Annotated in this window: 51 protein-coding genes and 1 tRNA gene (1 of these 52 running past the window's edge); 9 read left to right on the forward strand and 43 right to left on the reverse strand. The window is 69.2% G+C overall.

Annotated elements, in window-relative coordinates:
- Positions 1-427: 427 nt before the first annotated feature.
- The 3 genes from glgB to FQ377_RS10495 are packed head-to-tail and all read right to left on the reverse strand — an operon-like array spanning position 428 to position 8054.
- Entirely contained in the window at positions 428-4249 is a 3822-nt protein-coding gene (gene glgB, locus FQ377_RS10485; protein WP_187393329.1) for a 1,4-alpha-glucan branching protein GlgB, read from the reverse strand.
- Positions 4246-6015, reverse strand: a complete 1770-nt coding sequence (treS, locus tag FQ377_RS10490) for a maltose alpha-D-glucosyltransferase (RefSeq protein ID WP_148601228.1) — start codon at positions 6013-6015, stop codon at positions 4246-4248. Before treS ends, glgB begins: the two co-directional genes overlap by 4 nt.
- Positions 6015-8054 (reverse strand): alpha-1,4-glucan--maltose-1-phosphate maltosyltransferase, encoded by a 2040-nt coding sequence (locus FQ377_RS10495; RefSeq protein ID WP_148601229.1) that lies wholly within the window; start codon positions 8052-8054, stop codon positions 6015-6017. The genes treS and FQ377_RS10495 overlap by 1 nt, the downstream gene beginning before the upstream one ends.
- A 129-nt stretch (positions 8055-8183) precedes the next feature.
- Here FQ377_RS10495 and glgP point away from each other — a divergent pair, with 129 nt between their 5' ends.
- Positions 8184-10796 carry an alpha-glucan family phosphorylase gene (gene glgP, locus FQ377_RS10500; RefSeq protein WP_148601230.1) on the forward strand — a complete coding sequence of 871 codons (2613 nt, stop codon included), beginning with the start codon at positions 8184-8186 and terminating at the stop codon, positions 10794-10796.
- Positions 10797-10858: 62 nt separating this feature from the next.
- Here glgP and glgX read toward each other — a convergent pair whose 3' ends face one another.
- From glgX to FQ377_RS10525, 5 genes are all read right to left on the reverse strand, one after another.
- Positions 10859-12958, reverse strand: coding sequence for a glycogen debranching protein GlgX (gene glgX, locus FQ377_RS10505; protein WP_148601231.1), 2100 nt, complete (start codon positions 12956-12958; stop codon positions 10859-10861).
- A gap of 10 nt (positions 12959-12968) precedes the next feature.
- Positions 12969-13949: a 23S rRNA (guanosine(2251)-2'-O)-methyltransferase RlmB gene (gene rlmB, locus FQ377_RS10510; protein ID WP_148601232.1), complete on the reverse strand. Its 981-nt coding sequence runs from the start codon at positions 13947-13949 to the stop codon at positions 12969-12971.
- A 68-nt stretch (positions 13950-14017) separates the two neighbouring features.
- Positions 14018-15478 (reverse strand): cysteine--tRNA ligase, encoded by a 1461-nt coding sequence (gene cysS, locus FQ377_RS10515; RefSeq protein WP_148601233.1) that lies wholly within the window; start codon positions 15476-15478, stop codon positions 14018-14020.
- A 9-nt stretch (positions 15479-15487) separates the two neighbouring features.
- The gene (gene ispD / locus FQ377_RS10520) at positions 15488-16843 is read right to left on the reverse strand and encodes a 2-C-methyl-D-erythritol 4-phosphate cytidylyltransferase (protein WP_148601234.1); all 1356 of its coding nucleotides are present in this window, start codon (positions 16841-16843) and stop codon (positions 15488-15490) included.
- A gap of 79 nt (positions 16844-16922) precedes the next feature.
- Positions 16923-17405: a CarD family transcriptional regulator gene (locus FQ377_RS10525; protein WP_148601235.1), complete on the reverse strand. Its 483-nt coding sequence runs from the start codon at positions 17403-17405 to the stop codon at positions 16923-16925.
- 254 nt (positions 17406-17659) lie between these two features.
- Between FQ377_RS10525 and FQ377_RS10530 the strand changes: the two genes are divergently transcribed.
- Entirely contained in the window at positions 17660-18190 is a 531-nt protein-coding gene (locus FQ377_RS10530; RefSeq protein WP_148601236.1) for a hypothetical protein, read from the forward strand.
- An 8-nt stretch (positions 18191-18198) separates the two neighbouring features.
- Here the strand turns inward: FQ377_RS10530 and FQ377_RS10535 are convergent, their stop codons facing one another.
- Together FQ377_RS10535 and FQ377_RS10540 are read right to left on the reverse strand one after the other, a co-directional pair.
- Entirely contained in the window at positions 18199-18879 is a 681-nt protein-coding gene (locus tag FQ377_RS10535; protein WP_148601237.1) for a response regulator transcription factor, read from the reverse strand.
- Positions 18876-20060 carry a sensor histidine kinase gene (locus tag FQ377_RS10540; protein WP_148601238.1) on the reverse strand — a complete coding sequence of 395 codons (1185 nt, stop codon included), beginning with the start codon at positions 20058-20060 and terminating at the stop codon, positions 18876-18878. The genes FQ377_RS10535 and FQ377_RS10540 overlap by 4 nt, the downstream gene beginning before the upstream one ends.
- Positions 20061-20230: 170 nt before the next feature.
- On the opposite strand from FQ377_RS10540, the gene phoU reads away from it, so the two are divergent.
- On the forward strand, positions 20231-20890 hold the full coding sequence (phoU, locus tag FQ377_RS10545; protein WP_148601239.1) for a phosphate signaling complex protein PhoU: 660 nt from the start codon (positions 20231-20233) through the stop codon (positions 20888-20890).
- Between the two features lie 27 nt (positions 20891-20917).
- Here the strand turns inward: phoU and FQ377_RS10550 are convergent, their stop codons facing one another.
- Positions 20918-21664 (reverse strand): phosphoglyceromutase, encoded by a 747-nt coding sequence (locus tag FQ377_RS10550; RefSeq protein ID WP_148601240.1) that lies wholly within the window; start codon positions 21662-21664, stop codon positions 20918-20920.
- Between the two features lie 81 nt (positions 21665-21745).
- Here FQ377_RS10550 and FQ377_RS10555 point away from each other — a divergent pair, with 81 nt between their 5' ends.
- Positions 21746-22546: a class I SAM-dependent methyltransferase gene (locus FQ377_RS10555; RefSeq protein WP_148601241.1), complete on the forward strand. Its 801-nt coding sequence runs from the start codon at positions 21746-21748 to the stop codon at positions 22544-22546.
- Between the two features lie 6 nt (positions 22547-22552).
- On the opposite strand, the gene FQ377_RS10560 is transcribed toward FQ377_RS10555, so the two are convergent.
- Both FQ377_RS10560 and FQ377_RS10565 read right to left on the reverse strand, forming a co-directional pair.
- Positions 22553-22882 (reverse strand): DUF2516 family protein, encoded by a 330-nt coding sequence (locus FQ377_RS10560; RefSeq protein WP_148601242.1) that lies wholly within the window; start codon positions 22880-22882, stop codon positions 22553-22555.
- Positions 22883-22891: 9 nt separating this feature from the next.
- Positions 22892-24070, reverse strand: coding sequence for a trans-sulfuration enzyme family protein (locus tag FQ377_RS10565; protein WP_148601243.1), 1179 nt, complete (start codon positions 24068-24070; stop codon positions 22892-22894).
- Positions 24071-24837: 767 nt separating this feature from the next.
- Between FQ377_RS10565 and FQ377_RS10570 the strand changes: the two genes are divergently transcribed.
- Positions 24838-26190, forward strand: a complete 1353-nt coding sequence (locus tag FQ377_RS10570) for an integrase core domain-containing protein (RefSeq protein ID WP_187393330.1) — start codon at positions 24838-24840, stop codon at positions 26188-26190.
- A gap of 88 nt (positions 26191-26278) precedes the next feature.
- On the opposite strand, the gene FQ377_RS10575 is transcribed toward FQ377_RS10570, so the two are convergent.
- Both FQ377_RS10575 and FQ377_RS10580 read right to left on the reverse strand, forming a co-directional pair.
- Positions 26279-27526, reverse strand: a complete 1248-nt coding sequence (locus tag FQ377_RS10575) for an IS256 family transposase (protein ID WP_136455120.1) — start codon at positions 27524-27526, stop codon at positions 26279-26281.
- Between the two features lie 97 nt (positions 27527-27623).
- Complete coding sequence (locus FQ377_RS10580) at positions 27624-29153, reverse strand: HNH endonuclease (RefSeq protein WP_262364420.1); 1530 nt, start codon at positions 29151-29153, stop codon at positions 27624-27626.
- 614 nt (positions 29154-29767) lie between these two features.
- On the opposite strand from FQ377_RS10580, the gene tmk reads away from it, so the two are divergent.
- The 4 genes from tmk (at position 29768) to FQ377_RS10600 (ending at position 33420) form a co-directional block, all read left to right on the forward strand.
- Entirely contained in the window at positions 29768-30412 is a 645-nt protein-coding gene (gene tmk, locus FQ377_RS10585) for a dTMP kinase (RefSeq protein WP_148601245.1), read from the forward strand.
- Positions 30409-31602 carry a DNA polymerase III subunit delta' gene (locus FQ377_RS10590; protein WP_262364406.1) on the forward strand — a complete coding sequence of 398 codons (1194 nt, stop codon included), beginning with the start codon at positions 30409-30411 and terminating at the stop codon, positions 31600-31602. The genes tmk and FQ377_RS10590 overlap by 4 nt, the downstream gene beginning before the upstream one ends.
- A gap of 10 nt (positions 31603-31612) precedes the next feature.
- Complete coding sequence (locus FQ377_RS10595) at positions 31613-33214, forward strand: alpha/beta hydrolase (RefSeq protein WP_148601246.1); 1602 nt, start codon at positions 31613-31615, stop codon at positions 33212-33214.
- A 133-nt stretch (positions 33215-33347) separates the two neighbouring features.
- Positions 33348-33420, forward strand: a tRNA-Thr gene (locus tag FQ377_RS10600).
- 96 nt (positions 33421-33516) lie between these two features.
- Here the strand turns inward: FQ377_RS10600 and csrA are convergent.
- The 28 genes from csrA to fliD all read right to left on the reverse strand — a co-directional run.
- On the reverse strand, positions 33517-33795 hold the full coding sequence (gene csrA / locus FQ377_RS10605) for a carbon storage regulator CsrA (RefSeq protein ID WP_148601247.1): 279 nt from the start codon (positions 33793-33795) through the stop codon (positions 33517-33519).
- Positions 33796-33799: 4 nt separating this feature from the next.
- On the reverse strand, positions 33800-35374 hold the full coding sequence (locus tag FQ377_RS10610; protein WP_148601248.1) for a hypothetical protein: 1575 nt from the start codon (positions 35372-35374) through the stop codon (positions 33800-33802).
- Entirely contained in the window at positions 35349-37397 is a 2049-nt protein-coding gene (locus FQ377_RS10615; protein WP_148601249.1) for a flagellar biosynthesis protein FlhA, read from the reverse strand. Before FQ377_RS10615 ends, FQ377_RS10610 begins: the two co-directional genes overlap by 26 nt.
- A 3-nt stretch (positions 37398-37400) precedes the next feature.
- Positions 37401-38501, reverse strand: coding sequence for an EscU/YscU/HrcU family type III secretion system export apparatus switch protein (locus FQ377_RS10620; RefSeq protein WP_148601250.1), 1101 nt, complete (start codon positions 38499-38501; stop codon positions 37401-37403).
- A 1-nt stretch (position 38502) separates the two neighbouring features.
- Complete coding sequence (locus FQ377_RS10625; RefSeq protein WP_148601251.1) at positions 38503-39261, reverse strand: flagellar biosynthetic protein FliR; 759 nt, start codon at positions 39259-39261, stop codon at positions 38503-38505.
- Position 39262: 1 nt separating this feature from the next.
- Complete coding sequence (gene fliQ / locus FQ377_RS10630) at positions 39263-39538, reverse strand: flagellar biosynthesis protein FliQ (RefSeq protein WP_148601252.1); 276 nt, start codon at positions 39536-39538, stop codon at positions 39263-39265.
- Position 39539: 1 nt separating this feature from the next.
- On the reverse strand, positions 39540-40421 hold the full coding sequence (fliP, locus tag FQ377_RS10635; RefSeq protein WP_262364407.1) for a flagellar type III secretion system pore protein FliP: 882 nt from the start codon (positions 40419-40421) through the stop codon (positions 39540-39542).
- Positions 40418-40981: a FliO/MopB family protein gene (locus FQ377_RS10640; RefSeq protein WP_148601253.1), complete on the reverse strand. Its 564-nt coding sequence runs from the start codon at positions 40979-40981 to the stop codon at positions 40418-40420. Before FQ377_RS10640 ends, fliP begins: the two co-directional genes overlap by 4 nt.
- Positions 40981-41685, reverse strand: coding sequence for a flagellar motor switch protein FliN (gene fliN, locus FQ377_RS10645; protein WP_148601254.1), 705 nt, complete (start codon positions 41683-41685; stop codon positions 40981-40983). Before fliN ends, FQ377_RS10640 begins: the two co-directional genes overlap by 1 nt.
- The gene (locus FQ377_RS10650) at positions 41682-42593 is read right to left on the reverse strand and encodes a flagellar motor switch protein FliM (RefSeq protein ID WP_262364408.1); all 912 of its coding nucleotides are present in this window, start codon (positions 42591-42593) and stop codon (positions 41682-41684) included. The genes fliN and FQ377_RS10650 overlap by 4 nt, the downstream gene beginning before the upstream one ends.
- Before the next feature lie 40 nt (positions 42594-42633).
- Positions 42634-43557, reverse strand: coding sequence for an OmpA/MotB family protein (locus tag FQ377_RS10655; protein WP_148601255.1), 924 nt, complete (start codon positions 43555-43557; stop codon positions 42634-42636).
- The gene (locus FQ377_RS10660) at positions 43554-44393 is read right to left on the reverse strand and encodes a motility protein A (protein WP_148601256.1); all 840 of its coding nucleotides are present in this window, start codon (positions 44391-44393) and stop codon (positions 43554-43556) included. The genes FQ377_RS10655 and FQ377_RS10660 overlap by 4 nt, the downstream gene beginning before the upstream one ends.
- A complete protein-coding gene (locus FQ377_RS10665; protein ID WP_148601257.1) occupies positions 44393-44746 on the reverse strand; it encodes a flagellar FlbD family protein in 354 nt (117 codons plus the stop codon). The genes FQ377_RS10660 and FQ377_RS10665 overlap by 1 nt, the downstream gene beginning before the upstream one ends.
- 196 nt (positions 44747-44942) lie before the next feature.
- The gene (locus FQ377_RS10670; RefSeq protein ID WP_148601258.1) at positions 44943-46109 is read right to left on the reverse strand and encodes a flagellar hook protein FlgE; all 1167 of its coding nucleotides are present in this window, start codon (positions 46107-46109) and stop codon (positions 44943-44945) included.
- A gap of 72 nt (positions 46110-46181) precedes the next feature.
- Positions 46182-46640 (reverse strand): flagellar hook assembly protein FlgD, encoded by a 459-nt coding sequence (locus FQ377_RS10675; RefSeq protein WP_148601259.1) that lies wholly within the window; start codon positions 46638-46640, stop codon positions 46182-46184.
- A gap of 15 nt (positions 46641-46655) precedes the next feature.
- Positions 46656-48626 (reverse strand): flagellar hook-length control protein FliK, encoded by a 1971-nt coding sequence (locus FQ377_RS10680; protein WP_148601260.1) that lies wholly within the window; start codon positions 48624-48626, stop codon positions 46656-46658.
- Positions 48623-49435, reverse strand: coding sequence for a C40 family peptidase (locus tag FQ377_RS10685; RefSeq protein ID WP_148601261.1), 813 nt, complete (start codon positions 49433-49435; stop codon positions 48623-48625). The genes FQ377_RS10680 and FQ377_RS10685 overlap by 4 nt, the downstream gene beginning before the upstream one ends.
- Positions 49432-49866, reverse strand: coding sequence for a flagellar export protein FliJ (locus FQ377_RS10690; protein ID WP_148601262.1), 435 nt, complete (start codon positions 49864-49866; stop codon positions 49432-49434). The genes FQ377_RS10685 and FQ377_RS10690 overlap by 4 nt, the downstream gene beginning before the upstream one ends.
- Positions 49866-51194 carry a FliI/YscN family ATPase gene (locus FQ377_RS10695; protein ID WP_148601263.1) on the reverse strand — a complete coding sequence of 443 codons (1329 nt, stop codon included), beginning with the start codon at positions 51192-51194 and terminating at the stop codon, positions 49866-49868. The genes FQ377_RS10690 and FQ377_RS10695 overlap by 1 nt, the downstream gene beginning before the upstream one ends.
- Positions 51191-51796, reverse strand: coding sequence for a FliH/SctL family protein (locus FQ377_RS10700; RefSeq protein ID WP_148601264.1), 606 nt, complete (start codon positions 51794-51796; stop codon positions 51191-51193). The genes FQ377_RS10695 and FQ377_RS10700 overlap by 4 nt, the downstream gene beginning before the upstream one ends.
- A complete protein-coding gene (gene fliG / locus FQ377_RS10705; protein WP_187393331.1) occupies positions 51786-52808 on the reverse strand; it encodes a flagellar motor switch protein FliG in 1023 nt (340 codons plus the stop codon). Before fliG ends, FQ377_RS10700 begins: the two co-directional genes overlap by 11 nt.
- On the reverse strand, positions 52805-54445 hold the full coding sequence (gene fliF / locus FQ377_RS10710) for a flagellar basal-body MS-ring/collar protein FliF (RefSeq protein WP_148601265.1): 1641 nt from the start codon (positions 54443-54445) through the stop codon (positions 52805-52807). Before fliF ends, fliG begins: the two co-directional genes overlap by 4 nt.
- Complete coding sequence (gene fliE, locus FQ377_RS10715) at positions 54445-54747, reverse strand: flagellar hook-basal body complex protein FliE (RefSeq protein WP_148601266.1); 303 nt, start codon at positions 54745-54747, stop codon at positions 54445-54447. The genes fliF and fliE overlap by 1 nt, the downstream gene beginning before the upstream one ends.
- The gene (locus FQ377_RS10720) at positions 54747-55139 is read right to left on the reverse strand and encodes a flagellar basal body rod protein FlgC (protein WP_148601267.1); all 393 of its coding nucleotides are present in this window, start codon (positions 55137-55139) and stop codon (positions 54747-54749) included. The genes fliE and FQ377_RS10720 overlap by 1 nt, the downstream gene beginning before the upstream one ends.
- Complete coding sequence (locus FQ377_RS10725) at positions 55139-55480, reverse strand: flagellar basal body rod protein FlgB (protein ID WP_148601268.1); 342 nt, start codon at positions 55478-55480, stop codon at positions 55139-55141. Before FQ377_RS10725 ends, FQ377_RS10720 begins: the two co-directional genes overlap by 1 nt.
- Positions 55481-55605: 125 nt before the next feature.
- Positions 55606-55938 carry a hypothetical protein gene (locus FQ377_RS10730; RefSeq protein WP_148601269.1) on the reverse strand — a complete coding sequence of 111 codons (333 nt, stop codon included), beginning with the start codon at positions 55936-55938 and terminating at the stop codon, positions 55606-55608.
- Positions 55928-56371 carry a flagellar export chaperone FliS gene (gene fliS / locus FQ377_RS10735; protein WP_148601270.1) on the reverse strand — a complete coding sequence of 148 codons (444 nt, stop codon included), beginning with the start codon at positions 56369-56371 and terminating at the stop codon, positions 55928-55930. The genes FQ377_RS10730 and fliS overlap by 11 nt, the downstream gene beginning before the upstream one ends.
- Positions 56371-57671: the 3' portion of a flagellar filament capping protein FliD gene (gene fliD, locus FQ377_RS10740; RefSeq protein WP_148601271.1), read on the reverse strand. Its footprint extends 55 nt past the window's final position; 1301 of the gene's 1356 nt are visible here — the last part of the coding sequence; the start codon falls outside the window, past its right edge; the stop codon is at positions 56371-56373. Before fliD ends, fliS begins: the two co-directional genes overlap by 1 nt.

Below are 57671 nucleotides of genomic sequence, written 5' to 3' on the forward strand. Positions count from 1 at the left end.
TTCGAAACCAGCCAAAAAAACCAGCCACCACCACAACGACGGCGACCAGCAAATTCAACCAATCAACAAACAATCGGTATCAAAAAACTTGGCACACTATTGAGTTCTCAAACAACAGGAGCAAACGGCACCAAACACGATCAAACAACCATGTCATCGCTCCGAAGCAACTTCCTAAACCTACCCCCACCAACCCCACCAAGCAAATCCACCAAACCCTGCCCGATCATTTCCCATCCCGAGGGAGGGGAAACTGTTCGGTTCTGCGGAGTTCGGCCGGGTGCACTGGGGCGTCGGCGCGGATCTAAACGATAGCACCGCTCGTGGTGCGATGCAAAGCGGATTGCGATGCAAAGCGGATACAGCACAGCGGTGGCACTCCCCGTGGGAGCGCCACCGCTGCGCACTGCGGAGCATCGTCCGTCGGTCAGGAAACGTTCGGCTTGAAGTAGAGCGCCCCGAGCGGCGGCACGCGGATATCGCCGTAGGCCGGCTGTCCGTTGTGCGCACCCTCCACAGCGGTGATCCGCCCGTCATTGCCGACTCCCGATCCCCCGAACTCCTCGGAGTCGGTGTTGAGAACTTCCGTCCACTCACCCGCCCACGGCAGACCGACCCGGAATCCCTCGTGCGGTCCGCCGGCGAAGTTCGCTACGCAGACGAGAGGGTTCCCCTGATGGTCCCAGCGGATGAACGAGAGCGTATTGTGCTCGCCGTCGTTCTCGTCGATCCATTGGAACCCGGCCGGCTCGTTGTCCCGCGCATACATCGCGGGGGTTTGCCGGTACACGTCGTTGAGAGACCGGACCAGCTCCTGGACACCCTTGTGCGAGGGAGTCTCGGTGAGCCACCAGTCGAGGCTGCGCTGCTCCGCCCACTCGGCCTCCTGGGCGAACTCGGTGCCCATGAAGATCAGCTGCTTGCCGGGATGGGCCCACTGGAACGCGAGATAGGCACGGACATTGGCCAGTTGCTGCCAGCGGTCACCGGGCATCTTCCGGAGCAGGGAGCCCTTGCCGTGGACAACCTCGTCGTGGCTGATGGGGAGCAGGAAGTTCTCGGTGTACGCGTACACCAGAGAGAACGTCGCCTTGCCGTGGTGGTGCTTCCGGTTGATCGGATCCTCGGCGACGTACTCCAGGGTGTCGTGCATCCAGCCCATGTTCCACTTGATGCCGAAGCCCAGGCCCCCGCTGCTCGTCGGCCTGGTCACGCCGTCGAAGGCCGTCGACTCCTCGGCGATCATGACGATCCCCGGAGCCCGCCGATAAGCGGTCGCGTTGACCTCCTGCAGGAAGGAGATGGCCTCGAGGTTCTCGCGGCCGCCGAACCTGTTCGGCCTCCACTGGCCTTCCTCGCGTGAGTAGTCCAGGTACAGCATCGAGGCGACGGCGTCGACACGGAGACCGTCGATGTGGAACTCCTCGAGCCAGTAGAGCGCGTTGGCCACGAGGAAGTTGCGTACCTCGCGCCGCCCGAAGTCGAAGATCAGCGTGCCCCAGTCCTGGTGCTCGCCGAGGAACGGGTCGCCGTGCTCGTAGAGCGTCCCGCCGTCGAACTTGGCCAGCGCCCATTCGTCCTTGGGGAAGTGGGCGGGGACCCAGTCCATGATGACCCCGATGCCGGCCTGGTGCAGCCGGTCGATCAGGTACTTGAAGTCGTCGGGGGACCCGAAGCGCGACGTCGGCGCGAAGTAGGAGGTGACCTGGTACCCCCAGGAGCCCCCGAACGGGTGCTCGGCGACAGGCATCAGCTCCACGTGGGTGAAGCCCTGCCACGTGACGTACTCGACCAGCTGCTCCGCGAGTTCCCGGTAGTCGAGGCCCTGGCGCCAGGACGCGAGATGTATCTCGTAGACGCTCATGGGCCCATTGTGGGGATCCGTCTCGGCCCGCGCCTGCATCCAGGCGTCGTCGTCGAAGACGTGCGTCGACTCGACGACCCGCGACCCCGTGAGCGGAGGGATCTCGGTGCCCCGGGCCATGGGGTCCGCCTTCTCCCGCCACTGGCCGTCCCCGCCCTGGATCTCGAACTTGTAGCGGGTCCCTGCTCCAGCGCCGGGGATGAAGATCTCCCAGACTCCCGTGGAACCGAGCACGCGCATCGCGTTGACGCTTCCGTCCCACCCGTTGAAGTCACCCATGACCCGGACGGCGCGCGCGTTCGGTGCCCACACCGCGAAGGACACACCCTCGATGTCGCCGAGCACCGAGGAATAGTGGCGGACGTGGGCGCCGAGGGCGGTCCACAGCGTCTCGTGGCGCCCCTCGCCGATCAGGTGCAGGTCTATCTCCCCGAGCGTCGGCAGGAACCGGTAGGGATCATCGACGACCGCCGGGTCACCGTCGTAGGTCACCTCGAGGCGATAATCGGGGACGTGACCGGCGGTCTCTGCCCGGAGCGCCCCTACCCAGATGCCGTTGTGCTCGTGCCGCAGCTCCGTACGTCCCGAGCCGGTGACGACGACGACGGAGCGGGCCAGTCGCCGCAGTGTCCTGATCGTGACGACGTCGTCGTCCGCGAGATGTGCGCCCAGCACCGCATGCGGTTGGTTGTAGGCACCCTCGGACACCTGCTGCAGGAGGGACTGTTCCACCTCGACGGGGGTGAGCTCCGGCAGCGGGGAGGACACCGGGCTGCCGGTCGATTCCGCCACCGTCTCCTTCACGGTCCCGGCCACACTGTCGGTCACCGCCGACGCCGCTTTCTTGGCCTTGGCCGCGGCGGCCTTCGTCTTTCCGGCCACTGCCTTCGCGGTCTTCGCCGTCTTCTTCGCGACGCTCTCGTCGCCCGGGCCGTTGCCCGGTTCTGCGTTCCTGGAGGTCATGTCAGCTGCTTTCATAGCGTCCGCCCCGGGCTTGACCCCCAGGGCGCGTCGGACGTCCCGGACGGGCATTTCCACCCAGTCCGGTCTGTTGCGGATCTCGTAGACGACTTCGTACAGGGCCTTGTCGAGCCACAGAGCCCTGAAGAGCGGGCCGGTCGTGTCGATGGGGGCGGCGGCGTCCTGCGCGTAGCCCTCGAGGAAGGCTTCGCGCGCTGCCGTGGACCACTGCTCGGTAGCGGCGGCTTCGGGGGAGCCGACGGCGGACGCCCCGCGCGATGCTGCGGCGTACTCGAGCGAGCGGACCATACCGACGACGTCGCGCACGGGCACGTCGGGGACGCTGCGCTCCGCGGTGGGCCTGAGCGGCTCCCCCTCGAAGTCGATGACGAGCCAGTCGCCGTCGGGGGCCTGGAGGATCTGGCCCAGGTGCAGATCGGCGTGGATCCGCTGCAGGGGCGGAATGTCCTGCAGCTCCTCCACGTCCTGGATGATCCGGTCCACCTCGGCACCCAGGGGCCCGACGGCGTCGCCGGCCTCGTCCCACGCCCAGCGGATGCGCTGCGCGAGGGCTTCCCTGAAGTCCTTCTTCTCGGCGTCGGTTGCCTGCCTGCTGCCGAAGGCCCCCTCGAGCTGGCGGTGGATCCGCGCCACGGCCCCACCGAGTCCGCGCGCCTCGGCGGTGAAGTCGGTTGCCGTCGAGGCTGCCAACGATGCGGTGCGCCATGCGTCGGTGCTGCCCTCCACGAAATCGCGCAGCACGCTCACGTGCCCGGTGACGGGGTCACCGGTGCGGTCATGCGCCTCCTGCCACGATCCGGTGATCCAGCCGAACGTGTCGGGGGTGTCGGTGGAGCCTTCGGCGGTGAGTCCCGCGCTGATCTGCACGTCGGGGCTCTCCCCCGAGGCGAGGACGCGGAAAAACTTGACGATCATGGACCCGGCGCCGGCGCCGTAGACCACAGAGGTGTTCGACTGCTCGCCCTGCAGGATTTTCACGGGCTGCTCGACGCCGGGCTCCTGGTGTTCGGGCTCCTTGATGACGACGCCGGTCAGGCTCCCGTCCGCGGAGCGTGCACCGGTGAGGATGTACCTCACCCAGAGCCGCACGAAATCCGCGTCGTGCGTGGCGTCGTAGGCCCAGCGGGCCCCCAGGACAGGGTGCTCGACCTGCCCGATGAGCGCCGACTCGGCGCCCTGGATGGGCTCGGGCCGATAGCTGATGGGCACGCTGACGACGTCGGTACGGCGACCCGACTCGACGGCGAGGAAGTTGACCTCGAAGCCGGCGATACCCGCCGGGTCCTCGAGCACGGCGCCACCGGCGACGGTGAGTGCCACGGAGCGCCCCTTCGCGGGGAACCACCGCTGGGACGGCAGCCACTCGTTGAGGAGGTCGGGGACGAACGGGGTGTGGGTGGTCACTGGCTGATGGCCTCCGGGAGGGCGATGACCGGCATCGCCTGCGTGTGCGGGGATGACGTGTTGGAGTGCGCCGAGCGAACCCGGAGCCAGAAGAAGTCATGGCTGCCGAGCGTCAGGGTCACCTCACCGTCAGCGGCGAATGCTGGGAAGACCGCTCCCCCGAAGAGATCCCGCAACCCCCGTCCGGCGTACTCCGGCAGATGCATCCTCGCGGCAACGGGGTGCTGCGACAGATTGAAGATGCACAGCACCGACTCCGAGTACTCGTCCTCGGCATCGGTCTCGGGAATCTCGCGGATGAAGGCGAGCACGTTCTCCGAATCCACCGGCACATTCCGGTAAGCACCGAGTCCGAAGGCGGGATGCGCCTTGCGTACGGCGAGCATCTGCCGCAGCCAGTGCAGGAGCGAGCTCGACGTCGCCATCTGCGCCTCCACGTTCACGTGGTTGTAGTGGTACACGAGGGACTGGACCACCGGGAGGTACAGCTTGCCCGGATCCACCGGCGAGAAGCCCGCGTTCCGGTCCGGGTTCCACTGCATGGGGGTGCGCGAGGCGTCCCTGTCCTCGAGCCAGATGTTGTCTCCCATCCCGATCTCGTCCCCGTAGTACAGGAACGGGCTGCCCGGCAGCGAGAGCAGCAGCGCGTGGATGAGCTCCACCTCGGCCCGTGAGTTGTCGAGCAGGGGGGAGAGGCGACGGCGGATGCCGACGTTCGCCCGCATGCGCGGATCCGGTGCGTACCAGCCGAGCATCGCCTCGCGCTCCTCGTTGGTCACCATCTCCAGCGTGAGCTCGTCGTGGTTGCGGAGGAAGGTCCCCCACTGGGCGCCGGCAGGAATGTCCGGGGTGTCCCTCATCGTCTCGATGATGGGAGCCGCCTTCTGGTCACGCAGCGCGTAGAAGAGCCGCGGCATGATGGGGAAGTGGAAGGACATGTGGCACTCGGGGCCGTCCTCGTCACCGAAGTACTCCACCACCTCGTCCGGCATCTGGTTCGCCTCGGCGATGATCACCCGGCCCGGGTAGTTCTCGTCCACCATGGCACGCAGGCGCTTGAGGAACTCGTGGGTCTTGGGCAGGTTCTCGCAGTTGGTGCCCTCCTCCTCGAACAGGTAGGGAATGGCGTCCGCGCGGAAACCGTCGATCCCCTGGTCGAGCCAGAATCTGACCACGTCGAAGATGGCTTCCTGTACCGCGGGGTTCTCGAAGTTCAGATCCGGCTGGTGGCTGAAGAACCTGTGCCAGAAGAACTGCCGGCGCACCGGGTCGAAGGTCCAGTTGGACTCCTCGGTGTCCACGAAGATGATGCGGGCGTCCTCGTACTTCTCGTCCGTGTCGCTCCAGACGTAGAAGTCTCCGTAGGGACCCTCGGGATTGCTGCGGGACTCCTGGAACCACTGATGCTGGTCGGAGGTGTGATTGACCGGCAGGTCGATGATGACCCGGACGCCGCGCGCGTGCGCCTCGGCGACGAGGCGCTTGAAGTCGCTCATGGACCCGAACTCGTCGAGGACGTCGTAGTAGTCCGAGATGTCGTAGCCGCCGTCGCGCAGCGGGGATTCGAAGAACGGGGGAAGCCAGAGGCAGTCGATACCGAGCCACTGCAGGTAGTCGAGCTTCTCGATCAGTCCGGAGAGATCTCCCGAACCGTCACCGTTCGCGTCGGCGAACCCGCGCACCAGGACCTCGTAGAAGACCGCCTTGCGGTACCACTGGGGGTCGTGGGCCAGTCCGGGTGCGTTCAGCTGGAAGGGATTGACCACTAGCGCTGTCTCCTGATCGAAAGAATGTGGGCGGGTTCCACGTGGGGGTCGAGGCGTACGTAGTTGTGCTCGCCCCAGCTGAACGTCTGGCCGGTGATGAGATCGTCGACGAGGAACGTGCCGTTCTCGTCGAGGTCGGCCGCGTCGAGCGCGAAGCCGGCAAGATCGAGCGAGACGGTGCTCTCCCGCGTGCCGTGCGGGTCCACGTTCACGACGACGATGATGGTGTCCTTGCCCTCGTCGGTCTGCTTGTGCTTGGCGAAGACCAGGGTGGCCGGGTCGGTACTCGAGTGGATGCTCAGGTTCTCGAGGTCGCCCAGGGCCGGGTGCGCCCGGCGGATGGCGTTGAGCCTCGTGATGAAGGGGGCGAGGGATTTGCCCTCGGCCTCCGCTGCCGCGTAGTCCCGGGGCCGGTACTGGAACTTCTCGTTGTCCAGGTATTCCTCGGCGCCGGGGCGGGCCACGTGCTCGAAGAGTTCATAGCCCGAGTACACGCCCCAGAGCGGGCTGGCCATGGAGGCCAGGACGGCGCGGATGCGGAAGGCAGCGGGACCGCCGTACTGGAGGTACTCCGTGAGGATGTCCGGGGTGTTCACGAAGAAGTTCGGCCGGAAGTACGCCGGCGAGACCGTGCTGATCTCGGTGAAGTACTCCTCGAGCTCGGTCTTCGTGTTCCGCCAGGTGAAGTACGAGTAGGACTGCTGGAATCCTGCGCGGCCCAGGGCATGCATCATGGGTGGCCGGGTGAACGCCTCGGCCAGGAAGACGACCTCCGGGTGGTCGCTGTTGACCTTCGCGATCAGCCACTCCCAGAACTGCACCGGTTTGGTGTGCGGATTGTCCACGCGGAAGATCTTCACGCCGTGATCGATCCACATGAGGACGATCCGCAGGACCTCCTCGGAGATGCCCTGGGGGTCGTTGTCGAAGTTGATCGGGTAGATGTCCTGGTACTTCTTCGGGGGGTTCTCCGCGTAGGCGATGGAACCGTCCACGCGTGTGGTGAACCACTCGGGGTGGGTGGTGACCCAGGGGTGGTCGGGAGCTGCCTGCAGCGCCAGGTCGAGGGCCACCTCGAGATCCAGTTCACGGGCACGGGCCACGAAGGCGTCGAAGTCGTCGAAGGTCCCGAGATCGGGGTGGATGGCGTCGTGTCCACCCTCCTCGGAGCCGATGGCCCAGGGGGACCCGGGGTCGCCGGGGCCGGCGGTGAGGGTGTTGTTCGGTCCCTTGCGGTGCACCCGACCGATCGGGTGGATGGGCGGCAGGTAGACGACGTCGAAGTTCATGGCGGCGACGGCGTCGAGGCGCTTGGTGGCCTCGCGGAAGGTCCCGGAAGTCCATTCGGCGGTCTCGGGATCGTAGCGGGCACCCTCGGAGCGGGGGAAGAACTCGTACCAGGCGGCCCGCCCCGCCAGCTCGCGCTCCACGGTGATGGGGTAGGCGGAGGACTCCGTGACCATGGAGCGGATGGGTAGGCGCCCGATCGCCTCGTGGATCTCGGGCGACAGGCCTGCGGCCAGGCGGGCCTCGACACTCCGGTCGGTATCGGCCAGGATGCGGGCCGCCGCGCGGAAGAGCTTCGCATCGGCGGTGGAGCGCTCGTCCGCCGCGCGCTCGAAGAGGGCGGCCCCCTCGGCGAGCATCAGCTCGGTGTCGACGCCGGCGGCGATCTTGATCGTCGCGTCATGCTCCCAGGTCCCGAAGATGTCGGACCACCCCTCGATGCGGAAGGAGTGGAGTCCCTGCGCGCGTGGTGTGAGGGTCCCGGCCCAGCGGTCGAGACCGGAGCCCACGGGAGTCATGCGCACGCGCTGCACCTCGTCACCCCGGGGGTCGTAGAGGACCGCGGATACCCCGAGCTGGTCGTGGCCCTCCCTGAAGACGGTGGCTCCGACGGCGATGTCCGAGCCGGGGATCGCCTTCGCGGGGAAGCGGCCGTCCTCCACCACGGGACTCACAGCCGTGATGGGGATGCGGCCGAACCGCAGTCCCTCCGGATACCGGGCGTTCGGGTTCTCTTCGCTGGTGGTTCTCACCCACACGACGTTAGCGATTAAAGGCCTGAATTCCTAAGGGGGCTTGGAATGACTTTCGGGCGAAGGTCTTATAGCACCACCCCGCGTCGCAGCCGTTGTCCTGCGGGGTAAGTGCGCTAGCGTAAAAGGGTGAAGGCAATCCGTAGATTTACCGTCCGTACCGTCCTCCCCGAGAGCATCGCCCCGCTCGGCAAACTCGCAGGGAATCTGCGCTGGTCCTGGCACCTGCCGACCTCGCGCCTGTTCGAGGACATCGATCCCGCGGCCTGGGCGGACAGTGGGCACGACCCGGTGGCCTTCCTCGGATCGGTCACGCGCGAGAAGCTCCAGCAGCTCGCCGCGGACGAGGCGCTCGTGCAGCGCATCGGCGAACTCGACGCGGATCTCGACGAGTACCTGACGGGCCCACGCTGGTACCAGGGCCTCGGTGACGAGGCACCGCGCAGCATCGCCTACTTCTCGCCGGAGTACGGCATCAGCGCCGTCCTCCCCCAGTACTCCGGTGGCCTCGGCATCCTCGCCGGTGACCACCTCAAGTCCGCCTCCGATCTCGGTGTCCCCCTGATCGGCGTCGGCCTGCTGTACCAGGCCGGCTACTTCAAGCAGTCGCTCTCCCGTGATGCCTGGCAGCAGGAGACCTATCCCGTCCTCGACCCCGACAATCTCCCGCTGACGCTCCTGCGGGAGGCGGACGGCTCCGCCGCGAAGGTGGTTCTGCCGCTGCCCAACGGCCGCCAGCTCGCTGCGCACATCTGGCGTGCCGACGTCGGGCGCGTGCCCCTCCTGCTGCTGGACTCCAATGTCGCCGAGAACGACGAGGCCGCGCGCAACGTCACCGACCGTCTCTACGGTGGCGGCGGGGACCAGCGGCTCCAGCAGGAACTGCTGCTCGGCATGGGCGGCGTGAAGGCGCTGCGCATCTTCGAGCGCCTCACGGGGACTCCTGCGCCCGAGGTCTTCCACACCAACGAGGGTCACGCCGGCTTCCTCGGTATCGAGCGCATCCGCGAGCTCATGGATCCGGCCAACGAGTCCCCCATGAGCTGGGAGGAGGCACTGACCGCCGGCCGGGCCTCCACCGTCTTCACCACCCACACGCCCGTCCCTGCGGGGATCGACCGCTTCGAGCGGACACAGATCGAGCACTTCTTCCACGCGGGCCTGGCACCGTGCGTGCCCACGGACCGGGTGCTGGCCCTCGGCGCCGAGAACTACGCGGACGGCGATCCGACGAAGTTCAACATGGCCGTCATGGGCCTGCGCCTCGCCCAGCGCGCCAACGGGGTGGCCAAGCTGCACGGCGAAGTGTCACGCGGCATGTTCTCGGGTCTCTGGCCGGGCTTCGACACGCAGGAGGTGCCCATCACCTCGGTCACCAACGGCGTCCATGTGCCGAGCTGGGTCGATCCGCAGATCGCCGACTTCGCACGCTCGTCCTTCGGCGCGGAGTCCATCCTCGACCCGCAGTGGAGCAAGGTCTACGACGTCCCCGACACGGACATCTGGGCCCTGCGCCGCAGTATGCGCTCCAATCTGGTGGACGACGTCCGCGGCCGCCTGCGATCCTCCTGGAAGAAGCGGGGGGCCTCCGGGAAGGAACTGGCCTGGACGGACTCCGTCCTCGACCCGGACGTGCTCACCATCGGCTTCGCGCGCCGCGTCCCCACCTACAAGCGGCTCACCCTGATGCTGCGCGAACCGGCACGCCTGAAGGCCCTGCTCCTGCATCCGGAGCACCCCATCCAGCTCGTGATCGCAGGGAAGTCGCACCCGGCCGACGAGCAGGGCAAGCGCATGATCCAGGATCTGGTGCGTTTCACGGACGACCCCGAGGTCCGCCACCGGATCGTCTTCCTGCCGAACTACGACATCGCCATGGCACGCACCCTGTTCCCGGGCTGCGATGTCTGGCTGAACAACCCGCTCCGCCCGCTGGAGGCCTGCGGCACGTCGGGCATGAAGTCCGCCCTCAACGGCGGCCTGAATCTCTCCGTCCTGGACGGCTGGTGGGACGAGATGTACGACGGCGACAACGGCTGGGCCATCCCGACGGCGGACGACAGCGCCACCGCCGAGGAGCGCGACGACATCGAGGCGGCGGCGCTCTACGACCTCCTCGAGACCCAGGTGGGTCCGCGCTTCTACTCGAAGGTCCCTGCGCAGGGCGCCGGGGCCGCAGGCCCCTCGGAGCCCTCGCACGACGGCGTCCCGCACCAGTGGATCGCGATGATCAAGCACACCATGGCAACGCTCGGCCCTGCGGTCTCTGCGGAGCGCATGCTCCAGGACTACGTGGAGAAGCTGTATCGGCCGGCATGCCACGCGGGCCGTGAGATCACCGCGAACCAGTTCGCCCTCGCGAAGCGGACCGCGGCCTGGCGCTCCCGGGTCCACGGGAACTGGCCTGCCGTGCAGGTTGAGCACGTCGACTCCACGGGCGTCTCGGAGGACCCGCAGATCGGCGATGCACTCACCGTCAGCGCGTACGTGGCGCTCGGCGGACTCGACCCCGAGGACGTCACGGTCGAGGTGGCCTACGGCCGGGCACTCGACAATGACGAACTCAGTGGCGTGTCGGTGGACGAACTCCAGGTCACCGAGAACCTCGGGAGCGGACGCCACCATTTCACCGGGGTCATCACGATCGATCACACCGGATCCTTCGGGTACACGGTGCGGGTGCTGCCGCAGCACCACACGCTCGTCTCGAAGGCCGAGATGGGCCTGGTCGTGAACGCCTGACCTGAGTCCACTCCAGCTGACGACGGAGCCCGGGACCAATGGTCTCGGGCTCCGTCGTTCCCTCAGCAGCGGTAGATGCGCAGCGAATCCGGGGCCAGCACATCGACGTCGCCCGGGTGGAGCCGTGTGGCGGGCGGATCGTCCGGTGACCCAGCGGTGGCAGAGTCGAAGACGGCACCGAACCAGCCCGGTCGGTCGGCATCCCGGCCGAGCACGGAGGGCGCGGGCGGGAGCCGGATGTGCGCCGCGTGGGGTGAGCCGTTGACGACGACGAGGCCGGCAATGCTGCCGCCCGCGGAGCCGAGCAGGAACTGCACGGTCCGCGTCTGCGGGTCCTCCCACTCCCGCGCCGTCATGGGCACGCCCGCACTGCTGAACCAGAGCAGCGTCGACCGGTCCGCACGGGACGGGAAGCTCGCGGGCTGGCGGGACAGGAAGCCCCGCCGGAGTGCTAGCAGGGTCCTGGTGGCTGCCAGCATGCGCCGGGACGCGGCGTCGTCGGGCCACTGGACCCAGGCGAGCTCGTTGTCCTGGCAGTAGGCGTTGTTGTTGCCGCCCTGCGAGCGGCCGAACTCGTCCCCCGCGGTCAGCATCGGCACGCCGAGCGAGACGAGCAGTGAGGCCAGCAGATTCCGGGCGCTCCGCTCACGGGCGGCGAGGACGGCCTCGTCCTCCGTGGGGCCCTCGACCCCGTGGTTGTAGCTGTGGTTGTGGCTGTGCCCGTCGCGGTTGTCCTCGCCGTTGGCCTCGTTGTGCTTGCGCTCGTACGCGGTGAGATCGGCGAGGGTGAAGCCGTCGTGGGCCGTGACGAGATTGACCGAGGCCAGGGGACTCCGCCCGGAGGCCGCGAAGGCGTCGGAGGAGCCGGAGAGGCAGCCCGCCAGCCGGCCCGTCGAGGACCCGGACCCGCCGTCGGCGATCGCGGCGACGTCGCTGAGCCAGAAGTCACGCACCGTGTCCCGGAAGCCGTCGTTCCAGTCGGCCCAGCCCACCGGGAACCGCCCGGTCTGCCAGCCGTCGTGGCCGATGTCCCACGGCTCCGTGATGAGTTTCGTCCCCCGCAGGGCCTTCGATGCCTTGGCCGCGACGAGGAACGGGTGCCTGGCCGAGAACGCCCCCCGCTCGTCCCGCGCCAGCGTGACGGCCAGATCGAACCGGAACCCGTCGATCCGGCACTCCTCCACCCAGTAGCGGAGGGAGTCCAGCGCGAACTCCATGACGTGCGGTTGGGAGAAGTCGAGACTGTTGCCGCACCCGGTCGTATCCACGTAACGGCCGGCGTCGTCGTGGCGGTAGTAGTCGAGGTCCCCCAGTCCACGCCAGCACAGGGCGGGCCTGTGCTGTTCACCCTCGGCGGTGTGGTTGTAGACGACGTCGAGGATCACCTCGAGTCCGGCGTCGTGGAGCGCGCGGACCATGGTCTTGAATTCGTGGAGCACAGCCGCGGGACCGGCTGTGCGTGCAGCCTCCGTGGCGTAGGCGGTATGGGCGGCGAAGAAGCCGAGCGTGTTGTAGCCCCAGTAGTTGCTCAGGCCCAGGGGTTCGAGATGCGGCTCGTCGATGTGGAACTGGACCGGGAGGAGTTCCACGGCCGTGACGCCCAGCTCGCGCAGATACGCGGTCATCGCCGGATGCCCCAGCCCCGCGTAGGTACCGCGCAGCTCCCGGGGCACCTCCGGATGCAGCTTCGTCAGACCCTTGACGTGGGCCTCGTAGATGACGGTGTCCCGCCACGCGGTCCCGGGACGCTCGCTCGACCCCCAGTCGAAGGCGTGCTCCAGGAAGACCGAGTAGTACACCGGCGAGGCCTGCTCGTCCGTCCCGGGATCGACCAGGACCGTCTCCACCGCCCGTGCGTAGGGATCGAGGAGCAGTTGTGCCTCACCGTCCGCTCCGGGCAGCTCCTCCCCCGTGGGCCAGAACGCGTAGAGGGCGCCGGGCTCCACCGGGCCCACCACACCGTGATGGACACCGCCGTCCAGCCCCACGAGGGTGTCCGAGGCCCAGGTGCCGTCCGAGCGGCGCCAGTGCACGTCCATCGAGGCGATGCCAGGGGCGCGGACAGCCGCGTTCGCGTGCGCGTCCCCGCCCGAGCCGATGCCGTGGAGTCCGAGCGGGAAATCCCGGGAGGCTCGCGGAAGGAGCTGTGCCTGCTGGGTCATGACGGCCCGATCAGGAGGCGCGCTGGCGGGAGACCTCGTACAGGGTGATTCCCACCGCCATCGACGCGTTGAGGGACTCCATGGCCGAATCGATGGGGATGGACACGATCTGGTCGCAGTTCTCGCGGACCAGCCGGGACAGTCCCTTCCCCTCGGAGCCGACGACGATGCAGATGGGATCGCGTCCCAGCGAGAGCCCGGGCAGTGAGACGTCGCCGTCGCCGTCCAGTCCGAGCACAAAGATGCCCTTGCTCTTGAAGGACTTCAGCGCCGAGTTGAGATTGCCCACACGGGCCACGGGCACCCGCACCGCGGCACCCGCGCTGGTCTTCCACGCGGAGGCCGTGACACCCACGGCACGGCGTTCTGGCACGATCACGCCGTGGCTGCTGAAGGCCGACGCCGAGCGGATGATGGCACCCAGGTTGCGGGGGTCGGTGATGCCGTCGAGGGCCACGAAGAGCGGGGCGTTGCCCACGTGGCCGCGACGGTACCGCTCGATGGTCTCGTCCACGAGATCGAGCGCGTCGGCGTACTCGTAGGGCGGGATCTGCAGCATGAGGCCCTGGTGCACGGCGCCGTCGGTCATGCGATCGAGCTCCGGCTTGCCGGTCTCCATCACGGGGATGCCGCGCTCGTTCGCGAGCTTGAGCGAGTCACGCACGCGATCGTCCATCTCGACGCGGATTGCTACATGGAGCGCCTTGGCCGGGATACCCGCACGGAGCGCCTCGAGGACGGAGTTACGGCCCGTGACGACCTCCTCGGCCGCCTTGCCCTTGGTCCGGCCGGTCCCGGCACTCTTGCCGCCACGCTTCGCGGCGGAACGCTCCGCCAGCTCCTTGCTCTTGTACGCCTTGTGGTACGGGCGGTCCTCCGCCTTCGGGGTGGGGCCCTTGCCCTCGAGCGACTTCCGTCCGTGGCCGCCGGTACCGATCGCGGGGCCCTTCTTTGTTTTGCGAACCGCGCCTGGACGCCCGTGACTGGCCATGGAAGAACACCTTTAGTCGGAAGTAGAATCACGGCCAGTTTACGCGGCCCTGCCGGGGGCCGTGTGTCCTACCCTGCGGTCAGGGACCAGCTGGCGCCCTCCGCCGAGTCCTCGAGGGTGATCCCGGCTGCAGCCAGCCCGTCCCGTATGGCATCGGCCCTGGCCCAGTCGCGCGCGGCGCGGGCCTCGCCGCGCTCCGCGATGCGGTCGGCGACAAGAGCCGCCAGGGCATCGCTCCCGGCCGCGTCCGCTGCCGCGCCGGAGGGAGCACCGGCGTCGTCGAGGCCGAGGACCCCGGTCATGGCGACGACGGCGGCGAGACCGGAGGCGACGGCGTCGTCGTTCCCCGCTGCGAGCGCGATGTTCGCGCTGCGCACGGTGGTGTGGAGCACGGCGAGCGCCTGGGGCACGTTGAGGTCGTCGTCCATGGCCGCGGTGAAGTCCGGGGGAAGGGCAGCGACCCGTGCGGCGTCGCGGACCGGGGGTCCGACCCGGGCGGTCGCCTTGGCGATGAAGCCGTCGATGCGTGCCACGGCCGCGGCGGCCTCCTGCAGGGAGGTGCCCCGGTAGTCCAGCACCGAACGATAGTGCGCCTGGCCGAGGTAGTAGCGCACCACGCGGGCCCCGGCGGCGTCGATCATCTCCTGGGGGCCGACGGTGTTGCCGAGGGACTTCGACATCTTCTCGCCGCCGTAGGTGACCATCCCGTTGTGCATCCAGAAGCGGGCGAAGGCGTGGCCGGCGGCCTGCGACTGGGCCATCTCGTTCTCGTGGTGGGGGAAGCGCAGATCCAGGCCCCCGCCGTGGATGTCGAACTCGGCACCGAGGTATTTGGTGACCATGCTCGAGCACTCGAGGTGCCAGCCGGGCCGTCCCGCACCCCACGGGCTGTCCCAGGACGCCGTCGCCGGGTCCGTGTCCTTCGAGCCCTTCCACAGCGCGAAGTCCCGTGGGTCGCGCTTGCCGCGCGGATCGGCGTCGGGAGCTGCCTGCATGTCGTCGAGGCCCTGGTGCGTGAGGCTGCCGTAGGCGGACCAGGACCGGACGTCGAAGTAGACGTCGCCCGAGCCGTCGGGAGCGGGGTACGCGTGCCCGCGGTCCACGAGGCGCTGGATGAGCGCGTGCATCTCCGGGATGTGCCCCGTGGCGCGTGGTTCGTAGGTCGGAGGCCGGACGCCGAGGGCCGAGTAGGCGCGGGAGAACTCCTGCTCGAACCGGTACGCCAGGGCCCACCATTCCTCCGCGGGAACCACGGCAGGGTCAGCGGGCGCGCCGTCCTCGAAGGACGCGCGTGATTTCTCGAGGATCTTGTCGTCGATGTCCGTCACGTTCCTGACGACGGTGACCCGCAGCCCGCTCGCCTCGAGCCAACGCGTGAGCTGGTCGAAGACGATGGCGGAGCGGACATGGCCCACGTGCGGCATGCCCTGCACCGTGGCGCCGCAGTAGTAGAGACTCGCCCTGCCCGCCTCGAGCGGTTCGAAGGGGCGCACCTCGGCGCGGGCGGTGTCATAGAATCGCAGGCTCACCGGTCCAGATTACCCGTCGACCGTCAGCGATCGGCTCGGGCGGGCTCCCCCCGGGACCGTCCCCGAAGCGACGACGACGGCGGTCGCGATGGCCGCGACGCCCTCCCCCCGACCGGTGAGGCCGAGGCCGTCGGCGGTCGTCGCGGAGATGCTGACCGGGGCCTGCGCAGCGTCGGAGAGAGCTTTCTCGGCCTCCGTGCGGCGGGGGCCGAAGACGGGCCGGTTGCCGATGAGCTGCACGGCGATGGTGCCGATCTCGAAGCCGGCTCCCCGCACTATCCCGGCAGCAGCCGAGAGCAGGGTCCGGCCGGAGGCGCCGGCGTACTCCGGCCGATCGGTGCCGAAGTGCACGCCGAGATCGCCGATGCCCGCCGCGGAGAAGAGCGCGTCGCAGGCCGCGTGGGCCACGACGTCGCCGTCCGAGTGACCGGACAGTCCGCGCTCACCCTCCCAGTGGAGACCAGCGAGCCACAGCGGCGCAGGGGCGTCGTCCGGGGCGTAGGCATGGACGTCGGTGCCGATCCCGGTGCGGGGAAGGCCCAGGTGGTCGCTGGGGTACACGGTGCTCCTGGTGCTGGTGCTGGTGCTGATTCTGGTGCTGGTACCAGCGGGTTCTCGACCGGGCACCCGCGCGGGCGTGGTGGTCCGCGCGAGGACGGCCTCGGCGACGGTCAGGTCCAGTGCGGTGGTCACCTTGAAGGCCAGGGGATCGCCGTCGACCACGTGGACGGCGGTACCGCGCGCTTCCATGAGCATGGCGTCGTCCGTGACGGCAGGATGCTCGGCGGGGGCGCTCGCGTGCGCCTCGAGCAGGGCCGCGGCGTCGAAGCCCTGGGGCGTCTGCACCGCGCGCAGCACTGCCCGGTCGGGAGTCCGGGTCACCACATCGCCCTCCACGATCTTGACCGTGTCCACCACGGGGAGGACGGGGATCACGGCTGCCGCGCCTTCGGAGACCCGGGCTGCCACCCGGTGGAAGACCTCGGGCGGGGTCAAGGCCCGTGCGGCGTCGTGGACCAGGATCGTCCGGAGGGTCGCGGGAAGGGCGTCGAGGCCGGAGCGGACCGACGCCGAACGTGATGCCCCGCCGGCGACGGCGAGAATGCGTGGCCCGCCCTGCGCAGCCCCGGTAGCGCCCGCGACGACGCCGGCCAGCACTTCATCGCCGGGCGGCAGCACCACGACGACGACCTCGGCGAGCTCCGCTGCGAGGACGGCCCGGAGTGCGTGCTCGAGGAGGGTGAGCCCGCCGCACAGGACGCGAGCCTTCGGGATCCCGTGGCCGAGGCGTTGACCCGATCCGGCGGCGACCACGACCACACCCACGCCGGTGCGAACGGACTGCGGAGCTGTGGTTACGGGCATCACGCCACCCTATGACAGCAGACAGCGGAAGAGGGGCCCGAAGGCCCCTCTTCCGATGGGTTCTGCTGCAGGACGGCTCCTAGGAGGCGAGGACCTCGTCGAGGACCGTTGCCGCCTTCTCCTCGTCGGTCTTCTCCGCCAGTGCCAGCTCGGAGATGAGGATCTGCCGCGCTTTCGCGAGCATCCTCTTCTCGCCCGCCGACAGACCTCGGTCGTGGTCGCGGCGCCACAGGTCGCGGACGACCTCGGCGACCTTGATGACGTCACCGGATGCGAGCTTCTCCAGATTCGCCTTGTAGCGGCGCGACCAGTTGGTGGGCTCCTCGGTGAACTCGGCACGGAGGACGTCGAACACGTGCTCGAGGCCTTCCTTGCCAACCACGTCGCGTACTCCAACAAGATCGACGTTCTCCGCTGGTACTTCTATCGTCAGGTCACCCTGGGCCACCTTGAGCTTGAGATACATCTTCTCTTCGCCCCTGACGGTACGCATCTTGATCTCTTCGATCTTCGCCGCGCCGTGGTGAGGATAAACAACTGTTTCGCCGACCTCAAAAACCATGTGGACATTCCCCTTTCCCGAAGACGAGTTTATCACGGGAGCGACACGCCGATGGCGTGTCCGCGCAGGTCAGCGGCCTAATGTGCCTTCTGTGGCTATGATTCGCCTCTTGACGGAGCTGCGATCCGGTGGTTCGCAGCTCCGCGCGCCGGCTGCGCCGACGCCACGATCCACCGGGCTTGCCGATAGTCTGGTCCACGGGTCCATACCGGATCGCGCCCGAAGTCCCCTGATGAACCCCAGGAGTTTGTGTCGTGAATGTCGTACCGAAGAATCGCGCGCAGCTGACCATCGCTGCCGGCGCCGCGCTCGTGATGCTGTCCGTCTCCGGCTGCAACTTCACCGCCCCCCAGGGGACCACCATGGTGGTCGCCCCCTCGGACGGCATCGTGAAGGATCTCGGCCCGGTGCTGCTGCGCAACATCCTGATCGTCGGTACCCTCGACGAGTCCGAAGGACGCCTGGTCGGGACGATCTCCAACACGAGCGACGACGCCGTCGACCTCTCGATCCGCGCGGGTGGCGCCTCCACGAGGATCACGATCGAGGGCGGTGGCGAGCTCCGGTTCGAGGACGAGACGGGCGACGACGGCACGCTGGCCGGCGTGGAGGATGTTCCGGGCTCACTCGTCCCCGTGGACTTCGAGGTGGAGGGCGAGCGGGCCACCTACGAGGTGCCGGTACTCGACGGCGCCCTTGAGGAGTACCGCGAGTACGTTCCCGGTGGCTACACGGCCCCGCCGAGCGAGCCTGCCACCATGGACGAGGAATCCGAGGGCGAATAGCCCGCCCGTCAGGGCTCGTACTTGTAGCCCAACCCCCGGATGGTCACGAGATGGCGCGGATTCGAGGGATCGGGTTCGATCTTCCCCCGAAGGCGCTTGACGTGGACGTCGAGCGTCTTGGTGTCCCCCACGTAGTCGGAACCCCAGACGCGGTCGATCAGCCGGCCACGCGTCAGGACGATCCCCGAATTGCGCAGGAGCAGCTCGAGGAGCTCGAACTCCTTGAGAGGGAGGGCCACCGGCTCGCCGTCGATACTCACCGTGTGGCGCTCCACGTCCATGCGGATGCGACCGGCCCGGATGGTGCTCGGGGCCGGTTCCTCGGCCTCCCCACGGCGCCGGAGGACCGCGCGGATCCGGGCGATGAGCTCGCGCGAGGAATACGGTTTCGTGACGTAGTCGTCCGCCCCGAGCTCCAGTCCCAGCACCTTGTCCATCTCCGTGTCCTGGGCCGTCAGCATGATCACCGGCACGCTCGAGCGCAGGCGCAGCTGCCGGCAGACCTCCGAGCCCGAGAGTCCGGGGAGCTGCAGATCCAGGAGGACGAGGTCAGCACCCGACCGGTCGAACTCGGCCACTGCCTCGAGGCCGTCCGCGACGACGGAGACCTCGTAGCCCTCCCTGCCGAGGAGATAGGCGAGGGGATCGCTGAACGACTCCTCGTCCTCGACGACCAGGATGCGCATCATGCCGGAACACCGTGCTCGTGGGCGGGAGCCGCGACTCCCGCGCCGTCGCCGTCCGAACCCGCTTCCATCTCCGGCAGTCGGACGGTGAACGTGCTTCCCTGGCCTGCCTGGGACCAGACGGTGACCTCGCCACCGTGATTGGAGACGACATGCTTGACGATGCTGAGGCCGAGGCCGGTGCCCCCGGTCTGGCGTGAGCGGGCGGCGTCGATCCGGTAGAACCGCTCGAAGATGCGCTCCTGCTCCTCGGCAGAGATGCCGGGGCCCTGATCGGTCACTGAGACCTGCACGAGACCGTCCTTCGAGCGCACACCCACCCCCACCCTCGTGCCGTCGGACGCATAGCGGATGGCGTTGTCGATGAGATTGCGGAACGCGGTCATGAGCAGGTCGCTGTCGCCGTAGACCGGCGCCCGGACGGAACCGCCCACCACGATCTCGATCTGCTTGCTCTCGGCGGGGAGACGGTTGCGGTCCACGGCCTCACTGATGACCGCATTGATGTCCACCGGCTTGCCGCGCCGCACGACGTCGGTGCCCTGCAGCCGGGAGAGTTCGATGATGTCCTGCACGAGGGCCGAGAGGCGCCCGGACTCCTTGTGCATGCGCTGGGCAAAGCGTCGGACGGCCACCTCGTCCTCCGCGGCGTCGTCGATGGCCTCGGCGAGGAGCGAGATGGCACCCACGGGCGTCTTGAGTTCGTGCGAGACATTCGCGACGAAGTCGTTGCGGATCTCCTGGGTACGGGTGATCTCCGTGCGGTCGTCCGCGAGAACCAGGATGTACTCGGAGCCCAAAGCGGCGACGCGGACCTGGACCACGATGGTGCCCTGCCCGAGGGGCCCACGGGGAAGTTCGAGCAGGCGCTGCTCGATCACGCCGTCGCGGCGGACGCGCGCCGTGAGCTCCAGCAGTTCGGAATGGACCACGGTGTGCCCGCGCACCAGGCCGAAGGCGTAGGCGGCAGGGCTGGCGCGGACGACGCCGTCGATCGCGTCCACGATCACGTACGCGCGCCCGATGACCGAGAGGACCTCCGCGGCGCCGTCGGGGAGGGAGGGTTCGTCCTCGTAGAGGAGCCGGAGCCGCTGCGCCTCGCTGGCGCGGAAGGCCGCCATCCCGCTCACCCCGAGGGCGAGGCCGACCAGCCCGGCCAGGAGCGTCAGGAGAAGGGGGTCCACACCCCCAGCTTATGCGGTGCCGCCGGGCGGCATGGCTTGTTCGGTGGCAATCAGTGGGTGGTTCAACTAACGTTCACCCAGAGCGGAGCAGCAGTTCACCGCTGACTGGAATGCTCGTCGGTGGGACTGTCGATCCGATCGCAGTCGAAACTTCCAGCTAAGGACTCCACGTGCGCAAGGTTTTCCAGGCCGAACTCCACCAGATCGGCGAGGGGCTGATCGAGATCTCGCAGCTGGTCTCCGACGCCGTGCAGAAGGCCAACACGGCGTTCAGCACCGCCGACACCGAACTCGCGCAGGACGTCATCGCGGCGGATGCGCGCATCGACTTCCTCCAGAACGATCTCGACGAGCGGGCCATCGACATCCTGGCCCTCCAGGGACCCGTGGCCTCGGACCTGCGCATGATCGTGGGTGCACTTCGCATGAGCGCGTCCCTCGAGCGCATGGGCGATCTGGCGCGCCACATCGCCCAGCTGGCCCGACTCCGCTTCCCCGCCAATGTCATTCCCGACGGCGTCCGCGCCACGTTCGACGAACTCGCCGACCTGGACGAGCAGATCGCCGGAAAGGTGAAGGAGCTCCTCGAGACCCGCAATCTGGAGCTGACGAACGAGATCAATGCCGCCAAGGCACGCGTCAGCGCCCTGCACGCCGGGGTGTTCAAGGCCGTCGCGGCGGACGACTGGAACGAGAGCGCCCCCACGACGGTGGACGTCACCCTGGCCAGCCGGTACTACGAACGCTTCGCGGACCACGGCGTCTCGGTTGCCAGCAAGGTCACCTACCTCGTGACCGGCGAATGGCAGCCGAGCGCGCCGCTGGTCTGAGCCCGCCCCGGCGGTACTCCCGCCGGACTAGTGCTTGCCCTGGTTGGCGACGGCGGTGATGGACGCGGCCGCCGCCTCCGGATCGAGATAGGTTCCTCCGGCCTTGACCGGAGTGAGCTCCTCGTCCAGCTCGTACACGAGCGGTATGCCGGTGGGGATATTCAGCGCCGCGATGTCCTTGTCGCTGATGCCGTCGAGGTGCTTCACGAGTGACCGCAGCGAGTTCCCGTGGGCCGCGAGGAGAACGGTCCTGCCGGCCCTGATGTCCACCGTGATGTCCGACTCCCAGTAGGGCAGGAAGCGCTCCAGGACGTCCTTGAGGCACTCGGTGCGCGGGAGGTCTTCGCCGAGGTCGGCGTACCGGGGGTCATCGGCCTGCGAGTACTCACTGGAGTCCTCGAGCGGCGGGGGCGGGGTGTCGTAGGACCGCCGCCATTCCATGAACTGCTCCTCGCCGAACTCCGCGAGGGTCTGGGCCTTGTCCTTGCCCTGCAGCGCACCGTAGTGGCGCTCGTTGAGGCGCCAGCTCCGCTTGACGTCGATCCAGCTGCGGTCGGCCGCCTCGAGCGCGAGATTCGCGGTGATGATGGCTCGCTTCTGCCGGGAGGTGTAGACGATGTCGGGGAGGAGCCCTGCCTCGGCGAGCAGCCGGCCACTGCGGGCGGCCTCCTCGCGGCCCTTCGGTGTGAGGGCGACGTCCACCCAGCCCGTGAAGAGGTTCTTCTCGTTCCATTCGCTCTGCCCGTGGCGCAGCAGGATCAATGTGTAGGTCATGGGGCCAGTCTGCCGTATCCCGCTGCCGCAGGTCATGTCCGCGGCTGCCCTGTTTCCCCGTCCGTGCCCTACCCTTGAGCAGTGCCGCCGCGACAACGATCCCCGAAGACCCTGGGGACCATCACCCGCGGCACCACCAATCCCAATCGCCTCCGCCGCGTGGACCGCTGGCTCGCCGGGCCCCAAGGACACCGCCTGCGCCGGGCCGCCGAACCCCTCGTGGTGGACCTCGGCTACGGCGCGGCGCCGGTCACCGCAGTCGAACTGTTCTCACGCCTGCGGTCGGTGCACGACGGCGTCGAGGTGGTCGGCATCGAGATCGATCCGGCGCGCGTGGCCGCCGCCGAGCCGCTGGCCAGGCCCGGCCTGTCCTTCCGGCAGGGTGGCTTCGAGTTGCCGCTCGGGGGTCGGCGGCCCGCCCTGGTGCGTGCGTTCAACGTGCTGCGACAGTACGGGGAGGACGAGTACGCCGCGTACTGGGACGAGGTGCGGGGCCGGCTTGCGCCCGACGGCCTCTTCGTGGACGGCACGTGCGACGAGATCGGGCGCCGCGCGGCCTGGGTGGCGCTCGATGCCACCGGTCCACTGTCCCTGAGCATCTCCCTGCGTTTCGGTGCCTTCGCACGCCCGTCCGACGTCGCGGAGCGGCTGCCCAAGGCCCTGATCCATCGCAATGTGGAGGGCGAACGGGTCCACGCCTACCTGCGGGCCCTGGACCGGGCCTGGCTCGACGCGGCGGCTCTCGCATCCTTCGGCAACCAGCAGCGCTGGTCCGCCATGTGTTCGGCGCTCAAGGCCGACGGCTGGCCGCTGCTGGACGGTCGCTCGCGGTGGCGGCTCGGTGAGGTCACCGTCGCCTGGTCGGCCGTGAGGCCGGGGTAGGGACTCCTACCAGGGACCGTAGGGTCCGCTGTTGCCGCCCCGGCCCGAGGTCTGGCTGACGGCCGGCTTCACATCCGCGAGGTAGACGCAGGCAGCGATGATCGCGATGAGCTGGAAGAGATTGAAACCACCGCGGCTCGCGAGCACGGACAGCAGGCCGACGACGACGGAGCCGGCGGTGAGTGCCAGCCAGAAGCCCTTGGTGCGCTTGAATGCGGCCTCGAACGAGGTCCCGGGACGCCGGACGCAGTCGGCCAGGGCCCAGACCTCGATGCCGAGGGCCACCAGGCCGAGCACGAGGTACAGATAACGCTGAATTTCGAAGACGAGGAGCACGCCCTCAGCTTAGCTGGCCCGTGTGCCGCGCAGTGCCCGGTCGAGATCGGCCCAGAGGTCGTCCACGTTCTCGATGCCCACCGACAGGCGCACGAGTTCCTCGGGAACCGTCGCCGGCTCGGCGGGCTGTCGCCGTCGTCGCTCGATCAGGGACTCGACACCGCCGAGCGAGGTGGCCGGGAGCCAGAGCCGGACGGCCGCCACGAGGGCATCGGCGGTCGCGACGTCGTCGAGTTCGATGCTGATGATCCCGCCGAACCCGTTGAACTGGGCGGCGGCGCGCTCATGTCCGGGATCCGTCGGCAGACCCGGGTAGCGGACGCGGCGGACCGCGGGATGCCCGGCGAGCCGGTGGGCGAGAGTGGCTGCGTTCTCCTGGCTCCGTCCCATGCGCAGTGCGAGTGTCCGCAGCCCGCGCAGGGCGAGCCACACCTCGAACGGCCCCGCGATGGCGCCGTGCAGGGTCCGGTGGGAGAGCAGACGCTCTCGGAGCTTCGGGTCATTGGTGACCAGCGCACCGAGGACGACGTCGGAGTGTCCGGCCAGCCACTTGGTCACCGAATGGAGTACGACGTCGACCCCGTCGTCCAGCGGTCGGTGGACGATGGGCGTGTTGAAGGTGTTGTCGGCGACCACGAGTGCCCCTACGGCGTGGGCTGCCTTCGTCAGCGTGGCCGGCTCGGCGACCTCGAGCATCGGGTTGGTGGGACTCTCGAGCCACAGCATGAGGCTTCCGGCGTCCGCCCGGGCGGCGAGCGCCTCCAGCTGCGAGAGGACCGACTCCGTGTCGGCGATGTCCACCAGATGCAGCTCGAAGCGACCCTGGGCCTCGAGATCAGCGGCCAGGCTGAGGGATCCTGCGTAACCGTGGCGCGGCATGACCACCACGCCTCCCGTCGGCACGAGGGACAGGGCTGCTGCCGCTGCGCCGAGGCCCGATCCGAAGACCAGCGCCGGTAGTCCGGCGCCCTCGAGCAGGCCGAGCGCCTCCTCGAACGGATCCCAGGTGGGGTTGGACCCGCGGGCGTAGATGCGGTCCCCCGCTTCGGGCGTGCGGGTCTCGTGGAAGGTCGACGAGAGCACGATGGGTGCGTTGACGGGGGCGTCGTGCTCGCGAGGGGGCCGTCCGGTCGCGACCACGAGGGTGTCGGGGGCCAGGTCCCCGTAGGGCAGGTTCTGCTCGGTCATGGCTCCCACCCTAGTTGGGCGGCAGCGCTGCGCAGGTGGATCTCCTCCTCACCTGCAGATGAAGTTGCCTGTGCCCTACCGACTGTCGCCCTACCGACTGGGTCACGTCTGGGCCAGCTCGAATCGCCCGGAGGAGTCCCGTGGCCGGTTTCCCGGGCAGTCACCCACCAGCTGCAGACGTCGTCGTGAAGTGAGCCGGCCACACTGGTCTCCCAGGAGCTGGAGGAGTAGCGCGGTTGACCCTCGGCACAGTCAGCCACCGGCCGCAGACGCCTTCGATGTCGGTGTGGCCGCGTATCCCGCGTCGATGTGTTCATCCCTGTGAGGAAGGCGCGGCGTCAAGCTCTCTGCCGCCTGGACCTCTGCCGGTCGTGCTTCGTATCGTCTGGCACCGGGTCCGCTGCCGAGGGTCAAGTCCCTGGTAGTGGTGTAGCTCGGTGTCCTTGTGAAGTCTCAGGACATCGTGGACGGTTCTGTCTCAGGACATCGTGGACAGTGTGTCTCACGACATTGTGGTCACTTCACTGGGCGCTGGGGTTTTCTCGGGTATGGACTCAAATACGGTGCCCCCGGATGTACGTTGGTCGATCGCGAACTGGCCTCAGGACGCTGAGCGGGGAGAGGTCAGCCGTTTCTGCCAACGAAACGGCATTAGCCGCTCGGTGTTCTACAAGATCCGCGCTCAAGCCCAGGAACAGGGCCCGGTCGGAGCCACTGAACCGGGGTCTCGTAGGCCTCTGAGGAGCCCGCGGCGCACTGACTCGGACATGGTCGAGCATGCCCTGGCGGTTCGGGCCTGGCTCGTCGGGCAGGGCTTGGACGCCGGCCCCTTGTCGGTGCACGCGAAGATGCAACGCCAAGGCCTGAACCCGCCCTCGCGAGCGACACTGGCCCGGCTCTTCGCCGCGGCTGGGGTTTGCGGACCTGAGCCGCGTAAGCGGCCCAGGGCTGCCAATCGCCGGTTCGTCTACCCGGCGCCGAATTGTTGTTGGCAGATCGACGCGTTCTTCTGGTCCCTGACCGATGGGACCACGGTTGCGATCCATCAGGTCATCGATGATCACTCACGGTTGGCGTTGGCGACGCTGGTCGCCGAGGGCGAAACAGCCAAAGCAGCGGTGAAAGTCGTCTCGACGGCCATCCGTTGTTGGGGCGTGCCGCAACGAGTGCTGTCGGACAACGGGTTGGCGTTCAATCCCACCCGTCGAGGTTTCACGGGCAAACTCGTGGACTACCTCATCGACCTCGGTACCAAGCCCATCACCGGTAAGCCAGACAAACCCACGACCCAGGGCAAGAACGAACGGTTCCATCAGAGCCTGCAGAAATGGTTGAACGCACGCCCACCAGCCACCACGATCACCGCCCTGCAAACCCTGGTCGATGAGTTCGACGCGTACTACAACCACGAACGCGTTCACCAAGCCCTCGACGGCAAGACACCGATGGAAGCCTGGCACGCCACCACCCCGGCACCGGCACCGATTCCGCAGCCTCGCCTGCCGCGCATGCCACCCTCGGTACGAACAGCACCACCAACGACACCAACGGTGAAGATTGCTGACACCGGGCCGCAGCTCCAGCCATACCCGCAATCACCGCCCAGAAGCAGAACTCCGTTGGCGTTGCACCCCGGCACGGGCAGTTCCGAGGTAAGGGTCAAGCAGAACGGGCAGGTCAAAGCGTTGAGCTGCTTGTTTTACGTCGCTACCAGCCAGGCCGGGCAACGCGTGCATATCATCTGGGACGAGAGGGTAGTTGAAATCTTCGACGGCGACGGCGGGCACATCGTCACCTACCCGCGCCCGGAGGCGACCGGCCTCTACTACGGGCCTCGCACCCCCACAGGGACCATCATCAAAGGCGCCGGTCACAACCCGTCAGCTGGGACCACCGGCACCGCAACACGGACCGTGTCCAAGGGCGGATACATCGGGGTTCTCGCCAACAAGTTCTACGCCGGATACAAGCGCCAAGGTGAACACCTCAGCATCACCTGGGACACCAGCACTGTCATTCTCTCCCAATCAGATGGCACAGTCATCGCCCGCTACGACAAACCCACCCAGCGGCGTGGCTGGCACGGACCCGACCGGCAGAAACCATCCACGACGTCCTGAGACATGCACTTGTCCACGATGTCATGAGACACAACTGCACACGATGTCCTGAGACATCACATAGCTCGGTGTCCTTCTGGTTGGTGAGTTAGGCGCTGAGGGCGAGTGTTGGTTCGTTCACCTCGGCTCCGTCGGTGTCGTCGACGATGGTGAGTCGGCTCTTGGCGAGGATGTCGAGGCCGAGGTAGCGGCGACCTTCGGCCCATTCATCGGTTTGTTCGGCCAGGACGGCGCCGACGAGTCGGGTGATCGCGTCGCGGTTCGGGAAAATCCCGACGGAGTCGGTGCGGCGGCGGATCTCTCGGTTGAGGCGCTCGTTGGGGTTATTGGACCAAATTTGCTGCCAGAGGCCTTCGGGGAACCCCGCGAATGCGAGGATGTCATCCCGGGCGGCGTCGAGGTGTTCGTGGGCGTCGGGTAGCTTCCCGTCGACGTAGTCCAGCAAGCGGTCGAATTGGGCGTTCACCGCGGCGGCGTCGGGCTGATCATAGACACTGTGGAGCATCGCCTTCACTGCCGGCCACAGACTCTTCGGCGTCACACTCATCAGGTTCGCCGCATAGTGGGTCCGGCATCTCTGCCAGGCCGCGCCGGGCAGGTTCGCGGCGATCGCTTCGACCAGTCCCCTATGGGCGTCGGAGGTGACCAGGCGGACACCGGTGAGGCCGCGGGCGACGAGATCGGCGAGGAACGTGTTCCATGCCGCGCCTGTTTCCGACGTCGCGACGCGCAGGCCGAGAACCTCCCGGCGCCCATCGGCGTTGACGCCGGTGGCGACCATGACGACCGCGTTGATGACCCGACCGCCTTCGCGGACCTTCATCGTGAGAGCGTCGGCGGCGACGAACGTGAACGGGCCAGCATCGGTGAGGGGTCGGTGGCGGAACTGATCGACCTGCTCATCGAGCTCCGCAGCCATGCGGGAGACCTGCGACTTCGACAACGAGTGGACCCCGAGGGTCTTCACGAGCTTGTCCATCCGGCGGGTCGAGACGCCCGCGAGGTAACAGTCGGCCACGACGGTGATCAGGGCTGTCTCAGCTCGTTTGCGGCGTTCGAGGAGCCATTCCGGGAAGTACGTGCCCTGCCGCAGCTTCGGGATCTGAATGTCGATCGTGCCGGCCCTCGTGTCGAGGTCGCGGTGCCGGTAGCCATTGCGCTGCGTGGTGCGGCCGGGCGTGGGTTGACCCCATTCGGCGCCGATCACCGCGTCGGCGTCAGCGGACAGAAGGGCGTTGATCATGGTCTGCAGAAGGGTGCGCATCAGATCTGGGGACGCGTCAGTCAGGGCTTCGCCGAGGAGGCGTGCAGGGTCGACAATATGAGGAGCGGTCATCGTGGAGATGCCTTTCGAGTGGGATGTGAGAGTTTCCTCGAAGGATCACACGGTGGCCGCGCCCACGTCCAAGACGAGAACACCCAGCCACCGGCAGCTACACCACTTTATGGGGCACTACTCTGCCGAGTGAAGGGGGTGCCGTGGAGGAGTAGATGTGGCCCGTGGGCGTTCGGAGATCCATGGTGTGGGTTGGACCGGCGCGGGTGCTGGCTCTCCATCCCCTGATCTCCTTGGTGTGGTTGCATGCTTCACACAGACCTGCACCGTTCTGGAGGCTCGTGGGGCCATCATCCTGCCAGGGGACGATGTGGTCGTAGTGACGGATCGGCGCGTCGCAATAGGGCGTTCGGCAGGAGCGGTCGCGGACCTGGATGAAGCGGCGCTGCCCGGTGGTGAAGAACCTGGACCTCGAGTCCGCGGCCAGGAGCTCCCCGGTGCCGGGTGCCGTATAGAGCCGGCGGATCCACACCCTGTGTTCCAGCTCCGGGTCGGGAACAGCTCCGCGCTGCACTGAGCGTTCACTTGCAGGAGTACGCCCGCACTGCGCTGCGGATTCATGTCCGGCAACACCTTCGCCAGCTCCAGTAACACCTTTTCCAGCGCGGACATGTGCTGAGCTGAGGAAGCGGCCGGGGTCGACGGCACGATCCGCAGTGGGAGTCTGCTTAGGGTCGAGCGCAGCGCGGGCCCAGTCGGCGGGGACGATGCCGTAACCGGTCAGGTGCGCGGGCTCGTTGTCTCCCTGCAGGAGAGTGCGGTCCGTCATGACGAGTTGGAGGTCCACACCGCAGAACCCGGCGCGGGAACCGGTGGTCCGCTCGACGAGTTCGTCGGCCATGATCTGGCCGCGGCTGCGCTGATCACCCGTAGACCGAAGGGCATCGGCCTTCTTCGTCAGTGCTGCGTAGACGCTGACTCCCTGCGCGACGGGGAGCAGCGCGGTCAGATAGGTCATGGTGTCCGGTGCCGGGCGCAGACTGACGCACCGTTCCGTAGCGGCGTGGCGCGCACGCCGGGCCACGGATGACGGGTCCCTGCGGTACGCAGCGGCCCGGGCCGCCGCGGTGATGGCACGGTCCCCTGCCCCGACGAAGGTCCCCGCGTCGGCGGCGAGCTCGTCGTCCACACCACACCGGTCTGCGGCCGTCAGGCATGCGGTCTCCCGCACCAGAACGGTTGCCCTCCACTCGTTCAGCTGACCCGACTCCAGCGCGGCCAGGGTGTGCGGCATCTCGGTGACCAGCGCCTTCGCCAGCCCGAGCAGTCGATTACCGCGCGATGGGGACTCACCCCTGGCAAGGGCGATCTGCGCGGCGACGCCCCGACCCTGTTCCTCCCGAGGGACCCCTGCTTCCGCCTGGGAACGGCGCTCCGCGACATCGAAGGCCACGGCGATCCGCGCTTGGGCACCTGCGATGGCGCCCTTGAGATCCTCGAGCTGACGCAACTGGTCGATCAGTCCCGCTCTGTCGTCACCGACGGTCAGGGAAGCCACATCCTGAATCAGGGAACGCACGGCGGAACGCGGCGTGGCGCCGTCCCGCCGCTTGCCTGCGTGGCTCCGGCGAAGTCCGGAACGCCCGCTCGGAGCGCCGACGACGCCCGCCGGCATGTCCTGCGGCATGTCCTGCGGCGTGGCATTCGAGCACCCGTACTGCGAGACGCCCGTTGGCCCGTCCTGCGGTACGGCCTTCGCGGACATTCCCTTCAGGGGTCTGTCCTTGAAGGCGCCCAGGACGAGGTGTTCCGGCACGACTGCCGTCTCTCTCCGTCCGGGTCTCCGCCTGCTGTCCATACCCCAGTTTTTCAGCAATCAGCCGGCTGATCCGGACCGGAATCGCCTATGTGGACAACTCACAGGCGCACCGACCGACCCGGGATGCGCCGCAGCGCGATACCCCCAATCACCGCGGGGAGAGCCTGCCGGAGCGGGACGCACCGCAACACGATCCCGCCCGACCACCGCAGAGGGGAGGACCTGCCCGAGCCGGACGGGCCGCTGCGCTGACACCCTACGGATCCGGTGGGTGACCATGAGCGGAAGGATCTCCCTGCTCGCCCGATGATCCCTGCTCACCTCAAAGGGCCGAGCCTGTCGATCGACCACGGATCTGCCGCTGTCCGCGACACCTGCAGTACAGCGCGGACACCGCCCGGGCCAGCACGTCCGCGACACCTGCAGCACAGCGCGGACACCGCCCGGGCCATCCTGTCCACGCCACTCGGTAGGCTGGGCGCGTGACGTATCCTCCCCCCCACGGGCTTCCCGGCCTCTTCATCGCCCTCGAGGGCGGCGACGGTGCCGGCAAGTCGACGCAGGCCTCACTCCTGTGCCGCGCGCTCGAGGAGGACGGCCGGGCAGTGGTCCGCACCCGGGAGCCCGGCGGCACACCGATCGGCGAGAAGCTGCGGGCCCTCGTCCTCGAGCACGGCCACGGTGATATCGACGCCCGGACTGAGGCTCTGCTGTTCGCGGCCTCGCGCGCCGCCCACGTGCACCAGGTGATCGTGCCCGCCCTCACGCGCGGCGACGTCGTCGTGTGCGACCGCTACATCGATTCCTCGGTGGCATACCAGGGTGCCGGGCGGCACCTCGGAGCGCAGGCCGTCCTCGATGTGAACCTGTGGGCCACCGACGGGCTCCGCCCGGATCTGACGGTCCTCCTCGACGTCGATCCCGCGGAGGGTCGCAGCCGCCGGTCAGGGAGGGCCGCCGAGGACCGGCTCGAAGCAGAGCCCGACACCTTCCACACCAGCATCAGATCTGCCTTCCTCGATCTGGCCCACCAGGATCCGGCACGGTATCTCGTGCTCAGCGCAGCCGGCTCCCCCGACGCGATCCACAGAGCCATCATCGAACAACTCCCGAGGATCCCCGCGTGAATCCCGTGGCGCAGAGTCTTCCGGCTACAGGTGTCTGGGCCGAGCTCCGGGGTCAGGAGCAGGTGGTGGAGCAACTCCGCCGCGCGGCGGAGTCCGGCGCTCCCACCCACGCCTGGCTCTTCACCGGCCCTCCCGGCTCCGGGCGCTCCAACGCGGCGCGTGCCTTCGCGGCGGCACTGCTGTGCGAGCGCGAGGCGCTGGACGAGCGCGGCTGCGGCACGTGCAAGGCGTGCAGCACGGTCCTCGCCGGGACCCACGCGGATCTGACCAATGTCACCACGGAGAAGGTGACCATCAGCATCGACGAGGCCCGGGAACTCGTCCGCAAGGCGCAGGACAAGCCGTCCACCGGCCGGTGGCGCATCATCATCGTCGAGGACGCCGATCGGATGCAGGAGCGCAGTACCAACGTGCTGCTCAAGGCCATCGAGGAGCCTCCGCCGCGCACCATCTGGCTCCTGTGCGCACCGAGCCCCGGCGACGTCCTCGTGACCATCCGGTCACGCTGTCGCTCGGTGGCGCTGCGCCTACCCCCCGTGCAGGACGTCGCCGATCTGCTCGTGGCCCGCGACGGCATCGACCCGGTCACCGCGGAAGCCGCAGCCCGCGCGGCGCAGAGCCACATCGGCGTCGCGAAGCGCCTGGCGACCGACGACGGCGCACGTGAGCGGCGCAACCAGATCGTCCGCCTGCCGCTCACCCTGCACTCGGTCTCCGGCGCGATGCGCGCCGCCGCCGATCTGGTCAAACTGGCCGAGGCGGAGGCGCAGAGTTCGTTCGAGCAGCGCGACGCCCAGGAGCGCACCGCACTGCTGGCCACCCTCGGCGCTCCGGAGACAGGGGCCATGCCGCCGTCCATGCGGGCCCAGGTCAAGCGACTCGAGGAAGATCAGACGCGACGAGCGAAACGCTCCAAGAACGACTATTTCGACCGCGCGCTGACCGACCTCATCTCCTTCTACCGTGACGTGCTGATGCTGCAGGTCTCGAGCGGCCAGGCCCTCGTCAACGAACCGATGAGGGCCGAGCTCGAGGAGTTCGCCCACCGGGAGACCGCGGAGGACACCCTCCTGCGGCTCGAATCCATCAACGAGGTCCGCACAAGACTCGTCAGCACCAACGTCTCACCCCTCCTCGCGATCGAAGCCATGGCCGTGAGCCTGCTGTCCCGGAAGGACCTCGACCGATGAGCAAGGACCGATGAGCACCGGCACACCCCTGCAGGTTCCACCCGCGCGGCGCGGTGCCCGACGTCGTCGCGCCCTGGCTGCGCTCGCGGCGGGCGCGGCCGTCGTGCTCGGCGCCTCCGGATGCACGCTGCTGTCCCCCGACGGGTCCGGCGACGACGCCGGGCAGGGCTCCGCGGTCGAATCGGCGGACCCGGACGTCATCGGCACCATCGACGAGGACCTGCGCAGCTTCTACACCCAGGAGGTGCGCTGGGAGGACTGCGAGGAGAGCTTCTCCTGCGCCACCGTCGAGGTGCCCCTCGACTACGCCGATCCGGGACGCGCCAGCATCGACATCGCGGTCATCAGGTCGGAGGCAACCGGAGACGCCCAGGGTACGGTCCTGGTCAACCCGGGCGGGCCAGGGGGCTCCGGCGTCAGTATCGTGCAGGACTCCCTCGACTACGTGGCGAGCAAGCGTCTGCGCGAGAACTACGACATCCTCGGCTTCGACCCCCGCGGTGTCAACCGCTCGAGTGCCGTGCAGTGCTACACCGACGCCGAGCAGGACGAGGCCCGGCAGGAGGCGTACCCGGCAGATGCGTCCGAGCCGGAGCTGCTCGAACTGATGAGGGCGGACGCCCAGGACTACGCGACGGCGTGCGCCGAGCGGACGGGTGAGCTGCTCGGGTACGTGGACACGCGCTCCGCGGCCCGCGACATGGACATCCTGCGGGCGCTCGTCAGCGACAGCGCACTGAACTTCCTCGGCTTCTCCTACGGCACCCAGCTCGGTGCCACGTACGCCGAGCTGTTCCCGGAACGCTCCGGGCGCCTGGTGCTCGACGGCGCCATCGACCCGTCCCTGAGCAACGAGGAGATCACCCTCGGCCAGGCGGTCGGCTTCGAGCGGGCGGTCCGTGCCTACGTGGCCGACTGCCTGCAGGACCAGGACTGCCCCTACACGGGAACGCCCGACGACGGCGTCCGGCAGCTCCAGGAGCTCTTCGACACCGTGGAGCAGGAGCCCATGACGGCGGCGGACGGCCGCACGGTACCCGTCTCGACGTTCGTGCAGGGTTTCATCCTTCCGCTCTACGACAACGCCAACTGGCCCGTCCTGACCCAGGCGGTGGAGGACGCCCTCGGCGGGGATCCCTCGGCCATGCTGTACCTGGCCGATCTGTCCGCCGAGCGCGACCCGGACGGCACCTACGTGACCAATTCGACGTCGGCGTTCGTCGCCGTGAACTGCCTCGACTACCCGATGACGAGTGACCCGGAGCAGTTGCGTGCCGACGAGGAGGAGCTCGTCGCGGCGTCACCCACGTTCGGCCGCTTCCTGGCGTACGGCGGCCTGACCTGTGCCCCATGGGAGTACCCATCGGTCCTTGAGCCCGCGCCCCTACGGGCGGAGGGCGCGGACCCGATCGTCGTCATCGGCACCACCGGCGATCCCGCCACCCCCTATGCCTGGTCCACGGCGCTGGCGGACCAGCTCGAGTCCGGTGTCCATGTGACGTGGGAGGGTGAGGGCCATACCGCCTACGGCCGCTCCAACGCCTGCATCCAGGACCTCGTGGACGACTACTTCATCGACGGCACGATTCCCGACGACGGCGTGCGCTGCTGAGCGGGTGGTACTGCACGTCAGCGGGCGGAGTCGGGCGGGACCGCACCTCTCCGGCCATTTTGACGGTGGGCGGGGGCTCCGATAAAGTCGTCACTTGTGGATCGGCCCGGCACAGCCCCGGCCGGGAAGCATTGCCTCCTTAGCTCAGTCGGTAGAGCGTCTCACTCGTAATGAGAAGGTCGCCAGTTCGACTCTGGCAGGAGGCTCTCTTCGACTCCCCGGACGGTTCTCCGCCGGGGAGTTTTTTGCATCCGGGCGGGATCTTCCGTCTCTCCCGCCGGACGACTCGCGCGTGCGATGCCCTACTGGGACGCGTCCGGCGTCGTCCCGGGTTCCTCCGTGGAGACCACCGCACCCGATTGCAGCAGGGCCTTGAGCGCATCGGCTCCCTCGGCGTCGGCCGACGCAGCAGCCAGATTCGCCTCCATGACAGCACGCAGGACTTCCTCACGCTGGATCTTCACCCCACGCGGGGCGTCGATGCCGATGCGGATGCCGTCGCCACGGGAATCGAGCACCGTGATGACGATGTCGTCGCCGATCAGGATCTGCTCGCCGACCTTTCGCGTTAGTACAAGCACGCGCTCACTCTATCCCGGCAGGCTCGGCACGACGCCGACCACTGCCTGATCGCCGTCGATCGCGTTCGCCCGGGGACGGATCAGCTGCGCCGCCGGCAGGAACAGCGCCCGGGGCCGGCGCAGTGCCCGCCGCGGGCGTGGGCACGACCACTGACGCCACGATCTGGGCGGGATCCACGGCGCCAGGCGGCGACACGACTGCTGACGCCACGACCGACGGACCGCCTGCACCGGGCATGGGGACGGACGCCGAGGTGGTCCTGGGCGCGGTCCTGGACGTCGCTGTGCCAGCGGTGGGCCCGGCGGCTCCTGTGGATCTGGCCGCTGTTGCGGCGCCGGCGGGACGCCCGTCCAGCCACCCGACCGGAAGCCCGAGTGTCAGGACGGTCTCGGGGGTGGAGGTCTCGCCCGAGCCGACGACGGCGAGCCCGGCGGGCTGCAGCCCAGCACGCTCCATGCTCCTCGTCTGGGCACCGACCCAGGCCGCCGTGTCCGCCTCCTTGCGCCCCGCATCGACCGCGAGCCAGACCTGGTCCGGCCGCAGTGCCAGCAGGAAGCGCCCATCGCTGACCACCTCGGAGGAGGTCATGGCCACGAAGACCGCGTGGCCGCCGTCCACGCCGGCGGCGCGGGCGGCATTGGCTCCGAGGCGGTCGGAGATGGAGCGCACGTCCCTCGGGAACCGGCCGGCCGGGCCGCTGACGGCGATCGCCGCGGGGTGTCCCCCACCGAAGGCCGCGGCCATCGAGTGGACCACGTCCCAGCCTACGGCCGGAGCGCCGATCACGATCACGAGATCGCCCGCTGCCCGCAGCACCGCGGGGACGGGCGGCCCGGCGGCGGGCACGTCCATGATCGGTCCGCCGAGCTCGGGCAGCCCGGCCGGATCAGCCGACTCCGCGCCGAGGTGCTCGGTGGTGTCCGTGAACTGTCCGTCCTCGGCCGCAACGAACACAGCCGGCCCGGCCGACGGCGAGACGACACGCGGAGGTACGGCAACGGCCGGCATGGCGGCGGGCGGTACGACGGCGGACGGCAGGGATCGGACCGCGGGCCCCGGCTGGATCGGGGTTGCTGGCTGCCCCGCGGCGGGCGTCGATGCCGCCCGGCGAGAGCCCGCCGGATTCATACCCGCCGGGTCCGTGGCGAAGGTCAGATTGTCCATGAGCGCAGCGAAGAGATTCGAGTCGGTGGAGATCGCCGACGCCGCATCGCCGGCAGGGGTGCGGGGCGCTGCGGGCACGTCGGTCCCGCCCGCGAAGCGCACCTCGTCCAGTTCCGCCTGCTGCAGCAGGGCGTCGATGGCAGCCTCCGGCGATGCCGCGCGTCGGCGTCCACGGGACTTCCCCGGAGCAGCCCCGGCGGTGCCGGCCGGTGCGGGCACCGTGTTTCCGGCGCCGTCGTCGTGCGGGACCTCCACCACGATCTCGTAGTGCTTGCGCCCGAGGACGCCGTGGATCCCCCCCACCGTGACGAGCTCGGCGGAGACGATGAGCGCCCGGGGTCCGTAGCGGAGGGCCGCCTGCGCCTTCAGGTCCTTGAGACTGGGACCCTCAAGATGAAACAGCTGCGGTGGCACGAACCACTCCTATGGTCTCGATGGCGACGTTGGCGCTCGTTACTTCCTGGTAGGACACTACGGGCAGGCCGGCGGCCTGCGGACCGACCAGGCGCTTGAGTGCCGGTCTGAGCGCCGGAGCGCAGACCAGTGCGGCGCTGTGGCCGGCAGCTTCGATCTCGGCGAGCGTGGTCCGGACCGAGGCGATGAGGGCCTCGGAGCGGGACGGGTCGAGCAGGATCTGGGTGCCCTGGTCCGACGGGCGCAGTCCCTCGAGCATGGCCTGTTCCAGCAGCGGGTCGATCATGATGACGCGCAGCAGCGTCCCGTCGAGGTACTGCTGCGTCACGGCGGGGCCCAGGGCCAGGCGTGCGGCCTCGATCAGGCCCTCCGGTTCCGAGGAGGACTTCGCCTTCAGAGTCAGCGCCTCGTAGATCCGGGCCAGATCGTTGATGGGCACCTGCTCGGCCAGGAGACCCTGCAGAACGCGCTGCACCTCGGCGAGGGACAGCAGACCCGGGACCAGCTCCTCGACGGCCGATGGATTGACCTGCCGAACCCCGTCCGTCAGGACGCGGACGTCCTCGCGGGAGAGCAGCCGGGCGGCGTTGGACGTGATGACCGAGGACAGATGCGTGACGAGCACCGATACGCGATCGATCACGGTGGCGCCCGAGAGTTCGGCGTTGTGGCGGAGCTCCGACGGGACCCACTTCCCGGCGAGCCCGAACACCGGTTCGACGACGGCGAGGCCGGGCAGGTGCGCGAGGTGGTCCCCGAGGGCGAGGACCTTGCCGCGTGGCGCTTCGCCGCGCCCCGCCTCGACCCCGGCGATCTTGATGACGTAAGTGGCGGGCGGCAGGTCGATGCTGTCCCGGGTGCGCACCGGCGGTACCACGACGCCGAGCTCCAGGGCGATCTTCCGGCGCAGGGCACGCACGCGTCCGAGGAGGTCGTCGGGAGCCCCGGTGACCACGTCCACGAGATCCGGTGCGAGCAGCACCTCGAGGGCGTGGACGCGCATCTGTTCGAGGAGGTCGTCCGTGGTGTCCGTGGTGGGCGGCGCCGACTCCGCCTCGAGGGCCGCGGCGGCCGTCCGGGCGTCGTCGTCGGTCTTCTTGAGCCGCTGTGCCGTGATGATGAGCGCCGCGCCGACCGCGATGAACGGCAGCTTGGGCATTCCCGGGATGAGGGCCATGACGATCGCCGCGGCGCCGGCGATCCGCAGGGCGTTCTGCGACTGTCCGAGCTGCTGCGCCGCCGTGGAGCCCATGTCGGCCTCGGCGTTGGACCGCGTGACGATCATGCCGGTGGAGACGGCCATGAGCAGTGCCGGGATCTGCGTGACGAGACCGTCGCCGATGGTCAGCAGACCGTACGTGCTCAGCGCCTCGGCGACGGGCAGGCCGTCCTGCACCATGCCGATCGCGATGCCGCCCACGAGGTTGATGATGATGATGATGATGCCGGCGATCGCATCGCCCTTCACGAACTTCGACGCACCGTCCATGGCGCCGTAGAAGTCCGCCTCCGCCGAGACCTCGGCGCGACGCTCGCGGGCCTGTGTGTCGGTGATCAGCCCGGCGTTGAGATCGGCGTCGATGGCCATCTGCTTGCCCGGCATGGCGTCGAGGGTGAAGCGGGCGCCCACCTCCGCCACACGCTCCGCGCCCTTGGTGACCACCACGAACTGGATGACCACGAGGATCAGGAAGACGACGGCGCCGATGATGATGGAGCCGCCCACGGCCACGTGCCCGAAGGCCTCGATGACCTCCCCCGCGTAGCCCTCGCCGAGGACGAGGCGGGTGGAGGCCACATTGAGACCGAGGCGGAAGAGTGTCGCGACGAGCAGGAGGGACGGGAACACAGAGAAGTCCAGCGGCTTGCGGATGAACATGGTGTTCAGCAGGATCACGAGCGCGAGCAGGATGTTCACGATGATCAGCATGTCGAGCAGGACCGAGGGGACCGGCACCACGAGGAGCAGGACGATGCCGACGACGCCGACGGGGACCAGGAACTTGGGCAGGGATGAGCGCATGCTCTAGAAGCCTCCAGCGGCTGCGGGACGGAAGGGCAGGGTGTGCAGGCCGCGGGCGGCCCCCCTGGTCCTGAGGGACATGACGAAGGCCAGGATGCGGGCCACCTGGTCGAAGTTCTCGAACGGGATCTCCTGGCCGAGTTCGCACGCGGCGTGCAGCGCACGGGCGAGCGGGATGTCGGAGACCATCGGCACCTGCTTCTTCTCCGCCTCCTCGCGGATCTTCGCCGCGATCACGCCGGCGCCCTTCGCGACCACGCGGGGTGCCGACCGCCCCGGCTCGTACTTCAGGGCCACGGCCACGTGCGTGGGGTTGACGAGGACGACGTCGGCCCCGCCCACGGCGGCGATCATGCGGTTGCGGCTCATGGCCAGTTGCCGCGAGCGCCGCTGGGACTTGATGAGGGGATCACCCTCGGAACTCTTGTTCTCGTCCTTGACCTCCTTCTTGGTCATGCGGGTCTTCTTGCGGTTGCGGCGCATGACCACGAGGACGTCGAGGGCGGCCAGCGCGAGCCCGGCGAGGACCGCGGACTGCAGGAGGGCAGCAGCTCCACCGCCGGCGGTGTTGAGCAGGGATGCTACCGAGAGTCCGCCCGCGGCCATGAGCAGGGGCATGAGATTGCGGATCACGACGACGAGGACGAGGGCCACGACGGTGGTCTTGAGCAGGGCCTTTGCTCCCTGCCATAGTGCCTGTCCGCCGAGGATCCGCTTGAGGCCGTTGATCACGTTGAACTGCTCGAACTTGCCGGAGAACTTCTTCACCTGGATGCCGCCCTGCACGGCGGCGGTCCCGAGGACCGCCACGAGCAGCACCACGAGGAACGGCCCGAGGCTCGCTGCGAGCGAGGCTCCGCCGTCGGCCAGGGCGTCGAGCGCCGTCGCCGGGTCGGGATGCGCGATGGTGTCCGCCACCCGCACCAGCTGCTCGGTGGCGGCGTCGGCCGCGCGCGAGATGAGCGACGGCAGCAGGACCGCTGCCGTCCCCACGCCGATCCAGGCCGTGAAGTCCTCGGACTTGGAGAGCTGGCCCTTGGAGCGGACCTCCTTCATCCGCTTGTCGGTGGCCTGCTCGGTCTTCTCGCCGGAATCCGCCGCCATGTCAGCCCACCTCCATCAGGAGCGAGACGGCGTTCTCGGTGAGGGTGGACACCACGCGCGGCAGGGCGACGAACACGATGCCGCCGAGACTGAGGGTGATGAAGATCTTCAGCGGGAAGCCGAGGGCGAAGGCGTTGAGCGCCGGCGCCACGCGCGTGAGGAGCCCGAGTCCGACGTCGGCCAGGAACAGGACAACGATCAGTGGGCCGGCGATCTGGACCGAGGCGAGGAAGAGTCCGGTGACGGCGGTGGCGAGGGCGTCGACCGGCTCGGAGAGATCGAGTCCGCCCCCGAGGGGCAGGGCGGAGAAGGTGCGGACCAGCCCGCCGATGATCAGCTGGTAGCCGTCGGAGGTGAAGAGCAGCGTCAGCGCGGTGAGCTGGAACAGGCGGGCGAACTGCGCGCCGTTGACCATGGACTGCGGGTCGAAGCCCTGGGCCAGGGAGAAGCCACCGAAGAGGTCGATCAGCCCGCCGGCGGACTGGATGGCGGAGAACACCACGAGCACCAGGAAGCCGAGGGCCGCGCCCACCACGAGCTCGAGGACCAGCGCCCCGACATACTGCCCGGTCCCGCCGGATTCGTACCCGTCCGCCACCTGCGGGGAGACGGCGAGCGCGAGCCCGAGCCCGAGCATCGCCTTCACGCGGGCGGGGATGGCGCGGTAGGAGAACGGCGGGGCGATCACGAGGAACGCGACGATCCTGACGCCGGCGAGCATGATGGCCTCGATGCGGGACTGGTCGAGGGTGATGTCCATGTCAGCCGCCCCCGAGCAGACCGGGGATGCGCTCGAAGAGCTCGTGGGTGAAGGCGATCATCTCGGAGATCATCCAGTGCCCGCAGACGAGCAGGGCGATGCACACGGCGGCGGCCTTCGGTACGAAGGAGAGCGTGACCTCCTGGATCTGGGTGATGGACTGCAGCAGCGAGATGGCGAAGCCCACCACGAGTGCGGTCAGCAGCACCGGCGCGGCCAGCTTGGCGGCGACCCAGATCCCCGCGACGCCGATGTCCAGGACGGCATTGGTGTCCACGTCAACCGCCCTGGTAGCTGTTGATGAGCGCGGTGATGATCATGCCCCAGCCGTCCACGAGGACGAACAGGAGGATCTTGAAGGGCAGCGAGATCATGACGGGCGGGAGCATCATCATGCCCATGGACATGAGGGCCGCCGAGACCACGAGGTCGATCACGAGGAACGGCACGAAGATCACGAAGCCGATGATGAACGCGGCCCGCAGCTCGGAGATCATGAAGGACGGGATGAGGGTGGTCAGCGGGACGCTCGCGGCGTCCTGCGGATTGGGTTGCCCGGCGGCCCGCGTCATGAGCGCGAGATCCTCCTGGCGCGTGTGGGCCAGCATGAAGGTCTGCAGCGGGCCGGCGCCGTCCTCGAGTGCCTCGGTGAACGTGGTGGCGCCGTCGAGATAGGGCTGGACGGCGAGGGTGTTGATCTCGGTCAGGACCGGCGCCATGATGAACAGCGACAGGAACAGGGCCAGTCCGGCGAGTACCTGGTTGGGCGGGATGGACGGCAGCGAGAGCGCGTTCCGGGTCATGGCGAGCACCACGAAGATCTTGGTGAAGGACGTCATCATGAGCAGGAGCGCCGGAGCCACGGACAGCAGCGTGATCCCGATGAGGGTCAGGACGGCGGAGCTCGGCTCACCGTTGACGCCGTTGATCTCCACGGACAGGCCGTCGTCGCTGCCGGGTGCTGCGGGCGGGGACGGCTCGGCGGGCGCCGACGGCGCGACCGGGCCGGGGAGGGTGGGGTCCAGCTCACCGGCATGACCGCTGGATGCGCCGAGGAGCACGACGACGACGGCGAGCAGCATCGCGGCGGCCAGGGTGAGCAGCACCCGCGATGCGGTGCCGGGTGCGCGGACGGCTGCCGGGGACGACGTCGTCCTCATCCCGCCCGTCCATGCCGCAGGAAGACTGCGGTCTGCTTCCAGGTGGCCGGGGAGAGGATCGAGCCCTGCAGGGGCGCGGACCGGACCGACCGGGATGCGGGTGTGGCACGCGCGGCACGGGCTGCGCGACGCGTGGCGAACGCCGGCTCCTCGTCGAGGGCGACGCGCAGCGAGGCGGCGAAGTCGGCGTCGGATGAGCGCGCGGCACGGGCCGGTCCTGGCGCGACGGCGGGAACCGGAGCGGCGGGAGCTGCGACGGCGGCGAGCGGTGCCGGGAGGTCACCCGCTCCCGGGACGGACTGCAGGGCGCGCGGTACCGCCGTGGAGTGGAGGACCGCGACGGACTGGTCGGTGACGCCCAGGTAGAAGCGGGTGCCCTCGGCGTCGAGCACCACCACCGAGGCCTTGGCGCCGATCCCCTGCCGAGCCACGACCGAGAGGAGACCCGCTCCGGCACGGTTCCCGTTCAGCTTGGAGACCCGGCGGTGGAGGACGTAGAGCAGCGCGAGGACCACGCCGAGGGACAGGAGCACCCTCAGGCCGAGGACCACGGCGTCCACTACTGGGCGCCGTCTGCGACGTCGAGGATCTGCGTGATGCGCACGGCGTAGTCCTGGTCGACGACCACGACCTCCCCGTGTGCCACGAGCCGGCCGTTGAGCAGCACGTCGGCGGGGGCCCCGGCGGAGCGGTCCAGCTCGATCACGGCGCCCGGTTCCAGGTCGAGCACATCGCGGACGGACATCCGGGTGCGGCCGATCTCCACGGTCATGGCCATCTCCACATTGCTGATGCGGCCGAGGTTCGACGCACCGGCCGAGCCCGAGGAGCGTCGCGGCGCGGCACCCGGACGGGTTCCCCTCAGGCGCACGGCGAACCAGCCCACCGCACCGGAGGGGCCCGCCAGGCGGAACACGGAGGTCTCCGCGTCGCGGAACAGCGCTACGGCGTCCTCCACGGCCGGTGTGCCGAGGACGCCGTCACCGAAGGAGACCGAGGCCGCCTCGAGGGCGGGCACCAGCACATCGGCCGGTGAGACCAGCGGTGACGGCGTGCCGGCCGCCGCGGCCAGCGGTCGGGTGTCGAGCAGGACGACAGCGAGATCGGCCGAGGAGGCTCCCACGAAGGAGGCGACGACGGCGGTGGCGGCGTTCGTGGAGGGGACATCGGAGCCGCTGCAGGGCTCGGCCGTCAGGGGTCCTGGGAGCGGCAGGCGTGCTGCCAGTGACGTTGCGGCCTCGTGCTCGGCGGTGGTGGTAATCATGGTGTGGTGTTCTCCTCGGTGGTCACTACTACGCAGGCAAGGCGGGAGCCGTTCTGGCCCAGGGCCGCTTCACCGAGCCGCTGCCCGCTGACGGCGAGCTCGAAGGGGCGGTGCTGGGGGTGCGGCAGCTTCAGGACGTCCCCGACGGCGAGGTCGAGGATGCGCGAGGGCCGGACCGTGAGCGCGGCGAGCTGCACGGCGACGTCGACCGGCACATGCGCCACCTGCTGCTCGATCAGCTCGCGGGCATCCTCGCCGGTGGCCATGGGATTGGTGTCACCGAGCTGACCGAGCAACAGCTGCGCGGGGATGGCGACGGTGGCCGGGCACGACCGCTCGCCCACCCGGATCTCGAAGGTGCCGACGATCATGAGCTCGGTGGTCGCCGCTGCCTGGGCGAACTGCGAGTTGTACTGGATCGAGTCGATGCTCAGCTGCTGCGTGAGGAGCGACCCGAGCGAGTAGTGCAGCCCCTCGAGCGCATCGTCCATGAGGCGCCGGATGAGCGCCTGCTCGATCTGGGTGAACTTCCGCTCACCGGGCGGGACCGTGCCATGCCCACCGAGCATCGAATCCACCCAGAACAGTCCGGCGGAGGCCGGGAACTGGATCACGGCCTTGTTGGTCTGGTCCGGGATGGCGCACAGGACCATCGCCGTCGTCGGCGGCAGGGAGGCCGCGTACTCGTTGTAGGTGTGCATGGCGACCTGCTCGCTGGTCACCTGCGAGATCACCCGGACCTTCGCGGTCAGCTGCGTACCCCACTGGCGGGCGAATGTCTCGAAGGCGAGTTCGAGGACGCGCGAGTGCTCACGCGCGAGCGTGGTGGGACGGCGGAAGTCATAGACATCCACCGCCCTGGCAGTGCCCGCGGGCACGCCAAAAGAAAGTTGTTCCTGGACCGTCACGCAGTCGACTATCGGTCGGCGTCGTCCAGGTGTTAGCGGATCACTGGGCGCCGGTGATCTCCGGGATGAGGGCGCGCACGCTCTCGGGTTCGTCGGAGTGGACCACGATGTCCACGCGCCGGTTGAGTTCGAGCTCAGCCTTGCTGGTCCCAGGGGCCAGGGGGCGCGATTCACCGTAGCCGATGGCCGAGAGCCGCGGGGACGGGACCTTGCCCGAGTCGATGAGGTGGCGGACCACATTGACCGCGCGTTCGGTGGACAGTTCCCAGTCGAGCGGCCTCGGGACGGAAGCGGGGAGGCGGGCCGTGTGCCCCTCGATCCCCACCTCGTTGGGGATGGTCGCCAGGATGGGCCCCACCACCCCGAGGACTCGGAGGGTCTGGTCGGTCAGCTCGGCGCTGTCCGGGAGGAAGAAGGTCTCGGAGCTGACGAGCCGGATGGTCAGCCCCCGCTCGTCGATGACGAAGCGGACGGCCTCGTCGAGCTCGTCGCCACGGAGCTCGCCGTCGATCCGCTCCTGCAGTGCACGGAGGGACTCGACCTCGGCGATCGCCCGTTCGCGGTCGCCCGCCGGCTCGGCGGCGTCTCCCTTGGCCGAGGGCAGGGGTGACGGCGTCGGTGCTGCGATCTCTGCGGCACCCGGCTCGTCCTTCTGTGTCTCAGGGTCGGCATCCGCGAACGCGGCTCCCCCTGCGAACGATTCGCCCTCGTCGTTGACGCGGTCGGCGGGGACCACGGTACCCTCGGCGGTATCCACGGTGGCCGTCTCCACGGTGCCGAAGCCCGTGGCGAGCGAGGCACGCAACTGCTCGAACTTCTGCTGGTCCACCGAGGACATCGCGTACAGCACGATGAACATGCACATGAGCACCGTGACCATGTCCATGTAGGACGCCATCCAGCGTTCGTCCGGGTGCTCCTCCGCGTGCTCCTGGCCTCGTTTGCGGTGCGGGCGTTTGCTCACGCGGCGGCCTGGCCCTGCTCGGTGATCGCCTCGTCCGAGCCCTTCGCCTTCTTCCCGGCGTCCTTGCCGGCCTTGCCGCTCTTGCCCTGCTCGTGCTGCGGAACCATGGCCTTCAGTCGCTCACCGAGCAGGCGGGGCTGGCTCCCGGCCTGTACCGCGAGGACACCCTCCATGAGGAGGGTCATGCGAGCGATCTCCATCTCGCCCAGGCGCTTGATGCGCGTGCCGATGGGCAGCCAGAGGAAGTTCGCCGAGAGCAGCCCCCACAGGGTCGCGACGAACGCCGCGGCGATCATGGGTCCGAGCTTGTCGGGGCTGGAGAGATTCTCCAGCACGTGGGTCAGCGAGACGACCGTCCCGATGATCCCCACGGTCGGGGCGTACCCACCGAGGCTCGCGAAGAACTTCGAGGCCGTGCGGTTGGTCTGGGAGGCCGACTCGATCTCGTCCTCGAGGATCTCGCGCAGTTCCTCGCCGTCCGTGCCGTCGGCGATGTTCTGCAGCGCCCCGCGCAGGAAGGGGTCCGTGGCGGTGCTGGCCTCCTCCTCGAGGGCCAGGAGCCCCTCGCTGCGAGCCTTCTCGGCGAGCACCACCACGCTGTCGATCGTGTCCTGGGCCGGGACGGTCTTGCCCTTCATCGCCGGCGGTACGGCCTTGACGGCCACGATGAAGTCCTTGAGCGTGCCGCCGGCGATACCGATGGCGAGGGTGGCACCGAAGACCAGGACCATGGGTGCCGGCAGCAGGAGCGCCGAGACACTGGCGTGCTCCAGGGTGATCATCGCGTACAGCGAGCCGAAAGCGATGAGAATGCCGACGATTGTTGCGGGATCCATCAGCTGTTCCTTGGTCGAAGCGGTACGGGCGCAGCAGCGCCATGGCGATCGGTGGGTGGCTCGGGAGTCCCGGCCGGATGGACCGCGCGGACGATCCCGAGCGGCCGCGGGGAGGTGTGGTCCCCGGCGTCGCCGTGCGGGTCGTGGTGGTCCTCGGACGCGAAGCGGGCGAGGGTGATGATGCGCGCCCGGTACGTGGCGATCAGATCGATCACCTCGTCGAGCGACTCGGTGACGATGTACTTCGCCCCGTCGATCATCACCAGGGTGGTGTCCGGATTCTCATGGATGCGCTCGATGAGGTCGGGATTCACCGCGAACTGGCTCTCGTTGAGCCGGGTCACCACGATCATCGGACATCCTGGGGTCGGGACGCCCCGGCGGGGCCTCTTCCGGTCACTGTCGGCAGGTGCTCCCCGATGCGTAAGGCTCGAAGGCGCCCGGCACGCCGTACAGGCGGGACGGCGAGGGGCCACGCCGGCCCCGGGACGCAGGAGGGCCCCTGCTCCCGCACCGGTTCAGGGTGGGGCAGGGGCCCTCGGGTCGGGATCAGCGCTTCAGGTTGGCGAGCTCCTGCAGCACTTCGTCCGACGTCGTGATGATCCGCGCGTTGGCCTGGAAGCCACGCTGGGCGACGATCAGGTTCGTGAACTCCTGCGAGAGATCCACGTTGGACATCTCGAGCGTGCCGCCGTCGAGCGGCCCGAGACCGTTGGTACCCGCAGCGCCGATCTCGCCGTTGCCCGAGTTCGCCGTGGCACGGTAGGCGGAGCCACCGGCCTTCTCCAGGCCGGCGGGATTGACGAAGCCGGCGAGCGCCACGCGACCCAGCGGCTGGCGGCCACCGTTGCTGAAGGCGCCGATCAGGGTGCCGTCCGCCCCGACCGAGAAGGATTCCAGGGTGCCGGCCGTGCGACCGTTGCGCTCCGAGATGGAGACGGTCTTGAGCTCGGCGTAACCGGTCACCGCCGAGAGGTCCACGGCGACGCCTCCTACCGTGATGGCGGATCCCGCGGCGGCCTTCCCATTGGTCATGGTGAGCGTCGTGTTCCCGACCGCTCCATTGCTGTCGCGGCCGCTCACGTTCCAGCCCGCACCGGCCCGGGTGAAGGTCAGCTCCAGCTGCCGCGTGACCCCGTTCGCGTCGTAGGCCTCCTCCACGACCGTGATCGGCTGCGCCGCGTCGGAGGGCAGGTTGCCCGAGACACGGGCCGTCGTCGTGGCCTCAGCCGGCGATACCGCACCCCGTGTGGTCCGCAGATCGCCGAGCGCACCGCCCTCCTGCACCACGCCGTTGACGGCGGGCCAGCCCTGCACGAACGAACCGTCCGGCGTGACCAGGCGCCCCTCGGCGTCGGGCGTGAAGGCGCCGGCCCGCGTGTAGAGGGTCTCGCCGCCCTGGCGGGTGATGAAGAAGCCGTCGCCCGAGATCATCATGTCGGTGGCGCGGCCCGTGGCCTGGGCGGAGCCCTGCGAGAAGTTGGTGATCACGCCGGCCACCTGGACACCGAGTCCCACCTGGGCGGGGTTGGTTCCGCCGAGTGCTTCCTGTGGCGCTCCCGCGCCCTTGGTCAGCTGCGAGAGCGTGTCCTGGAACTGCGTCGCCGAGGCCTTGAAGCCCGTGGTGTTGACGTTGGCGATGTTGTTGCCGGTGACGTCGAGCATGGTCTGGTGCGAGCGGAGACCCGAGATGCCGGAGTAGAGCGAGCGAAGCATGGTGGTGCCTTTCGGTGCGGGAGGGGTGGAGCAGGAGGGTGGGTCGGGGAAGTCTGGTGAAGAGGAGTTCCGTCAGGAGGTGCGGGCGGCAGTCGGTGAGGCCGGTGAGGCCGGTGGGGTCGGAGTCCCGACGCCGGAGACGAGATCGAGGGGGATGCTCTTGCCGCCGATCGTCACGGTGGGGACCGGGCCGCTGTAGGAGACGGCTGTTGCGAGACCCTGCGCGACGACGCCGTCGGCGCCCTCGTAGGAGACCTCGTTGCCGATCAGGGCGGCGGCCGAGGACCGCATCTGGAGGTGGAAGTTCTCCTCGCTGAGCCCGGTCATCTGCGTGATCTTCTCCATCATGGCCAGCTGGGTGGTCTGGCCGATCATCTGGTTCGTGTCCATGGGCGCGCTGGGATCCTGGTTGCGCAGCTGGCTCACGAGCAGCGACATGAAGACCTCGGAGTCCATGGCCTGTTTCTGGCTACCGGCAGGTGGTGTCACGGTGGGGGCGAAGGTCGCGGACGCGACCGGATCGATGGGCATGGGAGTCCTTTCGGGTCAGGCGAAGAGATCGAGGGTCGAGGAGCCGGCTGCCGATCGGCCCGTTCCATGGAGCGGAGCGGGTTCGGGCTCGCTCCGGAGGAAGCGCTGGTTCCCGGGACGAGCGGGTTCCTGACGGTCCTCGGGTGTGCCCGAGCCGAGGTCGAGGGAGGCGAACAGGCCGGACGAGGAGGCTTCCCGTCGGAGCTCGGCCATGGACTGCCTCAGTGCCTCGCGGCCACCGTCGGTGGAGGAGAAGAACTCGATCCTCGTCCCGTCCGCCGAGACGCTCGCCCGGATGGTGATGGGACCGAGATCATCGGGCGCCACGGTGACGGTGATGGTGCTCGTGCCGTTCGGGGCATCGGCCGCAGCCCGGGCGAGCGCGAAGGCCGGGGTGCCGAGCTGGTGCGGCAGCGGGACGTGGGGGCGGGCGGCCGCGGGTGCGGGCGCTTCCGCTGAGGCGGCCGTGGCGGGAGCGGGAGCGGCTGCCTGCTGCGTCATGGGAGCCTGGAGGTCGGACCGGACGGACGGGACCGCCGGGGTATCGGCCGATTCCGCTGCAGGTGACACTCCCCCTCCGGACGCGGCGGGTGCGCCCGCTGCTTCCGGATCCCCTTCCGGAGCGGGAGCCGCGGCAGCCGCAGCTGCTGCTCCCGCCGGGCCGGCAGGAACTGCACGGGTCGGGCCTGTCTCACCCTCGACGACCCTGGCGCCGATCGCTTCCTCCGCTGTGCCGGCGCCGGTCGCTACCTCCGCAGTGCCGGCGGCCGGGGATGTGACTGAGGGCGTCGCGCGTGATGTTCCGGCGACCGCTGCACCGGGTGCCGCGGTGGATCGCGTCGGAGAACCGGTGGCTACGGGAGTGGTCGGGGCTGCTGTGGTTACTGCGCCCGCTCCCGCTGCCTGGGCGCCGCCGGGCACCGTCGCGGCGGACGGAGTGGCGGGCTCCGTCGCGGCGGACGGAGTGGCGGACGGAGTGGCGGGCTCTGCCTCGGCCGAGGGATGCCCGGAGGTCGAATCGGTCGCGGGCAACGACCCGACCGATGTCTGCGCGTCGGTCCAGGTCGCGGGTGAGGTCGCGGGTGAGGTCGTACGGTCCGGCAGCGCCGTGGGGGCTGGTGATGCTGTCCGTCCCGGTGCTGTAGCACCGTCGCCTGCGGCGGCTGACGGCTGTCCCTGCGGTCCGGTCCCGCTCATCCCTGGTGTGGTCGACGAAGAATCGTTCGCGTCCGACGTCGGAGCGGACAGATCGGCCGGCACACTCGCTGCGGCCGCGTCGGCGCCTGCGGATCCTGGCGCCCCTGCAGGGAGTGCAGGGGTGGAGGGCCACGGTGATGACGGTGTCGTGCCGATGGCGGAATCGCCCACAGCAGGAGCAGCCGGGTCCACCGGGGCGGTCGCCTCCGCAGCAACGATCGGCACAGCAACGATCGATCCAGTGGTGACCGGCCCGGGATTGCCCGGCACAGGGTGTCCTACCGCCGGATCGCCGGCCGCGGGAGCACCCATGACCGAGACTGATACCGAGGCGGATGCCTGCCCGGTTGCGGTCGGCGCCGCCTGACTCGTCGTCTGGCCCGTTGTCTGGCTCGTTGTCTGGCCCTGCCCTGCCCCCGTCCGCGCTCCGGATGCCGGCTCGCCCGTCGGCGCGACGTCGGCAGCGGAACCGGCCTCACGACTGCCGCCCTGGAGCCCTGCATCATCAGGGCTCACCTGCCCGGCGCCGGTGCGCAGGCCGGACGTGCCCTGCGCCGCGGGTCCGGCAGGAACTCCGCCGCGGAGCCCCGGGGCCACACCGGCCCGAGCTTGGTCCGCCGTCGTTCCGGGACGGTCCACCGAGGAGCGCCCTGCCCCGACCGCGGCATGCCTGCGGAACGCCTCGCCGAACGACGACGCCGCTCCCGTGTCCCGGGTGCCAACGGCAGGACGATCCGAGCGCAGGGCATCGCGGGACGGCGTGATGGGCAGACCCAGCAGTGGACTCATCGGGCCATGCTCGCGAGGAAGGCGGCCTGGGTGGCGAGTGCTTCGTCGACCGCGGGATCGGACACGAGTGCCGTCGCAGCGGACGCCGGAGCAGGCGCCACGGAGGCCGATCCCCCTGGCAGGATGCGGCGGATGGTGGTGATGTTCGCGTCGGTCTCCCACATGTCTCGCACGGCGACGTTGGACCCGGGCTGCGGGGCATCGATCGCCTTGCCGTCGCCCAGGTACATGGAGACGTGGCCCCCGTCGAAGCTGAACAGGAGGTCGCCGGGCTGCGCCTCGGCGAGGGACGGCACCTGGGTGCCGGCATTCATCTGGTCCCAGGTCACGCGCGGGATCTCGATGCCGATGTCGGCAAAGGCGCGCTGCAGGAACCCCGAGCAGTCGAGGCCCACGGCCGGGTCGGTGCCACCCCACACGTAGGGCACACCCTCGTAGGCCTTGGCCGCCGCGATGAGCCGGTCGGCGTCGGAGGAGGACGGCGCGGGCACGACGTCGGGCGCCGGATCGGCGGCGGGCGCAGGCGCGATCTCCTCCACGACGGCGGGAGCCGTCGCCTCCGCGAGCGCATCGGCGAACAGTTCGCCCGAGGCCACGGCGCCCTTCGAGGTCCCGGCAGGGGAACCGCCGGGTGTCGCGGGGGCGGACGGGGCCGTGCGCGTCGTCGCGCTCGTCGAGGACGTACCCGCGGCAGTGGTCCCGGCGCCTGTCGCGGTGGTCGACGAGGACGCGGCACGGACGGCGGGCGCCGCGAGCATCCCAAGGGTGGACTGGATCTGCTGGACCCGGCTGACGGCGTCGGTCATCATGGCCGTGCCTCCCCGCTCCGGCGACCCGCACCGGTGGTGGCGAGCTCGTCGAGGACCAGCTGCTCCGCACCGATCACGGCGGCGGCTTCGGTGTCGCGATGGCGTTCCTCGAGCTTCTCCAGACCCACGGTCTCGGCACGGGCCGCACGGTAGCGGTCCTGGGCGCGGTCCTGCTCGGACCGCAGCTCGAGCTCGAGCGACTGCAGATCGGCGAGCATGCTGCGGGCCGAGGCCCTGGCCGCGGCCACCGCGTGCAGCGACGCCGACCCGGACGGGTCGAGATCCGTGGCGACGAGGGCATCGCTGACGCCGTCGGTGCGGGCACGCGAGGTCCGGAGGTTCTCGTTGGCGAGCGCCAGAGACCCTGCGGCCTGGTCCTCGCGGAGGTGCCGCAGCCTGAGCAGGCCTGCGAGGGGGAACTGGCGTGTCATCAGATGATTCCCATCGATCGGGTGAGGAGGGTGATGCGGTTCCAGGCGTCGCCGAACGGAGTGCGTTCGTCCATGCGCTGCTGGAGGAAGGCGTTGATCGCCGGTTCGTGGTCCACGGCGGCGTCGACCAGCGGATTGGATCCGCGGTGGTAGGCGCCGACGTCGATCAGGTCCTGTGCCGCCTTGCGTGCGGCGAGGGCCTTGCGCAGCAGGCCGGCGGCCGCAGCCTGCTCGCGGGTGGTGACGCGGGAGGCCACGCGCGAGATGGAGGCGAGCGGGTCGATGGACGGGAAATGTCCGGCGACCGCCAGCTTGCGGTCGAGCACGATGTGTCCGTCGAGGATGGAGCGCGCGGCGTCGGCCACGGGTTCGTTGTGGTCGTCACCGTCCACGAGCACGGTGTACATGCCGGTGACCGAGCCGCGGGCCGCAGTACCTGCCCGTTCGAGCAGTTGCGCGAGCAGGGAGAAGGTGGACGGCGGGTACCCGCGGGTGGCGGGAGGCTCGCCGACGCTCAGGCCGATCTCCCGCTGCGCCATGGCGACGCGCGTGAGCGAATCCATCATGAGCATGACGTCGGCGCCGTCGTCGCGGAAGGCCTCGGCGATGCGTGTGGCCACGAACGCCGCCCGCAGGCGCAGCAGTGCCGGTTCGTCCGACGTCGAGACCACCACGATGGAGCGTGCGAGGCCCTCGGCGCCGAGATCGTCCTCGAGGAAGTCGCGGACCTCGCGGCCCCGCTCCCCCACGAGGGCGATCACGGACACCGCGGCGTCCGTGCCGCGCGCGATCATGGACAGCAGTGAGGACTTGCCCACACCGGAGCCGGCGAACAGGCCCATGCGCTGGCCCCGGCCCACCGTGGTGAGGGTGTCCATGACCCGGACCCCGAGCTGCAGGGGTTCGGTGATGCGGGTGCGTTCGAGAGCGGCCGGAGGAGTATTGCCCAGCGATACCCAGGCGACGTCGGTCAGCGGACCCCGCCCGTCGATGGGCCGGCCCACGCCGTCGAGCACCCTGCCCAGCAGGCCGGGACCCACCGGGACCAGGAGCGGGGATCCCTGGGTACGCACGGGTGCCCCTGCCTGGATACCGGAGAGATGGGCGAAGGGCATGCAGCGCAGCCCGGTGAGGGAGGCGGCGACCACCTCGGCCTCCACGGGCGAGGTCTCCCCGATGGTGACGACGTCGCCGATCGCGCAGTCGAGGCCCACCACGTCGACGCCGAGGCCCACCACGGAGGCCACGCGGCCCACCCGCTGGGGTGCGGCGGCGGCCCGGGCGAGCTGCAGGATGCCGTCGAGCGTGCGGTCGGGTGCCAGGCTCATGCCGGGTCACCCGATCCCAGGGCGTCGCGGACACGTGCCAGCGCCGTGCCGAGCCGGGCGTCGAGGTGTCCGTTCGGGCACTCCGCCACGGCGTCGCCGCGCTGCAGCGAGCCGTCGGCGACGAGCGTGAGCCCGGCGGGGACCTCCGTGGACGGGATCTCGGCCAGATCGGCGGGATGGAGCCGCACGGCCCGTACCTCCTCGCCGTCGGCCGCACCGAGGGCACGCGCCACGGCTGCACGTGCTGAGGACGGCCCGTCCTGCAGCGCCTGTCCCAGCAGTGCCTCGGCGATCTCGAGGGCCGCATCGAGGATGCGGGTCCTGGCCTCGGTGAGCGACGGGGCGCTCTGCCGCTCGAGCGCACGCGCGGCGGCGTCGAGCACGCTCACCCGACCGGCGAGGCGCTGTTCGGCGTGACGACGCTCGGCCGCGCGGTCGAGGTCCATCCGGGTCTGCTGCTCGGCCAGTTCGAGGCGAGCGAGCGCCAGGCCGTCGGCGTAGCCCGCCGCGTGGCCACGGGCCGCAGCCGTGTCCTGTGCCGCCTTGCCCGAACCGGGGCCGAGCAGCGGGAACGAGAAGGGAACGAGCGCTTCAGTCGACATACTCGTCCTCGTCCCCACGCTGGATGGTGATGGTGCCCTGCGCCTCGAGATCGCGGATGGCGCGCACCACCTCGGCGCGTGCCTCCTCCACCTGGGAGACACGCACCGGGCCCACGGCGCGGAGCTCGTCGTCGAGGATCTCCCTGTTGCGCTCGGAGACATTGGCGCGGATCACGCTTATCACGGCTTCGGCTGCGCCCTTCATGGCAAGTGCGAGCACCGCGGAGTCGATGCCGCGCAGCACCTGCTGGACGTCGCGGCGTTCCAGGTTCACGATGTCCGCGAAGGTCAGCATGCGGGCTCGCACCTGCTCCGCCAGGACAGGGTCGCGGATCTCGAGGCCGTCGAGCAGCTCGCGTTCGGTGCTGACATCGGAGCGGTTGATGATGTCCACGAGCGGCTGGATGCCACCGATCGCCGTCGTGCCCTGTCGCGGGGCGGCCACGGCCCCGGCCCTGACCCTGATGCTGTCCGCGACCACGGAGACGGCCTCGGGTGTGGCCGAGCCCATGGTCGCGATGCACTGTGCCACGTCGGTGCGGCTTGTGGGCAGCAGCCCCGTGAGCACGGTCGAGGCCTGGTCCGGTCGCAGGTGCGCCAGGACCAGGGCTATGGTCTGGGGCAGCTCGCCCTCGAGGACACTCTGGATCTGGCCGGGCTCCACCGACTCGAGGAACTCGAAGGATTTTCCGGCAGCGGTCGAGGCGAGGCGTCCCACCAGGCCCGCGGCACGCTCGGCGCCGAAGGAGGACTCGAGGAGGCCGATGGCGATCTCCATGCCGCCGCGGGTGCGGCGTCGGCCGCTCGTGGCCATCTCGTGGAACTCCACGATCGCTTCCTCGGCCGCCGCCGGCTCCACACGCTGCAGGCGTACGATCTCCGCGACGATCTCCTCGGCCTCCGACTCCGACATCTGCCGGAGCACCTCGGCGGCGCGCCCCTGGTCCAGCTGCATGAGGACCATCGCGGCCTTCTGCGTTCCCGAGACAGCGGTGCGCACTATGGTGCTCATACGCTCTGCCTGTCATCCATCATGCTGCGCAGGTACTCCGCCGTCTTGGCGGGGTCCTCCGAGGCGAGCTGGTCGATGTCCGAGCGCATGCGCTGCAGCTCGGTGTCGGCCGAGGCTGCCTGCAGGGCGCTCTGCACGGCCCCGACGTCGATCGAGGTGGTGTTCGGCGCAGGCTCGATGGGGCTGATGAGGGCCACCGCGGGGTCGAGGGCGGGAGCACTCGGCGCGGGGATGGCCGGGTAGACGCCCTGCAGCTCACCGAGGTCCAGGGGTTCGCGCCGCTGGCGGCGCGAACGGCGGGCGTAGACGATCAGGACGATGATCGCGACGAGCAGGATGGCCGCCACGATGGCCAGGGTCCGGATCAGCTCCGCACGCTGCGCTTCGGCCAGGGCCTTGTCAGCCTCGGCGAGGGCATCCGCAGCCGCCTGCGCGTCGGCGTTGTTGAACCGCAGCTCCTCGACCGTGACGATGTCGCCCCGCGCCGCATCGATGCCCGCGGCGCTGGAGACCAGATCCGTGAGGGTCGCGACATTCAGATTGGCGGTGGCGCCCTGGTTGACCGCCACGGAGATGGTCTGCCTGTTGATGCCGCCGGCCGGGACGATGGTGGACTCCGTGGTCTTGTTCACGGCGTTGTTGCGCGTGCTGGTCTCGGAGTTGAACGTCCCGTCGCCGTTCGCGCCGCCCTCCGGCACGGCGATGTTGTCGGGGCCGAGGACGCCGGCATTGCCACGACCTGCTCCCTCGTACGCCTCGGTGGTGCTCGATTCGTTGAGGGCGGGGCCGTCCTCCGGCGTGGAGAAGCTCTCCTCCACACGCTCGCCGCTCTCGAGCTTCATGTCCGCGGCGACGACGACGGTCGCGTTGCCCACCCCGACCACGCGGTCGAGCATCGTCTGCACGGAGGCCGCGACGCGCTTCTCGTAGTCGGAGGCCTGCTGGTCCGAGCCGCCGGTTGCTCCGACGCCGACGGCGGAGAGCACCGTGCCCTGGGCGTCGATCACGGCGACGTCGGAGGCGTCCATGCGGTCGATCGAGGCGGACGTCAGATGCGTGATGGCCTGGACCTGGCTGCTCGAGAGCGTGGTGCCGGGCGTGGTCTCCACGAAGACGGAGGCCGTCGGCTTGCCCTGCTCGGCCACGAACACGGTGTCCTCGGGGATCGCGAGCCGCACGGTGGCGGTCTTGACACCGTCGATCGCGGACACCGTGGCGGCCAGTTCGCCCTCCAGGGCCCGCTTGTAGGTGGTGGACTGCTGGAACTCCGAGGAGGTGACCCCCATGTCGTCGAGCAGGGAGTACCCGGCGGTGGACGACGACGGCAGGCCGGCGGAGGCCGCCTTGATCCGCTGGTCGTACACGGCGGTCTCGGGGACCATGATGGTCCCGCCGCCGTTGCTCAGCTCGTAGGGGACGCCATCGGTCTGCAGCTGGTCCACGATGGTGCTGGCGTCCTCACCGCTGAGCCCCGAGAACAGGGGCGTGTAGGAGGGCTTGGACAGCCAGGAGGTGAGGGCGATCCCACCGAGGAGCAGCACGGCGACGCCGATGATCGCGATGGTGCGCTGGGCTACGGTGAAGCTCTTGACGGCGTCCCCGAGACGGGTGGCGGCGTTCGACATCGGGCTGGGCATCAGGCCTGCATCCTCATGATCTCGTTGAAGGCGTCAACGCCCTTGTTCCGGACGGCGGCGACGAGTTCGAGCGTCACCTGGGCGCGCGTCGAGGCGATCGTCGCGTTGTGGATGTCGCTCAGGTCGCCCGTGACGGCCTGGATGGCGAGTTCGTTCGAGGACGACTGCACGGACTGCAGGTTGTCCACGGCCGAGGTGAGCGAGGTTGCAAAACCCTCACCACCGGCGCCGGGGGCGGCGCCTGCCGCCGGCAGGTAGGAGGTCGCGGCGGGCTGGATGGCACCGAGTGCGGGAATGGGCATCAGGAACGTCCGATCTGGAGGGCGGCCTCGTAGGTTGCCTTGGCGCGGTCGACGACGGCGGCATTGGCCTGGTAGCCGCGCTGGGCCATGATGAGCTGGCCCATCTGGGCGCTCATGTCGATGTCCGGGTAGCGGACGTACCCGGCCTCGTCCGCGAGGGGGTGGGAGGGTTCGTGGACCATGCGGCCCTCCGCGCTGCCGAACTCGGCGCCGGCCACGTAGGCACCCTGGCCGTTGCCGTCGGCCCGGGCCGTGATGTAGCGCTGCTGGAAGGCAGCGCCGTCGGTGGCGGTCACGGTGTTCGCGTTGGCCATGTTGTCGGCCACGGCGTCGAGCCACTTGCGATGGAGGGTCAGGCCCGTGCCGGAGATCCCGATGGCGTCGAAGGTCATCAGGAGGTCCTGAGGGCTGCGCGGATGCTGGTGAAGGGACTCTCCACGGCCCGGGCCGCGAACTGGAAGCGGAGCACGGTGTCGATGTTCGAGAGCGTCTCGGTGTCCAGGTTCACGTTGCTGCCGTTGAGCCGCGTCGGCTCGAGCGAGGTCTCGGTGGTGGCCTGCACACTGCCTCCCCCCACGGAGACAGAGCGCGCCAGGGCGTCCTCGAAGCTGACCCGCTCGGCGTGGAAGCCGGGCGTGTTCACATTGGCGATGTTGTTCGCCGTGACGCGCTGGCGCAGGGCCAGCCCATCGAGGGCGCTTCGCAGGGCGAGCGAATGTACGGAATCGAGCACGGCGGCAGAACCTTCTCCAGGCAAGGCTGAGCGGCCGATCCATGGCCTGCGGGTGAGCTATCCATGCTCACCGGGGACTATCGGATGCCTACCGGTAGGTGGTTAGGAGCTACCGGGAAGGACTTTCAGCCCGTGGTGTCCACATAGACGGACGCCTGCTGCGGCAGTGTGGCCGCGCGCACCGATCCGACGGCGGTGCGGTGACGCCGCAGTGTCGCGAGTTCCCCGCCCAGGTGCACCAGGGCGACACGCTGGCGCTCGTGGATCCGCAGGGCGCGTTCCAGCAGGTCCGACGGAACAGGGCCGGTGAGATCCGCCGGGCTCCAGTCGCCGAGGGCAGGGGCCTGCCCCACGGGTGCGGAGGATGAGAGGCTTGCCACGATGGCGCCGTCGACGGCGGCCTCCAACTCGTCGAGGACGGAGGTCCAGGCCGCGTGATGCTCGTCGTCAGCCGACACCGAGCACTCCCACCGGCTGGAGCGCCGTCGTGTCCGTGGGCGGCAGTGCCTGGCCGGTAGCGGCTGCCTCGTGCCAGGCCTGCCGCAGGGGCTCGAGGATCTGCGCGCACTCCGTCGTCTTGTGCCGGTCCCGGGTGGTGTTGGCCTCGACGAGGGTCTGGCGCACATACGTGTAGAGGGACATGAGTCCGTCGGCTCCGTCCCACACATCGGTCCGCAGCGAGGACATCAGCTCCGCGAGGATGTCCTGGGCGTGGAGGAGATTCGCGGAGGCCACCGGCCAGTCCTGCGTCTCCTGTGCGACACCCGCCCGCGCGAGATCGAGCAGCAGCCGGTCGTAGAGCATGGTGAGCAGGCCGGCGGGCGTGGCCGAGAGCACGGCGTCCTGCACGTACTGTGACCGCTTGGCCTGATAGCCGTTCAGCTGCAGCATCAATTACTCCTGGAGGGGATGGTGGCGAGTTGGGAGGAGAGCCAGTCGCCCTGGGACTGCAGCTTGGACAGCTGGACCTCGAGCGCGGCGTAGGTGCGCTCCAGGGTGGCGCGGCGCTTGTCGAGGGACAGGTCCATCGAGGCCACGCGGTCGTTCATGGACCGGACGCTCGACTCCTGGCTCTGGATGCGCCGGGTGAGATCGCCGTCGAACTTGTCGGAGGCTGCCTTGCCCGCATCGGCGACGCGGGCAGAGAGACGGGTCAGCGCGTCCTTGACCTGGTCGGGATCGGCTGCCAGGGCGGCTGCGAATTTCTTCTCGTCGAACTCCACGGTGCCGGATCTGGTGAGATTGATCCCCAGCTCGGCGGTGGAGCGGCCGTCCACCGGGCCGGTGGCGGCGGTCAGGACCGACTGCGCGATGCCCCGGACGGCGCTGTCACCCGTGAATCTGCCCGAGGTGGGCGCTGCACTCGCGGTGGCACCGGGCGTCACCCTCGTATTGGCGGCGACGAAGGAGAGAACACTCTGCAGGGAGTCCACGAGCTCCTTGGCCAGCTTCGTGGTGCCCTCGGTGTCAGCTCCGACGGTGATGGAGACAGGGTCGGTACTCACCTTCGCGGCGGTGACCGTCACGCCCGGGAGGAGATCGGCGAAGGTGTTGGACGACGACGTGACGACCTGCTCGGCCGTCGACCCGCCCCAGAGCACGAGCTCGGCGTCCTGGGCGGTGCGCACCGTCGCGGCACCCGGCTCGGCGAAGAGATCCGTGGAGGGATCTGCCGCTCCGCGGAAGACGCTGAAGCCGTTCTCCGCTCCCGGCTCCGTGGCCGTGAACTGCAGGCGGTACTGCTGCACGCCGTCCACCTTGCCGGCGGTGACCTTCGTGGCCGTGATGCCGGCGCCGGCCTTGTTGACGGCCGCGACGACGTCGTCGAGGGACCCGGTGGTCTGCACCTCGGTGGTGGTACCGTTCGCGGCCCGGATGGTCAGCGTGGAGGCCTCGGCGGAGAAGGCGGTCATGGCGCCGGTGACGGAGCTCTGCGCCTGTGCGAGCTGCCGCACGGTGAAGTCGAGGGATCCGGCCCGGGCGGTGGAGGCGGCGGTGACACTTGCCGCGTCGCTGCTGCTCGTCGCGGTGAAGAGATCGAGCGCCTGGGGCTTCGCGGTCTTCGTGGCGAGCTCGGTGAGGGCGCCGAGACGCGTATTGAGTTGCTGGAGCGAGGTGATGAAGCCCTGCGTGGAGGAGGCCTTCGCCTTGAGCATGGCCTGCGGCCGGGCCTCGACCTGCATGAGCTGGC

The sequence above is a fragment of the Arthrobacter echini genome (assembly GCF_008107445.1).
GTDB lineage: Bacteria > Actinomycetota > Actinomycetes > Actinomycetales > Micrococcaceae > Arthrobacter_D > Arthrobacter_D echini_A.

Coding starts and splice junctions, on each gene's coding strand:
- FQ377_RS10660 (WP_148601256.1), bottom strand. CDS start 44,393: ATGGATCCCGCAACAATCGTCGGCATTCTCATCGCTTTCGGCTCGCTG.
- rlmB (WP_148601232.1), bottom strand. CDS start 13,949: ATGGCCAGTCACGGGCGTCCAGGCGCGGTTCGCAAAACAAAGAAGGGC.
- FQ377_RS10620 (WP_148601250.1), bottom strand. CDS start 38,501: ATGGCGGCGGATTCCGGCGAGAAGACCGAGCAGGCCACCGACAAGCGG.
- FQ377_RS10670 (WP_148601258.1), bottom strand. CDS start 46,109: ATGCTTCGCTCGCTCTACTCCGGCATCTCGGGTCTCCGCTCGCACCAG.
- FQ377_RS10680 (WP_148601260.1), bottom strand. CDS start 48,626: ATGAGTCCACTGCTGGGTCTGCCCATCACGCCGTCCCGCGATGCCCTG.
- FQ377_RS10535 (WP_148601237.1), bottom strand. CDS start 18,879: ATGATGCGCATCCTGGTCGTCGAGGACGAGGAGTCGTTCAGCGATCCC.
- FQ377_RS10565 (WP_148601243.1), bottom strand. CDS start 24,070: ATGACCGAGCAGAACCTGCCCTACGGGGACCTGGCCCCCGACACCCTC.
- fliN (WP_148601254.1), bottom strand. CDS start 41,685: ATGATTACCACCACCGCCGAGCACGAGGCCGCAACGTCACTGGCAGCA.
- FQ377_RS10675 (WP_148601259.1), bottom strand. CDS start 46,640: ATGCCCATCGATCCGGTCGCGTCCGCGACCTTCGCCCCCACCGTGACA.
- FQ377_RS10525 (WP_148601235.1), bottom strand. CDS start 17,405: ATGGTTTTTGAGGTCGGCGAAACAGTTGTTTATCCTCACCACGGCGCG.
- fliS (WP_148601270.1), bottom strand. CDS start 56,371: ATGCTGCAGCTGAACGGCTATCAGGCCAAGCGGTCACAGTACGTGCAG.
- FQ377_RS10695 (WP_148601263.1), bottom strand. CDS start 51,194: ATGAGCCTGGCACCCGACCGCACGCTCGACGGCATCCTGCAGCTCGCC.
- FQ377_RS10580 (WP_262364420.1), bottom strand. CDS start 29,153: ATGCCGCAGGACATGCCGGCGGGCGTCGTCGGCGCTCCGAGCGGGCGT.
- FQ377_RS10595 (WP_148601246.1), top strand. CDS start 31,613: ATGAGCACCGGCACACCCCTGCAGGTTCCACCCGCGCGGCGCGGTGCC.
- FQ377_RS10625 (WP_148601251.1), bottom strand. CDS start 39,261: ATGGACATCACCCTCGACCAGTCCCGCATCGAGGCCATCATGCTCGCC.
- FQ377_RS10665 (WP_148601257.1), bottom strand. CDS start 44,746: ATGATCGTGGTGACCCGGCTCAACGAGAGCCAGTTCGCGGTGAATCCC.
- FQ377_RS10685 (WP_148601261.1), bottom strand. CDS start 49,435: ATGATGACCGACGCCGTCAGCCGGGTCCAGCAGATCCAGTCCACCCTT.
- ispD (WP_148601234.1), bottom strand. CDS start 16,843: ATGCCCGTAACCACAGCTCCGCAGTCCGTTCGCACCGGCGTGGGTGTG.
- fliP (WP_262364407.1), bottom strand. CDS start 40,421: ATGAGGACGACGTCGTCCCCGGCAGCCGTCCGCGCACCCGGCACCGCA.
- glgX (WP_148601231.1), bottom strand. CDS start 12,958: ATGACCCAGCAGGCACAGCTCCTTCCGCGAGCCTCCCGGGATTTCCCG.
- FQ377_RS10570 (WP_187393330.1), top strand. CDS start 24,838: ATGGTCGAGCATGCCCTGGCGGTTCGGGCCTGGCTCGTCGGGCAGGGC.
- FQ377_RS10575 (WP_136455120.1), bottom strand. CDS start 27,526: ATGACCGCTCCTCATATTGTCGACCCTGCACGCCTCCTCGGCGAAGCC.
- fliF (WP_148601265.1), bottom strand. CDS start 54,445: ATGCCCAGCCCGATGTCGAACGCCGCCACCCGTCTCGGGGACGCCGTC.
- FQ377_RS10700 (WP_148601264.1), bottom strand. CDS start 51,796: ATGTCGACTGAAGCGCTCGTTCCCTTCTCGTTCCCGCTGCTCGGCCCC.
- FQ377_RS10615 (WP_148601249.1), bottom strand. CDS start 37,397: ATGCGCTCATCCCTGCCCAAGTTCCTGGTCCCCGTCGGCGTCGTCGGC.
- FQ377_RS10550 (WP_148601240.1), bottom strand. CDS start 21,664: ATGACCTACACATTGATCCTGCTGCGCCACGGGCAGAGCGAATGGAAC.
- fliG (WP_187393331.1), bottom strand. CDS start 52,808: ATGAGCACCATAGTGCGCACCGCTGTCTCGGGAACGCAGAAGGCCGCG.
- FQ377_RS10690 (WP_148601262.1), bottom strand. CDS start 49,866: ATGACACGCCAGTTCCCCCTCGCAGGCCTGCTCAGGCTGCGGCACCTC.
- fliE (WP_148601266.1), bottom strand. CDS start 54,747: ATGCCCATTCCCGCACTCGGTGCCATCCAGCCCGCCGCGACCTCCTAC.
- FQ377_RS10720 (WP_148601267.1), bottom strand. CDS start 55,139: ATGACCTTCGACGCCATCGGGATCTCCGGCACGGGCCTGACCCTCCAT.